Origin of the sequence: Paenibacillus sp. FSL P2-0089, from assembly GCF_038595095.1 — a bacterium.
Lineage (GTDB): Bacteria > Bacillota > Bacilli > Paenibacillales > Paenibacillaceae > Paenibacillus_AQ > Paenibacillus_AQ silagei.
Map to the genome: position 1 here is coordinate 2996996 of NZ_CP152006.1, position 57671 is coordinate 3054666.

Below are 57671 nucleotides of genomic sequence, written 5' to 3' on the forward strand. Positions count from 1 at the left end.
TGCTCTTTTTTGTAGCGTTGTACTCATTTGGGAAATGAATTTTAAGGCGGTTTTAAGCTTAAAGGCGTATACTACTCCTTTAATAGTTAGGAGTGAATGAACTTGTCTCGGATATTGCCATCGAAGCGTTTGTTGTATTTGTTGATCATTTTACTGGCTATAGGATTTGGGCTGAATTTGTTTTTGCAGGCTGCTTCTTTTCGGTTGGATGTGCTTCATGCGCTAAAGTGGGTTGGGGCTTATCCTTGGCTGTATTGTACCGGAAGTCTGTTTATATTCTTCATCCTGCTCTTAAGCTCAGTGATTGTACCGAATGCGTATGCGGGGCCGGCGGTGGTCTCGGCGCTGTTCGTGCTGCTGGGGATTGCAAGTGATCAGAAGCTGGCTACGAGAGGCGAACCGCTGTTTCCGTGGGATCTGATGCTGCTGAAGAATGCCGAAGGAATGAGCAAGATTACCAGCGGGATGATCTCTCCGTTTGCTATAGGGACCGCTGTTCTGCTGGTTGCCGGTCTGGTCCTTGTGATTATTAAGCTGCCGAAGAACCGGATCAGACTGTCCTTACGCGTGACGCTGGCGGGGATCTCTGTGGGGCTAAGCACATGGTTTCTTGTGCTGGTCACCGGTCAATCTCCTGTGGTTGCAGCAATGAGCTATCAGAACATCTTCTGGAATCAGAAGGTCAATTATACGCAGAACGGGTTCGTCTATGCGTTCGCCGGGAATCTGCGGCAGAGCCTGATGGACAAGCCGGAGGGCTACAGCCGCGAAGCGGTTGAAGCGGTAGCTGCCAAGTATTCGGCATTGCCGGAGGCGCCGGTACAGGCCGCGCCAGGGGAACAGCCGAACATTCTGTTTATGATGAATGAGGCGTTCTTCGATCCTACGCGCCTGCCCGGATATACGCTTAGCGAAGATCCGCTGAAGTTCATCCATGGGGTGGCGGGGCAGACGCCGTCCGGTTATTTGCTGTCCCCGGAATTCGGCGGCAATACGGCTAATGTGGAGTTCGAGGCCCTGACCGGGCTGTCGATGTATTTTCTGGGGGATGGAACGATTCCTTATCAGCAGCGCATCGTCAAAATGTCCTCCCTGCCGTCAATCGTCAGCATTCTGAAGGACAGAGGGTATGAGGCACTGGCGTTGCATCCGTTCGATGAGACCTTCTATAACCGGAACCGTGTCTATCCGGTGCTGGGGTTCGACCGCTTCACAAGTGAGAAGGATCTGCCGGACGCTGACCGCCTGACTCCAGAGGGGTATGTCTCGGATAAAGCAGCTGTACAGGAGGCGGTCCGGCAGCTTCAAGAGGCATCAGGCCCGGCATTCCTGCATCTGGTGACGATGCAGAATCATTTTCCATTCGTCAAAGGCGTGAACGGACCGAACACGATCACCGTCCAAGGCGGACTGCCGGAACAGAAGGATGAGCTGGAGACTTATGTGCAGGATACCAAGCTGACAGACGAGGCCATGGCTTATCTCCAGCAGGAGCTGCTGAAGATCAAGCGGCCCACTATCGCGGTGTTCTGGGGAGATCATCTGCCTGCGCTCAGCGCCGGGATCTATACCGCAGCAGGCTGGGATCAGGAGCCAAGGCTGAAGCATGAGACGAAGCTGTTGGTACTCGCTAACTTTGAGATCGGGAAGGAGCCGCTCGGGACGCTTAGCCCGGCCTTTCTCGGCCCTGCGGTCTTCCGGTTATCCGGGCAGACGCTGCCGGCCTTTTATAAGCTGCTGGAGCAGGTACGGGCTGAAATTCCGGGACTTAGCAAGAAGGTGCTAATCGGGCCGGGCGATACCGGAACTCTGAAGGAGCTGACCCCGGAGCAGCAGGCGCTGCTGGCTGACTACCGTCTAGTCGAATATGATCTACTCGAAGGGGAGAAATACGCGGAGTCTCTGATGTTCTGAGCACTCCGCCGTGGCTTAGCGCAGCCCCACATCATGGAAGCGGTTCTCGATCGGCTCACGGAGCAGTATGCGGATGGACTGGATCGCTGCGGTCTCTATACGCTGTGCTTCCCGGAGGAGTGGAAGCAGAGATTGGGCATCCAGCGAACATGGACCCTCTGGAGCTTGTACAGTCTGCTTGCATAGAGTGTGCGTTATTTGATTATAGACAGCAGCCAGAGCTGCATAATGCTCTGCAACGCCTTCAACTTCGGGCCAATATTGGCTGGCTTCTTTTGCGTAGGCTGCAGTGTCCTGCTTCAACCCTGCATAGAAGAGCAGCGTTTCATAAGCTCCGGCAGCATCGTAGGTCCCGTCCGCCAAGGTTTCTTGCATCGCATCATAGGCCTGCAAACCGCAAGCGTATTGCGATTCCGGCAGCATCAGATCATGAACCTCTGCCTTATACACCGCCTGGATGAAGGACTCTCTGAGCACCTGAACGATATCCTTGCGGATCTGGCCTTCATAGATTTGGCCATACCAATATGGCGATTCATTCCTTCCGAATTGCTCGTAAGGCAGCTCCAGTTCTGCGGCAGAAGCATTCTCTGTGTAATAGAAAAGCTGTCGTTCATCATCACAGCGGGTAATCACTATGAAACGGTCCTTCCAGCAGACCACACCGGTGCCTTGCTCAAGTGATCTGCGGATTTCTGAAATAGCCTGCTTCTGATAGAGAGGGAAGGTAGGGCTGAAGTTAAAGCCTGCACCCTGCATGGCGATAATACCAATCAGATCTGCTGCTACGCAATGTTCAGCCGCCCAGTTATATGCCGTAGCAGAATCCGGGTGAAGCTGCCTGTGTACCGACAGACGGAAACATAAGGCCGTCATTCCGGCCAGCATGGGCTTGGAGAGTGTGAACCAGCCTTTGGCCGACAGGACCTGGTGCATCGCATCTGCAAAAGAAGAAGCGGGCGGCACACGCGGCTGATCCGCAGCGGCTGAAGCGTGCTTATTATGATGTTCATTCATCGTGCGGTGTGCGCCCCCCATCTGGGCAGTGTGGACCGCTTCCGGTCCGGGTACTGCCCAGAAATTTTTGTAACCTGCTGCATCGCCCTTTCCTCCAGCTCCAAGGCCTTCTTCAAAGCAGAGCAGAGGGAGGGAAGCTGAACTTGCATTAGCAGCTTGCCGCTGTTCTTCTCAGAGATTGCAGCCGCGAGCGGTCCCCTCAGCCCCTCCACCAGCTCATCATACAAGCGGCTGACTTCCTTAAGACCCGGTAATACGGACTGAACCTCCCGCAGATAAGCGGAGATTTCGATCCGTGAAGTCATGTACGATTCAAGGATGTAAATAGCGCCGTAGCTGTCGAATCCGCCCTGCTGAAGCGCCCGGATCAGGAAGCTGTAGGCCAGGCGGCCTGAACCGAGGCTTGAGTCAGGGAGTGTTTTGTGAGGAGTCTCCCAATCCTCCAGCGCAAGCCGAAGTGATTCAAGTACAGTATCCTGCAATGGAATCATCACCCGCTCTCCGACATACATACAGTCCCAGAAGGGCGTGAAGTTAAGGCCGAAGTTATCATACAGCACATATTGTGTCTCACCGGACCAGCCATCCTGTACATAGAACACCCGGTCATCCTCATCATAACCATGAATCACTCCGAATTCCGGTATCCAGTAGAGGCAGGCCAGACCGCGGTCCAGACTCTGCTTGACACAGTCAATAGCGATCCGTTGATACGCCCCGAAGGAATCATGTCTGGTTCTCCCGCCGTCATCCACCAAGAAGATCCCGAGGTTGTCGACAGCCCGGCGATGCTCTGTGCCCCACTGTCCGTAAGCCGTAACAGACATGGGGAGGAGCTTCTCATGTACGGTGAATTTGAAGGCCATGCCGCTTAGCCCGGAGAGCAGAAATTTTGGACCCTCGAATAACCCGGCGGCAGTCAGTACGGCATAGAGCGCATCGGTAAAGGATTTCGATTCACGCTGCATCCGGACGTCAAGGATTACACCTGTTCGTTTGCTCACTGTTCATTCTCCTGTTCATCCAGGCGGCTCACTACTGTCTCACAGATGCTGCGGAGCTTCTCCTTCAGCCATTTGGGGGCCAGGAGGGCACTCCACTCCGAGTGGAGCAGATGTGCAATGAACGCGCTGGTATCATAAAAATCAACTTCATAGATATCCTTGTCAGCGGCGCGAAGCTGGTAACCTCCCCAAGACGGCTCCCGGGGTATTCCGGGTAACCGGATTCTTGCCGTGAAAGGCTTCAAGGGTCTGGCCTGCCCGGCTGGAGCTGCAGGACCGTTCTCCCCGGCTATAAAAACCTTGCTGGTCAGTGTTAGCTCACGGATGCCCGACAGGTTGTAATACTCACTCCGCCCGTCTCCTTCCACAGCGGCCACGAGATAATCATCTTCAATCCGCCGGCTTAGCTGTAGGGGACAGAGATACAGCTCCTGCGGGGGATCCTGCCCGTTCCGGTAGAGAACATGGACCACCCTGCGGGCCTGGATAGCCTGCTCTAGCATCTCCATGACCTGCAGTCGGTGGGGATTCACTTCAAATACAGGCAGCTTAATCTCCCTGTCCGCAAGCGGCTGCGCCGTGAACCGCTCCAGCAGACCGCCCACCTTGCGGATGGTCTGGGCGTTCTCATAATCATAGTGACTATACCGGTAAGCCAGATATTTCAGCACCCGCTGCTCCTCGTCCGTAATGTACAGATGTGGGAGCACGAAGCTGTTGTCCTCATAGATATATCCGCGCTGCTTCGCTACATAGCGGAGCGGGGCCCGCAGCGATTCCGCCAGGTATTCAATATCCCGCTGGGCCTGGCGCCTGGAAATCTCGAACTGCTCCGCCAGCTTGCTGCTGTTCGGATAAGTAAGCTGGCGGACCTGCTGGTCAAACCACTGAATCCGGTGAATATGGCTCATGCTGCTCCCGCTCCTTTCTGTCAGCCTCCAGTATAGCTGGAGATGGTGCTTTAGACCAGCGTGAGCGTTCCTCTCAAAGAAACAAGGATGCCCCGGCATCCATGCACGAAGCATGAAGCATGGAGCATCCTTGCGTCAATTTACTTGGTTGCTGCGTCCACTCTAACCTGCGTCGCTTTGTCGCAGCGCTTGCAGACCTTCAGGGCGCTGCCGTCGGATTTTATTTTGGTGTAGAGCAGCTTGATCCGGGTGGTCCCGCAGACCGGACAGGTGCCGCGTCCACGGGAAGGAAGGGTCCAGAGTACCCGTCCGCGTTTGGTTTTTGACATTCTTGTAATCCTCGTTTCATTGAATTGATGGTACCTGTCCAGTATAGAACAAGCGGTACGACATAAAATGTCGTAGCAGATAACGAGTTTTTAACATTGGCCCAGTAACATAATTGACGGAACGGCTGCCAAGCCAGTAGACTAGATTGGACATAGATGGAAGAACCTGGGGCCCTAGGGCCTTCAGCATTCATTGTTATGAAAGGGGTTACATATGTGAAAAAGCTTGGGCTTGTCTACGTGCTGCTAATCGGCATCTTCGTACTTTACGTGCTGAATTACAAGCAGCAGGGGAATGCGGCAGACCCGTGGGAGACTGCGGGACTGCGCGGCAATATTGAGGACAAATATGTGATGGTTACGTTCCAGATCGGCATAGATTACTGGAAAAGCGTGCTGAAGGGCTTCGAGGACGCCGCAGAGGAGCTAAATGTATCCGTCGAGTATCACGGCTCCACCCAGCATAATGCGAGTGAACAGATGACGGTGCTGGAGCAGACCATCGCCAAGAAGCCGGCGGGAATTGCCATCTCGGCCGTGAATTCCAAGCTGCTTACAGCGACGATTAACAAGGCTGTGGAGAGTGGTATTCCGGTGGTGCTGTTTGATTCGGGAGCGGAGGGCAGCAAGGCGTATTCCTTCCTGGGAACGGACAATTATAATGCCGGAACGAAGGCGGCGCATAAGATGGCCGAGCTGACCGGGGGCAAGGGCGAGGTAGCTATTATCACCACACCGGATCAGCATAATCACCAGGAGCGGACGGACGGCTTCACGGACACAATTCGCAGCAAATACCCGCAGATGAAGCTGGTGGCGGTTAAGGATGGGCGGGGAGATCAGGTGGCGTCCAGGGAGGCTGCCGAGCAGCTGCTGGTGCGATATCCGCAGCTGGCGGGAATTTTTGCCACGGAAAGTAATGGAGGCATCGGGGTCGCGGAAGCTGTGGATGCCACCCCTGGGAGCGGACCGGTCCCGCAGATTATCAGCTTCGATACGGATAAAGGCACACTCGATCTGGTGAAGGAAGGCAAGATTGCCGCAACCATGGCCCAGGGCACCTGGAATATGGGTTATTGGTCGCTGACCGAGCTGTTTCATCTGCACCGTGATCTGGAGGCTGATCCTGAGGCCTATGCCAATAACAAGCCCCTGCCTGTCCCCGATTCTGTAGATACCGGAATTGATGTGGTCACGCGGCAGAATGTGGACAATTATTATGCCAAATAGGCGGCAGAGGGGGAGCCTGGGATGCACAAGACCGGCGTGAGCATGGAGAAGCTGAAGCTGAATAATATGCCGATCCGCTATAAGCTGATTATTCACTTTTTGCTGATTAGCATTCTGCCTTCCATTGGACTGGGGCTGTTGATTGGCTGGACGGTGGACCGGATCGTGGAGGAGCAGAGTACCGAGAACACGATGCAGCTCATCCGCAAGGTAAATACCGCCATAGAGAGTGATGTGGAGAATCTGCAGAAAATTACGTACCTGATCTCGTTCGATCCGGGCGTCCAGAAGTTCCTGAAGGGGGCTTCACCGGCTCCGGCACAGCCGGACCCCGCAGCGGGCAATGGGGAATCGGCGGAGTACAATATCCGCAAATTTCTGCAGGGCTTCACCACACTCAGCTCCGAGATAGCAGGCATCATGCTGGTCAATCGTGAAGGCGATTTCATCAGCAACGAGATGTATACCCGTTCCGGTACCCGGCTGACGGAGGAGAGCTGGTACAAGCAGGCGGCAGAGAATAAGGGGATCTTCCTGATCGTCGGGCATCCGTATGGCCGTGCGGTCAGGTCCCATGTGGACTATAAGGAGAGCGAGGTGGTCTCTGCTGTACGGGCCATTGTGAATCCTGAGACGCAGGTGGTCCAGGGTGTGGTGCTGGTGGATCTGAAGCTGCGGGTGATCGCGGAGACGGCTAGAGATGTCACGCTTGGCAAAACCGGATATCTGACGGTGGTGGACAATCGCGGAGAGATGATTTACGCGCCGCAGCACCCTTTAATGCGTAACATCCCGGCAGGTCTGTTCACCGAGTCCTCGGGCATTACCTCGGAGACAGTAGACGGCCGCAAGCTTCAGCTGATCTACCGGACCTCGCCGTTTACCGGCTGGACCACGATGGGCGTGTTCCCGATGGATGAGTCGGCTTATGGAATCCGCGAGATTACGTTCAATGTTGTCACGTTTGTATTTGTGGTCTGTATGCTGGGCATGACCGCCTCATTCTATCTGGCCTATTCGATCTCCCGTCCTATCGGCCAGCTGGCCTCCTTCATGAGCAAGGCACAGTCCGGTGATCTGACGATCCGCTACTGGGGCAGCCGTTCCGATGAGATCGGGCTGCTCGGCCGCAGCTTCAATACGATGCTGGCCCAGATTAGCCGGCTGCTATCCCTGACCGAGCTTCAGGCGCGGCAAAAGCGTGAGGCGGAGCTGCGCAGTCTCCAGGCGCATATCAAGCCGCATTTTCTGTACAATACGCTGGATACGATTCACTGGATGGCCCGCAGCAAGGGAGCGAAGGATATCGCCGAGGTCGTCCAGTCCCTCTCCAGGCTGTTTCGGCTCGGCTTAAGCAAAGGGAGCGATATCATACCGCTCTCCGATGAGCTGGAGCATATCGTCAGCTATCTGAAAATTCAGCATGTCCGTTATAGCACCAAGCTGACCTATTCCATTGAAGTGGAGCCGCACTTACAGGAGCTGTATGTGCTTAAGCTGCTGCTGCAGCCGATGGTGGAGAACGCGATCTATCACGGCATCAAGGAACGACGCGGCCCCGGCCACCTCTCCATTGCAGTTGTAGAACGGGACAACGACCTGTATCTTACCGTACGCGATGATGGTGCAGGGATGTCTGCGGATAGGCTGAAGGAGCTCAGACAGCGGCTCGAAGCGGTTGGCGCAGAAGAACTGGAGCGTACGGAGACGGACATGGCTGTAACAGGCACCGCAGGAAGCGGCTACGGCATATTGAATGTGCAGGCGAGGATCAGGCTGACCTACGGAGTGCCGTACGGGATCCAGATTGAGAGCGGACCGGGGCAGGGAACTCTTGTAACCGTATGTCATCCGGTTGTTCGTGAGCATTACCCTGAGAAGGATTAGGACAGAGAGGATGATCCGCAGATGATGAACAAATGGAAAGTAATCATTGCCGATGATGAGCGCATTATCCGGGAGGGCATCCGGCAATGCGTGGACTGGGATAGCCTGGGCATGGAGGTGACGGCAGAGGCAGAAGACGGGGAAGAGGCGCTGGAGCTGGCCGTGGAGAATGCCATTCATATCGCCCTGGTGGATCTGAACATGCCGATAATGCATGGCATGGAGCTGATGAAGCGGCTGCGGGAGGCACTGCCCGGCTGCAAGATTATTGTGATCACCGGCCACGATGAATTCGCCTATGCCCAGGAGTCGATCCGGCTGCAGGTGAATGATTATATTCTCAAGCCTGCGGAGCCGAAGCAATTGATGCAGGTGCTGCGGGGCGTCCGCGATGAGCTGGAGTCCGAGCGGCAGCAGAGCCAGCATCTGGAGCAGGCTTCCCGGCAGCTGATGAAGAACTTCCCGCTGCTGCGCGAGCGCTTCTGCCAGGAATGGCTGGATGGTAATCTGAGCCAGGCGGAGATCCGGGAGCAGCTGCAATTCCTCAAGCTTCCGCCGCAGCGGCCGGAGCTGATCGGCATCATCCGCTGGCGGTGGGAGGGCCAGCATCCGGCGATGAAGGAGAAGGAGCGGCAGCTCTTCTTGTTCGCCATAGAGAATATCGCCGCCGAGCTGTTGGACCCTTATCCCAAGGTGATGTTCCGGGACGCCGCCGGATTGATCGTTATCCTGCTGTGGGATGCCGCCGGTGAGCGCATCCTGGCCGGAGTGGAGGCCGCAGTGCGCAGCCATCTCAAAATCGCTGTTGAAGTCGGCACGCGGCTGATCCAGGGAGAGATTACAGAGCTTGCTGCCGCTTACCGGAGCTGCCGGGTGGCGCTGGTCAAGGAGCAGCCGCTGTCCCCGCTCGTCCGCCGGGCGAAGCAGCATATCCAGGAGCATTACAGCGAATGCGAGCTTACCCTGGAGGCCACAGCAGGCCTGCTTCAAGCCTCCCCGGTCTATCTGAGCCGCCTGTTCAAGCAGGAGCTGGGCGAATCCTTCGGCACTTATCTGACCCAGACCCGTATCCGCCGGGCCGCCCAGCTTCTGCATTCAACCGACCTCAGTATTAACGAGGTGGCGGAGCAGTCGGGCTATGAGACCCAGCATTATTTCAGCACGGCCTTCAAGAAGCAGACCGGTGTGGCGCCGCTGCAGTTCCGTAAAGGGGTGCAGGCTGAGGTACGCAAGTAACTGAAGATACTGGATGAATAGTGGGGAATGCTTCAGTAGCCATCTATAGGCGAGAGGGCATTCCTTTTTGCATATAAAAAGTTATATTTTCACAAAAACAGTAGCCTCAGTGTAAATACGGCACCTGCCCCCGGTTGCTATACTCGATTTGTCACACGGGAACACCTGTGGAAGACATCAGAATAGTTCAGGGGGTAGTGCAGGAATGAAAAAATATTCAATGATCACGCTTCTGCTAACACTGGTACTCATCTTATCTGCATGCGGCAACAGTGGTAATTCATCCAGCAGCGCTGGCAGCTCTTCCGGCGGCGGGGATACATCGAAGGGCAAGGTGGGCATCGCGATGCCGACCAAATCTTCGGAGCGCTGGGTGAATGACGGCAACAACATGGTCAAGGAGTTCGAGAAGCTGGGCTACGGCACGGATCTGCAATATGCGGAGGATGTGGTGGAGAATCAGGTCTCGCAGATTGAGAACATGATCACCAAAGGTGTGAATGCAATTGTAATCGCTTCAATTGACGGTGAGGCGCTGACGGACGTGCTGCAGAAGGCGCATGATGCCAACGTTAAGGTGATCGCTTATGACCGTCTGATCAAAAAAAGTGAATTCGTAGACTATTATGCAACCTTCGATAATTTCAAGGTGGGTGTGCTGCAAGGCTCTTACATTGAAGAGAAGCTTGGCCTGAAGGACGGCAAAGGCCCGTTCAACATCGAGCTGTTCGGCGGATCGCCGGATGACAACAATGCCTACTTCTTCTTCGACGGCGCCATGTCGATTCTGAAGCCATATATCGATTCCGGTAAACTGGTGGTCCGCAGCAAGCAGCTTACGATGGATAAAGTAGCTACGTTGCGCTGGGACGGCGCTGCCGCCCAATCACGGATGGATAACCTGCTGAGTGCGAACTATGCGAGCGATAATCTGGACGCCGTCCTGTCTCCTTACGATGGCATCAGCATCGGTATTCTGTCTTCGCTTAAGGGTGTAGGCTACGGCTCCGGCGATAAGAAGCTTCCGGTAGTTACCGGACAGGACGCCGAGCTGGCTTCCGTGAAGTCCATTCTGGCCGGAGAGCAGACTCAGACAGTATTCAAGGATACCCGCGAGCTGGCCAAGAAGGCAGTGGAGATGACGGAGAGTGTGCTGAAGGGGACCGAAGCTGAAGTCAACGATACCACCACCTACGACAACGGGGTCAAAATCGTCCCGTCCTACCTGCTGGAGCCGGTCTCTGTGGATGCGGGCAATGTGGATAAAGTGCTGGTGGACGGCGGGTACTACACCAAAGAGCAGCTCGGACAATAATAATCAGCAGCAATTCTCGCGGTTTCCCGGCGGCATCTAACAACGATAATATCTGCCGGAGAACCGCTGCACAGTCACAAGGAAAGCTGGGTGAGAGGCACATGAGCGAAATTATTTTGGAGATGAAAGGCATTACCAAGACATTCCCCGGCGTCAAAGCGCTCTCGTCAGTCAATCTGCAGGTGAAGGCAGGCGAGATCCACGCTCTCTGCGGAGAGAACGGGGCAGGCAAGTCCACGCTGATGAAGGTGCTTAGCGGAGTGTATCCGCACGGGACGTATGAAGGGGATATCTATTACCAGGGGCAGGTATGCCAGTTCAAGGATATCAAGGACAGCGAGGGCCTGGGGATCGTCATTATCCATCAGGAGCTGGCGCTGATTCCGTATTTGTCGATTTCGGAGAACATCTTCCTCGGCAATGAACAGGCCAGACGCGGGGTGATCAACTGGAACGAAACGACGGTCAAGACCAAGGCGCTGCTAACCACCGTCGGCCTCAAGGAATCGCCGTTTACAGGAGTTTCTACGATAGGTGTCGGCAAGCAGCAGCTTGTAGAGATCGCGAAGGCGCTCTCCAAGGAAGTGAAGCTGCTCATTCTCGACGAACCGACAGCGGCGCTGAATGAGGATGATAGCGAGAACCTGCTGCTGCTCATTCTGGAGCTGAAGAAGCAGGGGATATCCTCGATTATCATTTCCCACAAATTGAACGAAATCGAGAAAATAGCGGATTCCGTCACGATTCTGCGGGATGGACAGACCATCAAGACCCTGGATATGAAGCAGGATGCCGTTACAGAGGATGTCATTATCAAAGGCATGGTCGGGCGCGATCTGACGAACCGTTACCCTGAGCGCACACCGGATCTGGGAGAGACGATCTTCGAGATCCGTGACTGGAATGTCTATCATGAGACACAGGCGGACCGCAAAATGCTGGATCAAATTAATCTCCACATCCGGCGGGGTGAGGTGGTTGGCATTGCCGGGCTGATGGGCGCAGGGCGCACGGAGCTGGCGATGAGTGTGTTCGGCAAGTCATATGGCAAGCGGATCAGCGGCCAGACTTTTATGCACGGCAAGGAAGTACACCTGAATAACATCAGCCAGGCGATAGAGCATGGGTTAGCCTACGTGACCGAGGACCGCAAGCATTACGGCCTGATCCTGATCGACGATATCAAGCGGAACATCTCGCTCAGCAGCCTGAAGAAGCTCTCCCGCCATGGCGTCATTAATGAGAACGAGGAAGTGCTGGTCGCAGAGGAATACCGCAAGAAGCTGAATATCAAGACCCCCAGCATCCTGCAAAAAACCGTGAATCTCAGCGGCGGCAACCAGCAGAAGGTGGTGCTCAGCAAATGGATCTACGCCCAGCCGGATGTTTTGATCCTCGATGAGCCTACGCGGGGCATCGATGTCGGGGCCAAATACGAAATCTATTCCATCATCAACAGCCTTGCCGCAGAGGGGAAGGGCGTGCTGGTCATCTCTTCCGAGCTGCCGGAAATCATCGGGATGTGCGACCGGATCTACACCATGTGTGAAGGGCGGATCAGCGGGGAAGTGGAGCGGAAGGATGCGTCGCAGGAGCTTTTGATGAAATTTATGACACGAAGCAGGGGGTAACACCGCATGGGAGCCATTAGTGAACTGTTCAAAAAAAATATCCGCCAATACGGCATGATCATTGCCTTGATTTTTATTTCGGTGTTCTTTCAAATTCTGACCGACGGCATTCTGCTGAAGCCGCTGAACGTGACCAATCTCATTCTGCAGAACAGCTACATACTGGTGCTGGCTATCGGGATGGTGCTGGTAATCATCACTGGGCATATCGACCTCTCGGTCGGCTCGGTAGCTGCCTTCATCGGCGCCCTGTCGGCCATTATGATGGTGGATATGGAGCTGAATCCGGTACTGGCCGTAGTCATCTCGCTGCTGATGGGCGCGCTGGTCGGGGCCTGGCAGGGCTTCTGGGTCGCTTATGTCAAAATCCCGGCGTTCATTGTTACCCTGGCGGGCATGCTGCTGTTCCGGGGTCTGACGATGATCGTGCTGAACGGGCAGTCGATTGCACCTTTCCCGAAGACTTTTCAGAAGATCAGCTCCGGGTTCATTCCCGATGTCGCAAGCGTGGGCTCGCTGAATGTGCTGACCCTGATCATCGGCGTTCTGCTGTCGCTGCTGGTGATCTATCAGGAAATCCGCAGCCGCAGGATCACGGTGAAGTACGGTTTTGAGCGGTCTGCGGTCTGGATGTCCGTTGCCAAGGCTGCTGCGCTGGTGATCGTCATCAACCTGTTCACCTATGTTCTGGCACAATATAACGGGATTCCTAATATCCTTGTGATTCTGATGGTGCTGATCGTATTGTACTCCTTCGTCATGAACCACATGACCATGGGGCGGCATATCTATGCCCTGGGCGGCAATGAGAAGGCGGCAAGCCTCTCCGGCGTCAAAACCAAACGGGTGACCTTCTGGGTATTCGTCAACATGGGTGTACTCGCTGCCCTTTCCGGTCTGGTCTTCGCGGCCCGCCTGAACTCGGCTACCCCTAAGGCCGGTACGAACTTCGAGCTGGATGCTATCGCTGCCTGCTTCATCGGCGGAGCCTCCGCGTCCGGGGGAATCGGAACCGTAGTCGGTGCTATTATCGGAGGTCTGGTCATGGGCGTCATGAACAACGGCATGTCGCTCGTCGGCCTCGGCGTAGACTGGCAGCAGGGGATCAAGGGACTGGTGCTGCTGCTTGCCGTAGGCTTTGATATCTATAACAAGTCGAAGACAGCCTGATAGTAAGATAGAACCCGGCCGGAACTGCTCCAGAGGGAGCGGCTCCGGCTTGCCTGTCGTACAAGTTCTCCCGCACAGCTTGCAGCATACGGCTCTGGCATGGATAATAGCACCTAAGGTGCTTTATATTTCATGATAGTAACAGGAGGCTACAGATGCAGATTATTGCCATGCTGACCATGCTGATTGACCATGTTGGGCTGATCTTTTTCCCGGGTGAGCTTGCCTGGAGATATGTGGGGAGAATTGCCTTCCCGATCTACTGCTACGCGCTGGCGCAAGGCTATATCCATACCTCCTCCAGACCCCGCTATCTGCGGCGGCTGCTTGTCATTGCGGTGCTGGCACAGATTCCGTACAATCTGGCGATTCATCCGGGAGGCTGGAATGTCGTCTTTACCCTGCTGATCTCAGCGCTGGTCCTTGCCCTGCTTGATAAGCTGCCGAATCTGTGGGCGGGTATTCCGGTAGTGGTTGTAGCTGTGCTGCTGATGGATGCTCTGCCGCTGGACTATAACGCTTACGGCCTGCTGCTGGTGCTGATCTTCCGGTATACCCGTTCTTATGTGCTGGTGCTGGCGCATTTGGCGCTGAATGTATTCTATCTGTTCTATTATAATTGGCTGGTGCAGATGGCCAGCATTATTCCGACCCTTCTGATTGCGCTGACCCCGGGTTTTTGGGTGCTGCTGGAGAAGAAGCGTCTGCCGCGCTGGGTCTGGTGGTGCTTTTATCCGGCCCATTTAGCAATACTTGCGTTGGTAAAGTTTCTCTTTTTCAAAGAATGGGTATTTATAGAATGGCGGAGTTTATTTAGCGTATGAGGGTTCATCATTTCCAGGTGCTGTATTTACAAATTGATGCTCCTCTGAGATGATGGGTACGTTGCCAAATTATGAGCTAGAGGAGACATGCTATGAAGAAAATGAAAGCAAGAACCAAATGGCTGGTGCCGATTCTCGCCCTGCTGCTGATTCTGTCAGGCTGCCAGGCGGTTGGCGGCTTCGATGTCAATAAGGCACTGCTGGGGGATCTGGATGTCAAATCCTCTGAATCAAGCACTACGATGACCCTGAGCGCTGTTCCTGCTGCAGGCATCACCGCAGAGGACCGCGAAGTTGTTGATCTTATTAATTCCTTATCGCTTACGCTCGGCCATGTGAAGGTTCAGGATAACGGCAATGTCTCGGCCACGGGAGTTGTGGGTTACAAGGAGTTCAAGATTCCTTTCTCCCTCTTCACCGACCAGAAGAACCTGGTCTTCACCGCAGAAGGCGCGAAGCAGCCGTTCTACATGCCGCTTCAGAGCAATGAAATGTTGCTCGGCCTGGAAGCAACCGATCCTGCCAAGACCTTGGAATTCACTAAGCTGGCCTCCCAGTTTGTGATCAAGAATCTTCCGAATCCGGGTGCGATCACAGTGACATCAGTAAATGAATCCGTATACGGCCAGCCAACCAGCTTGACGAAGCTACATACGGAAATTACAGGGGAAGAGCTTCCGGTATTGCTTAAGAGCTTCCTGAGATCTGTGTCTAAGGATACCGAAGGCTTCACTGCCCTGATCAGCGGTCTGTATGATTACATGTATCCGCTCATCAAAGACAGAGCTGAAGATCTGAACAGCATCGGTCTGGGCGATATTCCGCTGGAAGACAAAGAAGGGGTAGTCACCGTAGTGCATGATGCGGCCAAGCTGGCGGTGGATGCTCTCCTGCTCGTCTATGACAAGCAACTGGAGAACCTCTATGAATCGACCCCTGAACTCAAGACTGTTCTCGGCAAGGATACGAAGCTGACTGCGGATATCTTCGTAGATAACGGCTTCCATGTCCGCAAACAGAACATTGACTTCAGTGTTGCTCTTCCGGCCGATGAATATCTGCCGCTGCAGAGCATCAACATGAAGCTGGTGTCCGAGACCTGGAATGTAAATGGTCCGGTAACAGCTGATCCGATCAGCACGACAGGCGCAATTGATTACTCCAAGGGAGATCTTACTCCGGGTGAGACGCTGAGAAGCTTCGATCCAAATTCTTCAATCTATAAGCTGCTCAAAGAGGAAATGGCAATTACCTCCAAGAGCCTGATGATCGCACCGGACGACGATTACTATTATCCGGTCGTGAAGAATGGCACTACCTATGTACCGCTGCGTTATGTGGCAGAGGATCTGGACGCTAAGGTAGAGTGGGATGGGCCTAACAAGTCGATTAAGGTAACCGACGATGTATACGGCGATCAGCTCGTATTCAAAATCGGTTCCGCGCAGGCACAAATTGCCGGCAAGACCGTGAAGCTTCCGTTAGCCGTATTCGTAGATGAGTACGGAGATGCTAATGTGCCGCTGCGTGTATTGGCCGAAGGCCTGCACGCCACGGTTGAAGTGGATGATGACGGCTATATCTGGATTGAACGTCCGTAAGAAGTACCGTTATAGTCAAAAAACCGGGACCCCTGAGTAATCAGGCGGTTCCGGTTTTTTTTTGCGGGATTACCTGGCGCCTCCTTGACAATATAGGTTTATTGCAATAGACTTAACGTCATTAGGTCTACTGCAATAAACTTATAAGGAGTGAACAGGATGGAGCCCTATAAATTATATGATGCTGAATATAAATTCGCTTGCCTGATCTGGGAACATGAGCCGATTAATTCTACAGAGCTGGTGAAGCTGAGCCTCTCGGCGCTGGGCTGGAAGAAGTCTACGACCTATACCGTATTGAGAAAGCTATGTGAGCGGGGAATTCTCAGAAACGAGGGGGCCATGGTCACAGCTGTCATCCCGAAGTCGGAGGCGCAGCGGCATGAGAGCCAGACGGTAGTGGACAAAGCCTTTGGCGGGTCGTTGCCGCAGTTTTTGACTGCTTTTCTCGGGGATAAGAAATTGTCCGCGAAGGAAGCGGCAGAGCTGAAGAAGATTATCGAGGAGGCCTCCCAATGACGGACCTGTGGATCAGCATTCTGAACATGAGCATTACTGCCAGCTATGTAGCCGTCGCCGTAATACTGGCGAGAGTTCTGCTGCGGCGCGCCCCCAAGATCTTCTCCTATATGCTGTGGTCCGCAGTAATGATCAGGCTGATCCTGCCTGTCAGCTTCACTTCAAGCTTCAGTATCCTGAGGCTGGCAGGGCCTGCAGGCTCGTCCGGCACAGGGCAGCTGCAATTCGTTCCGAAAAATATAGGGAGGCAAGCGCAACCTGCATTGGACACTGGAACAGGTTCAGCAGGAAGCCTGTGGAACAGTCTGCTTCCGCCCGTAGCACCGTCAGCAAGCATGAATCCGGTGCAAGTCATCCTGTGGGCCGGCAGTATGATCTGGCTGACAGGTGTCATAGTACTGCTCCTGTACAGCGTGTTCTCTTATGTGAGAGTCATGCGCAGTGTCCGTACAGCAACAATTGTGAAGGGGCATGTCTTTGAGACGGACCAGATCATGACTCCGTTCGTATTCGGCTTCTTGAAGCCAAGGATCTACATCCCGGCCGGGATGAGTGAACAGGAGCTGTCCCATATCCTACTGCACGAGCAGACTCACATTAACCGGCGGGATTACCTGATCAAGCCGCTGATGTTCCTGCTGGTCATTCTCCATTGGTTCAATCCGCTGATGTGGCTGTCTTTTGTGCTCATGAGCAAGGATATGGAGATGTCCTGCGATGAGGCGGTAATCCGGAAGCTGGGTCCGCAGGTTAAAAGCAGCTACTCAGGCTCCCTGCTTGGATTTTCAACCCGCCGGAGCGGTCTTATGACTGGCAGTCCGCTGGCTTTTGGAGAGAGCAGTGTAAAGGCACGGATTAAGCATATTCTTGCTTACCGCCAGCCGACCTCGGGGAGTGTGGCCGCTTTTACCCTCGTCCTTGTGATCCTGCTGATTGGATGTACCGCTAATCCCAAGCCTGTGGAGCGTCCGTCTCAGCTGCTTTATTCCGGTTATACGGTGGATCAGCTGCTGGAGAATAAGACAAAGTATATTGGCGACGCCAGCAAGGTCACAGCGCTGCTTGGTGCAATGCCGCTGCCCCAGGGACTGGAGAGGGCAGGCATTGAGCTGACAACCGGCTCCCGCCCGTATGAGTTAACCATCAATTATACAGTGAACGATATTAAGGGAATGTGGAACGATGAGCTTCAGGCGTTAAGCCGGGAGCCTCTCCTGCATAATTCGATCCTGCTGTTCAGCCTGATTGATAACGCGGATATTATTAATTACTCACTTGCTGATGAAGGTATAACTTACAGCTTCACGTTCGCCAGAGAAGAGATGGATAAGCTGCTTGGAGAGGATGTCCGCCCTTATGGAGCGGATGAAGCTGGCCTTCGTAAGCTGATTGACCGGCTGGAGAGTGTCAAGCTGACTCCTTAAATGCCGATTTTCACTGCATATTTACGAAACACTGCTGCACCTTTTATCCAATGCTTGAACGCGGTTGATAATCTGGAATGAGGTATACATTCTGGAGGCAAGGGAGCAACAGGTATGCAAGCAGAGAAACAGACGGTATCGGGAGAATATCGGAAGGGGAAGGCTGGAGCTTTACTTGAGATCCTGTTTGTATCGGCCCAATTGGGTCTTACCTCCTTCGGCGGACCGGTCGCCCATCTGGGTTATTTCCACAATGAATATATCCGCCGCCGGAGATGGATGGATGAACGGAGCTATGCGGATCTGGTAGCGCTCTGCCAGTTCCTACCGGGTCCCGCGAGCAGTCAGGTGGGGATTGGCATTGGAATGGTGCGGGCAGGTTGGCTGGGTGGTATAGTGGCTTGGCTGGGCTTCACTTTGCCTTCCGTCCTTGCGCTGGTCGCGTTTGCCTTCCTGCTGCAGGGCTATGATATTGCCGATGCAGGCTGGATTCACGGTCTGAAGATCGTAGCTGTAGCAATTGTTGCCCAGGCCATCCTTGGCATGGGGCAGAAGCTAACCCCGGACCGGGAAAGAGTAGGCATCGCGGTTATAGCGGCAGGTGTTACATTATCATGGCAGACGGGCTACAGCCAGATTCTCACGATTGCTGTAGCGGGCATAGCCGGGGTATGGCTGTACCGCCACAGTTCTACGAAGAACGTGACAAATCTTCCGATCCCCATCCGCCGGTCGTCTGGCATCGTTTGTTTAGCATTGTTCGGCGTACTCCTGATAGTGCTCCCGCTCCTTAGAGGGACGGCTGAGGCGGGACCGTTAGCGATATTTGACAGCTTTTATCGTTCCGGTGCTTTGGTGTTCGGCGGTGGACATGTCGTGCTTCCGCTGCTGGAACAAGAAGTTGTTCCTGCCGGCTGGGTGAGCCAAGCCGATTTCCTGGCGGGATACGGGGCCACGCAGGCTGTACCGGGTCCGTTGTTCACTTTTGCCGCCTATCTTGGGGCAATGACCGCCGGTGTGCCCGGGGCAATCTTGGCCACGCTCGCGATTTTCCTGCCAGCCTTTCTGCTGGTTGCGGGGGCATTGCCTTTTTGGAACAGCTTAAGAAGGAGCCCCCGGATGCAAGGAGCCTTAACCGGAATCAATGCTGCTGTGGTCGGAATCCTGCTTGCCGCCTGGTACGACCCCCTGTGGACGACAGCCATCCTCGCGCCGCTGGACTTTGCCCTCGTTGTCATTCTGTTCGTAATGCTGGTCTTCTGGAAGCTGCCGCCTTGGATGGTTGTTGTAGCCGGTGCGGCGGGAGGAATGGTGATCGGAGGGTGACTTAACCGTATAACTCATGGAACGCTCCATGTTGAACTGGCCTTTGCTTAATTGCGAGGTCAGTTTTTTGGTATACAGCCAGGTTCATCATTCATTCGTAACATTGTAAGCCCATAAGTCATGTGGTAAAATAATAATAGAAATATTGAAATAGGTAACCTAAATCAAAAAAATGAGAGGACTAATTAAATTGACTCAAAATGATCTAAAAATAGGTCTTTCTAATAAAGAAGGTCAATTAGGGTTCATGTCTGCAAGAGGAGGTCCCCGGGAGGGAGCAGGCCGCAAGAACATAGGTGTAACGAAAAAAGTCTCGGTAACCTTAACTAGTGAGCTTTGGGAGAAGGTCGAACAACATTGCGCAGAGCATAAATTGTCCCGATCGGAGCTTATCCGATCTCTGATTGAGTCTACCGATTTGTAATGTAGCTTATGGAAGCGGGTGAAGCCAGTGCGGATCAACGTAAGCAAGGATATTCTTCTCAAAGCTCTTCAGCAAGTGCTTAAGGCTGTACCTGCAAACCAACAGATTCCCATACTGGCAGGGGTTCATATACAAGCTCTAACCAATGAACTAGTAGTTACGACAAGCAATAGCAGTATGACTATCCAGTATCGGATTCCCGGGGAAGATACCTCTTTGACGGTTCAGCGAATTGGAGAAGTGGTTGTACCGGCAAGGTATTTCTGCGAAATCATACGTAAGTCTGATGCTGGGATGATTACTTTGGAAGTCGACAGATCCTTACGGCTCACTATCTCCTCAGAACATACACAAATTCGGCTATGCGGAATGGATGCTGTAGATTATCCGGCGATACATCCTGCTGAGAATCATGCTGTACTTAAATTAGCAGTTAATAATCAACTATTGAAGGCTTCTATCCTACAAGTAGCAGGAGCGGCTTCTTCATCAGAACATAGGCCTGTGTTGACCGGGGTATCTTTTAAGTATAGAAATCATCGGTTACAGTTAACGGCTACTAACGGTATTCGTCTGGCTTCCCGGACTATAGATGTGGAACATGATGCTGAGATAGAGAGGCATATTATTGTACCTGGCAGAAATTTAGTTGAAGCGGTTAAAATCATGGACGGCGAGGACAGAACAACAGAAGTTGAAGTAACCAACCGTCATGTTAGATTCACTGCTAACCATATTATGGTTCAATCTGCTTTAATTGAGGGGGAGTACCCGTCCCTACACCATGTGATTCCGCACACTTTTATATCAGAGATTACAATTGGAACAGCACCTCTGTTAAAAGCCGTCGAACGGACGACGGTATTGGCGAGTGAAAGTATTATAAGGTTAGAGACCGCTGCCGACAGACTACGTTTGTTATCCCAAACCGCAGAAATCGGAGATATTGAGGACGAGGTATCTATACTCGAGAAGAACGGGGAGGATTTCACGATCTCGCTAAATGGAAAGTATGTGGCAGACATCCTACATGGTACGAGTAGTGAGTTCGTACGCTTGCGATTCACCGGCAAAATGAGCCCGATGGTCATACACCCGAAGAATGATCTTTCTTCAACTTTTTTTCTAATTACTCCAGTGCGAACCGCAAAGTAAGCGTAAGGCATAGCCCTGTTATCCGTAAATTAAAAGCAAAGAGAAGTGGAGGGGAAATTTGGAACTGTAGGAGCGATAGCGACCGCCTTTGTCACCGGATTTCTACCACGAAGAGTGGTTTAAATCAAGAAATCTGGGGGCGGGCAGCGGCCGTAAGTCCAAATGTTCACCGCAGCGCCGACCCTGCTTGGATTTCAAATCTTAACTATTTACCAATTCACACAAGGAATTGCCGAACGTAAGGGAGGCTTTGCTGTCTGCTATTGTGTAGTCAGAATCATCTCCAGCGAGGTATTGCTCACTTCTGCATGCTCCGCCATACTGCGGATATATCCGGACATGAAGCCGCCCTCCATACTCTCCCACAGCTTGAATCCCGGCATCGCCCGGATCTCCTCCAGCGAATCAGCAGCGTTCCCGGCAAAATACTTCACGTTCAGCTTCGACATCACCTCAGCCATCGACTGCTTCTGCGCCTCCGTGAAGCTGCTCTCCTTAAGCCGTTTCATCGCTTTGTCATATGAGTTCTCTGCGAAAATCTGCTCCGCATACGCTTTGAAGTTCAGCAGGTTCGGATCAGTCTTGTGGTTGGCTTTGGCCCAGCCGTCAACATCTACTTGAGCGGTGTGGTAGGTCACGGCCCGTGAAGCGGGATCGAAGGTCATTCTGCCGTACTGGTGCGGATTCACCGCCATGGCGCTTGTAGCAATATCATAGACAGGCAAGGCCGGATCTATCGAGGCTTCCGGAGGATCGCGGCGGATATCCTGCATATGAATATGCCCGGATAATACCAGGTTTAACCCATTCCTGCGAAAAGCCTTCATCGTCTCCTGGCTGTTGTTGAGCTTGAACCCGGAGACGGCCATGGAGGTATGGCTCAGCAGATTATGATGCATCACGGTAATCACAGACGCATGCTCCTGAGCGGCCCGCTTCACATTGTCGTCGATCCAGGCAAGGGTGGAGGGCAGCAGACGCCCGTCGGTCTGCGGAAAATTATATTCTTCGTTATGTGCATACTGGGCACTATCAAGCATCAGCAGCCACAGGCCGGGTGCTGCCTTCACCGCATAGCTTAAGCTGTCCGCATCCCGCGAGACCGCCTCGTTATATCCGAAATCATCATAGATGCGCAGGAAATCCTCTACATTAATATGCTTGGCAACGACCTGCTTGTCACCGTCGAACGATCTGGCCCAGGGGTTGTTGATATCATGGTTGCCCGGAGTCACGTAGACGCGGGTTCCGGCAGCCTCCATCCGGTGCAGCTTCGCGGCCAGCTCTTTATGACTGCCCGCTTCACCGTTATTCGTGAGGTCGCCGCTCAGAATGAGGAAGGCCGGCTTGTTCTGTTCCACATCCCGGACCAGAGCTTCGGTCAGCTCATCGCTGTAAGGAAGCATTTTGCCATCGCCGCCTGTGACATAGGTCTGGAAGGCCTGACCGCCGTCCTCCAGGGCTTTGTCCAGATAATGCGTATCGGTGGCGACCCAGAAGGATACAGGTTCTCCGGGTTCTGCAGCAGGGGTCACGGCCTCAGCAACTGCTGGAACAGCGTTCAAGGCAGAAGAAGCGGAGTCTTCACACCCGCTGAGGATGAGGATGGAGGAGAGGAGCATCATTAAGGTGAGCTTCACCGCATGGATTGTGCGGTTATGAAGCGAGACGCGCATAGCTTAACCTTCTTTCTGTATTTTAGCTGAATCATTGTAGCTTATTTATGACCGGGTTGTATATACGATATGTTAGCCGTTGTTTCTAAACCTCTATAATAGCTTATAGAAAATAGTGGAAGGTGCATAATTGAAGGCAATTCAGCGACACTAAGAGCGGATATACAAAATAAAGAGCTGGTACAGGAAAAACTTGTGAATGATGAGTTGTATTCAGGCCGGAAAAGTGTTATGATTAAAAAAAGTAAGTTACTTAATTAAATGGAGGTAGTTATTTTATGTCTAAGACTTTTTTTGAAGCGGTAAAAGGCAGACGTTCCATATACGCCATCAGTAAAGAATCCCCAATCTCTGATGAACAAATTCAGAAGATTGTAGAAGAGGCTGTTCTACATAGCCCAACTTCCTTCAACTCGCAAAGCTCCAGAGCTGTAGTATTGCTGGGCGAACAACATGATAAGCTGTGGGATATTACAGCAGAAACCCTGCGTAAGATCGTTCCTACTGAACAATTCGAAGGCACAGCTCAGAAGCTGTCCTCTTTCAAAGCCGGCTACGGCACTGTGCTCTTCTATGAAGATCAGGCAGTGGTTAAGCACCTGCAGGAGAACTTTGCACTGTATGCTGAGAACTTCCCGATCTGGTCCAACCAGTCCTCCGGGATTCTGCAATATGTAGTATGGACTGCCTTCGCCGAAGAAGGTCTGGGAGCCTCCCTTCAGCACTATAACCCGCTGATCGATGATGAAGTGAAGGAGACCTTTGGTATTGCTGCGGACTGGAAGCTGATTGCCCAGATGCCATTCGGTAACATCCTGACTCCTCCAGGCGAGAAGGAATTCCAGCCGATTGAAGAGCGCGTGAAGGTAATTAAATAAGCAAACCCTGCGGTAAGCAGTTTAGAACCTCCCTGATCCGGCTAAGTATGAGTATAGCCCGATCAAGGAGGTTTTTGTCATGCCATGGAACAAGGAGAACTACCCGGATTCACTGAAGAATTTCACGGCGCCTGTACGCAATAAAGCGGTAGAGATCGCCAATGCGCTGCTGGAGGACGGATATGAGGAGGGGCGGGCCATCGCCATTGCCACTGCACAAGCCAAGGAGTGGGGCGAGAATCACGATAAGCAGATCCGCAAAAAGGATCACTGACCGCTCTGCCTGGACTCCGTGGGTGAGGCGTCCATCTGGACATAAGCAAAGAGGACAAGCGGTTATCCGCCTGTCCTCTTTGTAAGTATAGCTTGTACACCAATGCGCTATTCGTTATTTCGTTGCAGGAGCTTCCGTAGCAGCAGCAGGTGCTTCACTGGCTGCCGGAGTAGCAGATGCATCCGGTTTATCGGTCAAAGTATTCGTGATTTTGGCATTCTTGTTCAGATCAGCGAGCCAGGTAGCGGACATCTCGGATACCTTTTGGGACATCAGCGTCTTTTTGATCTCGTCTTTCTTCTCGGCCAGTGTATATTCCTTGGCTTCCTTGCGGTCGGTAACCTTGATAATGTGGTAGCCGTAATCGGATTTCACTGCACCGCTGGTTTCGCCAACCTTCAGCTTGAAGGCAGCATCGGAGAACTCAGCAACCATGTCTCCGCGTTTGAAGAAGTCAAGATCGCCGCCTTTGTCCTTCGAGCCGGTGTCAGCGGATTTTTCCTTAGCCAGTGCAGCGAAGTCTCCGCCTTCTTTGAGCTGCTTAACGATGGCATCAGCTTCTTCCTTGGTCTTCACCAGGATGTGGGAAGCGCGAACTTCTTCCTCCTGATTGTATTTCGCTTTGTTTTCTTCGAAGTATTTGGAGATTTCATCATCGGTAACCGTTACCTTCGGTTCTACCAGCTTGCGGATTTCAACCTGGAGCGGCATTTGCTTCTTCAGGTCTTCAATGGTCATCGAGCTCTGCTGCAGAGCGTTATTCAGAGCTTCCTCGCCGCCGAACTGGGTTTTGAGGTTCTCGATCTCTTCATTGATGTCTGCATCGGTAACCTTAATGTTGGCTTTCTTGGCTTCCTGGCCCACCAGTGTAGTGGTGATCAGGTTTTGCAGGGTGGATTCCCCGCCGGCTTCAACCAATTTATCATACAGCTGCGCTTTGGTGATGTCTGTTCCATTCACAGAAGCAACAGCAATTTTGCTGTCATCTTTCTTGAAAGGTTGTACAATCAGCACTACGATTAGCGCTGCTGCCAATACGAGCGATGCAATCATCCAGCCTTTGCCGCCGCCGGATGGAGCAGGTGAGGAAGGAGGAGTACCGCCGCCGCCGACTTTGTTCATCACGGGAACGCTTTCTTCAACTCTTGGAGCTGTTCGTACAGGTTCCTGCGGTACAGGGGCTGTTCCGGCAGGTTCAATAACTTCTTCCGGAGTACTCACAGAAGCGTCGTTCTCTTCCGGCGTAATGCCGTTTTCTAGCTTGTCATTTTCATTGAAATCTTTTTTGTCCATTATAATTAATGACTCCCTTCAATATAGGTGGTGCCTGTCTTTCTACAACTTTACCAGAAAACAGAATTCCAAACCTTAAGAAAGTATAAAAAAGCATAATTACTTTTTAATATTCCATTAAGAAACAGGTAAAACACAGGAAAAACCGGAGCAGCACGGGTGTCCCCATATGCGCTCCGGCCTGATGAGAGAGACTGTAATGATTCGAATAGAATAGTACCAAGGTGCAAGAGGTGTGCGGATAACGCTCCGGCTTAAGAGCTCAGTCCCCTAAGCAGATGACGGATGTTCTCCTGCTTGCGTCTTGGAACCCGTACAGACTTGGCATAGAGGCCCATTTCACCGAAGTAGATGCAGTCGTCCTCGATGGAACTGATCTTGTTCAGATTCACGTAGCAGCCGCCGTACACATGATAATAGCTGTTGCTCGACAATAAGCGGTTCAGTTGCTCGGCAGTCATTCTCTTTTTAATATTGTAGTTTCTGCCGTGAAAAATGACCAGGTCATGGTCCCCGACCTTAAAGAACAGAATGTCTGTCTCCACCTCGAAGTCCTCATATACATTTCTGGCTTCCAGCAGGCTGCTCATTCGTGTTCCCCCTTTATCTTGATTAATAACATTAATGTTAGCGCTTTCATTATATCATACTCTGTTTGCTTTGAGAAGTCTTATTTTTGAAATGTTTTTTGTCATTTTTTCCGTTGCATTTGTCATCTCTCACGAAAAAATGTAAATTATATAGATGGCTATTTAACTTGGAGGAGGAATTTCATATGAAAGACAAGACGAAGCTGCTGTTATTTACCGGCTCATATGCCACGGCAGAAGAGAGCGGAATCCAGGTGTTTGCCTTTGACGGTGGAGCCGGGGGCACTCTGGAGCGGCTGGATACCGCAGAGGGCCTGACGAATCCTACGTTCGTAAGTGTGGACCCTTCCGGCCGGAAGCTGTATGCCATAGGGGAGAAGCCGAACGGTACGGGCGGCAAGGAAGGGGAGGTTATAACCTTCGCTATTGATCCTGAGACAGGCAAGCTGACTGAATTGCAGCGGATTCAGACTATGCCTTCGGAAGGCACAGGCCAGAGCACGACCTGTAACATTAACCGGGATGGGAGGAATGAACATCTGGTCGTATGCAGCTATCACGGGGGATCGGTCGGACTGCTGAAGCTGGATCAGGACGGACTGCCTGTAGCATTGACGGATATCGCTCAGCATACAGGACATGGGGCGACTCCGGGCCAGGACCGTCCGCATCCGCATTCGGCCATCTTCAGCCCTGATGGACGCTACCTGTTCGTCTCGGATCTGGGACTGGATCTGATCCGCAGCTACCGCATAGATACAGAAGCGGGAACCTTTGAAGCGATTGGAGATACCCCGCTGCATGCCGGGGCAGGCCCGCGGCATTTCGTGTTTCATCCAGACGGGAAGTCCGCGTATGTCATTAATGAGCTGGACAGCACGGTGACATCCTTCCTGTATGATGCTGCGGCAGGAACCCTTAAGACGGCTGCTACCGTATCCACACTGCCTGATGGATATGGGGCCGGCCAGAACAGCTGTGCAGAGATCACTTTCTCCAAGGATGGCAAATATCTGTACGGCTCCAACCGCGGACATGACAGCATCGTTCAGTACGCTGTGAATCCGCAGACGGCCGGGCTGACCCTGGTAGAGCATGTATCCACCAGAGGCGGACATCCCCGCCATTTCACGGTTACACCGGATGGTGCATATCTGATTGTTGCCAACCGGGACGGCAATAATCTGGTTGTCTTCTCCCTGGACGAAGGCAGCGGCCGCCTGAGCTTCACCGGCAATACAGCTGAGCTGTCGAAGCCGGTGTGCGTGATGCCGGCGGTCTTCCCTGCGTAGGACAGGCAGCCTGGCCCTAAGGAGACAAAGGCAAAAGGAACACCGGGATGCTGCTCCGGTGTTCCTTTTGAGTTCCTGAACGGTTCATTTGTAGTAGCTTAGGTTAGAATGTGCGCCGTGCAGACAGCTTATTTGAGTGAGACGGGCTTCAGCGGCACCACGGTAGAGACTGCCGATTTGAAGAGTACATTCTGTCTCCCGTCACCTTGACCCTGCAAGGTGATCGTATAAGCGTCATAAGAGGTTACCAGTCCCTGCATTTTGACTCCGTTAGTTGTAAAGATCGTCACAGGCATCTTTGTTGAGATGCACTGGTTCAACAAACGTTCCTGCAATTTTAGACTTTCCACTTGGCAGCACTCCATCTTTAATTAAAATAATTTCTCCAGGCCATTATAACACGGGACAGACCTTCCCAGGAAATGTGTTCATAAGGCCTCACAAATAGACAAGGGGGTAGTTATGCTATATTATCATTACTGGTCCCGCGGATTCCGGCGTTTTATATGGTTTTTGCTGGCTTTTATCCTGATCGCATTGCTGGTTAAGCTGGGTGGGGCCGAAGGCTTCGACCATGCGGTGATCCGGTTCGTGCAATCGATGGAATCTCCGCCGCTGACGGCGCTGGCCAAAGGCTTATCCCTGGTCGGCTCCTCGAAGCTGGCGGTCGGGATCTCTCTGCTGACTATGCTCATCTTGTTCTTCGCGCTGAAGCACCGCCTGGAGCTTGCCCTGTTCCTGTGGGTGGGCCTCGGCTCCCAGCTGCTGAACACGCTCTTGAAGCTGTGGTTCCACCGGGAGCGTCCCACCATTCACAGGCTGATTGAGCAGACAGGCTACAGCTTCCCCAGCGGACATTCAATGGCGGCCTTCTCGTTATACGGGGTCATTGCCTACCTGCTGTGGCGGCATATGCATAACCGGAGCGAGCGGTTACTGCTGATTCTGTTCACTGTGCTGATGACCGGGGGGATCGGCTGGAGCCGGATTTATCTGGGGGTGCATTATCCGAGTGATGTAATCGGCGGCTATGCCGCGAGCGGAGCCTGGCTGATGCTGTCGGCAGCCTGCTTCGAGGCTTACCGGAATTACAAGGCGAATCCGCGTAACACAAAGAATGCCCGGAAGTAGTTACTCCGGGCATTCGGTGCCTGTTCTGTTGCATACTGCTTCTATCATTAGGAGGACGGTCTGGCTTGTCTTCCTTGGTGACGATGCCTTATAGTTCAGGGGGCCTCCGTTGCAGCCGGCGGCGGTGACGGCTTGCCCTGGTGAAGCTGGGCTACGCGGCTGAGGCTGCGCTTAATCAGCGTTGGCAGGCCCGGCTTCAGCTTCGCCGCGTCTTCCTGCGTCAGCTTCCCATCCTTGACGAATCCATCCAGCTTCAGGCTGGCGGCATCGCTCAGCTTCTGGACATACTGGTCTTCGCTCCAGCCTTTCTTCTCCTGGGCCAGACCCGCCAGGGTCTTACCCGATTTCAGGCTGGCAATCAGCTCCTCACGGCCCATTCCGAGCAGCTCAGCCGTTTCGCTGATAATGAAATGGCCTCCGGCCCTGAGATTCCGGTCCCCGCTGCGGGGAGGGGTATGCTCTCTGCCGGTATGCGGTGAGGCCGGGGGAGGGGTGGCTCTGCCTTTAGGAAGCTGCTCGCCGAAGGCGGCGGCTGGAGACAGGGCAAGCATCATCGCTGCTGCCCATGCGGTTAGGGTTCGGGTCGTTTTTTTCATGGATACACCTCTTCTGTTGGTTGTAGTTACTACCCGGTATAACAGTATTCCCTGAAAGCTGAAAGAATCCTGAAGCCCGGCTTAAGACATACTAAAATTCGCCAGCGCAGTTCATGGGTAATAACAAGATATACATAAAGGATGAACATCCGCAGTAATTATGATAAGCTTCAAGCTCTTGGGAGGGATGGACTTGGCTTTCGGTGCCCGCATACTCAAAACAGGAATGGCCGTAACGCTTGCCCTTTATCTGTCCGTTCTATTCAACTTCGCCTCTCCTGTCGGTGCGGCTATTGCGGCGATCTTCGCTATGCAGCCCTCCATATACAGATCATGGCGGTATTTCCTCGATCAGATCCAGACCAGCACGATGGGGGCGGTGATCGCGCTGCTTGGCGGAATGCTGCTCTCCAATGAACCGATTGCGGTTGGACTGGTATGTATCCTGGTGATTATGATTAGCATGAAAATGAACCGCGCCGACACCATCGGCCTGACGCTGGTCACCGTCATCTCCGTCATGGAGGCTTCCGGCCAGTGGCAGTTCGCGTTAACCCGGTTCCTGCTGACCCTGACCGGGATTCTGTCGGCTTTTATTATCAATATTTCTGTATTTCCGCCCCAGCCTCGCAAGCAGTACATCCAACAGATCGAGAATGTGTTCACCAGCCTGTCGCTGCTGCTGCGGACGGCAGTGTCGCATGAGATGAAGGAAAGTGTATTCCGGGATGAGAAGAACGGCCTGGAGGGCGCGATTAAAGCGCTGGCTGACAAATACGCATTGTTCGAGGAGGAGCAGAAGCAGCTCCGCAGGGCTAAATACAGTCAGACGAGGCAGATGGTAGTCTACAAAAACCTGCTGAATTCCCTGCAAAAGGGCTATCAGGTGCTTGAGGCGATTGACCGGCATTATTTCCAGGCCGACCGGACGGAGCAAACGGATGAGCTGTTCGACCGCCATCTGGAGCAGCTGATTAAGTATCATGAGTACATTCTGCTGAAATTCGAGGATAAACTGAAGCCGGGAGCCAATGACTCCGAGCCGCTGGCGGAGGACAATGACCGCTTCCTGAAGTCCGCCATTAACGGGTATGATCCGCAGAAATCCGGGCAGCTTCGGCTGTCGGTGGTGGCTGCGGCCATCTATGACTACGGCTATCAGCTGGAGCGTCTGGATAAGGTGGCTGACCAGATCCACCGGATGAACGCAGACGACAAGGAAAGTGTAGTGCTGAGCGAGAAAATATAGAGCACAAGCTGAATATAGCAAAAACTTGTAAAACGACTACAGAGTTGGTAACATTGTTAGTCAACCTTCCGAAGGGGATGAAATGAATTGGATAAACATGATCACGAGTGGCAAAAGGAGCAGGAGCGGGTAAACGGCATTACCAAGCTGCTGTCTACCCATATCCGGCTGCTGTCAGAGGAGCTGGGACTCCACCGCACGGATGTCGTGGATATGCGTAAAGACTTTTGGGAAGAGGTCACAGTGAACTTCAGCAGCCCCGACGACCTGGGGGAGACTTCAACCAGTCTGCGGCAGCAGGCACAGATTCTGAACGAACGCGAACGCCATCATCTGCAATCCAGCAAGGCGCTCAAAAAATATAAAAAGCTTGTGGTATCGCCCTATTTTGGCCGGATTGATTTCTCGGAGGCGGGGGATGCTGCGGCTGACACCATCTATCTGGGCATCGGTTCGCTGATGGAGGATAACGGGACCTTCCTGATCTACGATTGGCGTGCGCCTATCTCCAGCCTGTATTATGACGGGGCGCCGGGACCTGCATCCTATGAGACGCCGGGCGGACAGATTACAGGCACCATGGAGCTTAAGCGGCAATTCGTGATTGATAACGGTGAGATTGAAGTCATGTTCGATACGGGCGTCACTATCGGCGATGAATTGCTTCAGCAGGTACTGAGCCACAGCGCCGATGACCGGATGAAATCGATCGTAGCCACCATCCAAAAGGAGCAGAATGCAGTCATCCGCAATGACCGGAGCCGGATGCTGGTTGTGCAGGGAGCCGCCGGGAGCGGCAAGACGTCAGCGGCGCTCCAGCGGGTAGCCTATCTGCTCTACAAGTACCGTGAGGTGCTTCAGGCGGATCAGATGCTGCTCTTCTCGCCGAATCCCTTGTTCAATAGCTATGTATCTACTGTGCTGCCTGAGCTGGGGGAAGAGAACATGCAGCAGACCACCTTCCAGATGTACCTGGAGCACCGGCTGGGCCAGGAATTTCAGCTGGAGGATGTGTTCAGCCAGACGGAGAGTCTGCTGAATGCCCCGGACGGGGAGGAAGCCTACATCCGCCGGGAAGGTATTGCATATAAATCGTCGGTAGCCTTCCTTAGCGCCATCCGGCAATACGTGAATCTACTGGAGCATGAAGGCATGCTGTTCAAACCATTGATGTTCCAGGGGAAGGCTGTTGCCTCTAAGGAAGAGATGGAGCGCCAATTCTACAGCTATGACCCGGGCATCAAGCTGGCGAACCGGATTGAGCTGATGACGGGCTGGCTGCTCAAAAAAATTGCGGCCTTCGGCGCAGAAGAGCGGAGTGCGGCATGGGTAGATGAGCAGATTGAGCTGATGGACAACAGCGATTATCAGCGGGCCTATAACCAGATGCGCCGTAAGGGCGGAGGGCATAACGACAGCTTCGATGATTATGATGCGGAGCGAATCCTGCTTGCCCGCTACGTAGTCAGCCAGCGGCTCAAACCGCTGCGCGGCTGGACCAAGCGCGGACGCTTCGTGGATGTGAAGGCGCTGTACAGCCGCTTATTCGAGGGTCGTGAGCTGATAGAGAGCCTGGATACCCTCCAGCCGCTGCCTGAAGCATGGGATGAGATCTGCGCGCAGACGCTGGCTGCGATTAGGGGCAACGAGCTGGCCTATGAAGATGCGACGCCGTTCCTGTATTTGAAGGAGCTTAGCCAGGGCTTCCGGACGAACACACTGATCCGTCATGTTATTGTGGATGAGGTGCAGGATTACTCGCCGTTCCAGCTCGAATTCATGCGCCGCCTGTTTCCCCGGGCCAAAATGACCGTGCTGGGCGACCTGAATCAGGCTATCTATGCCCAAGGCGAGGTGCTGGGAGATCTGGCCGGACTGGTGAGCATCTACGGCGAAGAGAACACCGAGGTGATCTCGTTGACCCGCAGCTACCGGTCTACGTATGAGATTGTTGAATTCACGCGGGCGATGATTCCCGGCGGCGAGAAGATCGTACCCTTTAACCGCCGGGGGGAGGAGCCGCTATTGACGCTGGTGGACAGTGAAGACGATCTGCTCTCCTCAGTGGAGCAGGATGTGCTTAAGCTTCATGCGGAGGGTTATCATTATGTGGCCGTAATCTGCAAGACCGCAGAAGAGAGCGCACAGGTATACCGTGAACTGGAGAAGCGGCTGCCGGTGCGGCTGGTCACGAAGGAAACGCCTAATTTTCAAAAAGGGACGCTGGTGCTTCCGGCCTACCTTGCCAAGGGCGTCGAGTTCGATGCCGTAATTATCTATGACGGTTCCGCTGAAAAATACGGGCGTGAACATGAACGTAAGCTGTTCTATACCGCCTGTACCCGGGCGATGCATCTGCTTCATATCTACAGTCTGGGACAGCCAAGCCCGTTCCTGCCTGCTGCTGTGCGTGAAACGGTTACGGCTGGTATGCAGGAGAAGTGAGTAACAGTTGTACAGACAAAATAAACCGCCTGCGCGTGTGACGCGAGGCGGTTTTGTCTATTCCACGAAAGTGTAGCTTCCAGCTATCCCTGTAGGGCAGCTTTGCGCTTACTGTTCTGCCGGGTCACGAGTACCAGAAGATAGACAGCGAGCAGCAGGAGAGGTGCCAATATCGAATACCGGTACATTACGGCGTAGCTGGTGAACATGGCGACAGCGCCAAGCAGCATGGAGCCGATGGCGACACCGAGATCCAGGGAGTTCAGGAACATTCCGTTGGCTAACCCGCGCTGGCGCGGCTCGACAGACTGGATCATCCAGGTCTGGAGCGCAGGCTGCATGGAGCCGAAGCCGAAGCCGTAGCATAGAGCGGCCGGGAACAAGCCCGCCGTTGTGGAGGCGAAGGAGAGCAGCAGCAGACCGGCGACAATGAACAGGCTTCCTGGGATGAGCAAGGCAGCCGCGCCATAGCGGTCGTAAATTCTGCCGGAGAGCGGCCGGATCACGACAATGGCTACGGCATTGAACAGGAAGAAGTAAGCGATATGCTGGAGGTGCTTCTCTTGCCCGTAGAGCGCCAGGAAGCCCAGCAGCCCGCCGTAAGAGATGGATAAGAGGAAGTTAAGCAGGCAGGGAAGCAGCAGCCTGCGATATGGATTGCTTCCCGCAGCTGCAGCCGGAACTGCGGCCGGCTCCAGATGTCCGGCAGGCAGTGATTTTGCCAGGCGGAAGCCCATCGGCAGGATCAGAGCAAGCGCGACAGCCGTCACCAGCAGCAGGGACCCGAAGCCTGGTCCTTGCAGGAGGCTGAGTCCGATTAACGGGCCAGCCGACATGGCGAGGCTGGTGGATAATCCGAAATAACCCATGCCCTCGCCCATCCGGCGGATGGGGATGACATCGGAGGCCATGGTCGGGAACGCCGTGCTGGCCATGCCGAAGCCTATGCCGAACAAGATGCGGAACAGCAGCAGGGTGAGGATGCTGCCTGCGAAATAATAGCCTGCCACCGCAGAGAGGGCAATGGCAAGGCCGAGGAAGATCAGCAGGTTGCGCCCGCCCTTCTCCATGGCCTTGGCCGAGAAGAGGCGGGAGGCAATGGCGCTGAAGGCGAACAGGCTGGTGACAAGGCTAACCTGCACGGGTGAAGCATGCAAGGCACTTTCCGCATAAGCAGGAAGGGTAGATAAGGTCATCTGCAGTCCTATGAACAGCAGAAGGTTGCAAAGGGTCAGTGTGATGAAGGATGTGGTCCATAGACGTTCAGAGGATTGATTCAAGTGGGTAGACTCCTATTCCTGATGTATATTTCCGGTGTTGTGATAGATTTGCTCCAGCATACTGCGGAGATCTTCAAGTTGCTGCGGCTGCAACCCGGCTACAGCCATATCTATAGTCTGCTGCTCCAGTGCTATAGTGTTCTCAATTAACGCCCGTCCCTCTCCGGTGGCAGAGAGCTGGAACGCCCTGCGGTCCTCGGGGTTGGCCGTTTTGGTAATGAAGCCTTTCTTGAGCAGGAGCTCCACGATCCGGGCGGTAGTCGGCTGGTCTTTGGCAGAGGCAACGGCAACCTCCTTCTGGTTGACTCCGCTGCGGTCACAGATCATCAGCAGGGTGGACCATTGCTCGGGTGTGATGTCATAGGGCTTCAGCGCCCGGGCGAAGCTCACTGAGATTCTCCGGTGGGTCGAGCCCAGCAGGAAGCCGAGGAATTGCTGTGGAGAGGAAAGAGTCATAAATGAACTGCTCCTTTGTATTTGCTTGTTACAACAATTATAAGTATAACAAGTAAATGAGTCAAGGATGAATGGGGTCCTTCCAATCTGACAACACCAAAAAAGCCCCGCTCCGCATGATGCGGAAGGGGGCTTGAATGATTTGCTTTGTTTTTAAACCTGTGGAACCTTCTCCCAGTCCTTCAGGAAGCGTTCGATACCATTGTCGGTCAGCGGGTGCTTCCAGAGTGATGGCAGGAGTGAGCCCGGGATGGTAGCGATGTGAGCGCCGGCAATGGCAGCTTGCTCCACATGGGCGATGTTGCGGATACTGGCGGCGATGATCTCGGATTTCAGGTCGTAGTTGGTCAGAATCGTCTTCAGATCCTTGATCAGCTTCATACCGTCTACACCGATATCATCCAGACGTCCGACGAACGGACTGATATAAGTAGCTCCTGCCTTGGCGGCCATGAGGCCTTGAGCAGCGGAGAATACGAGGGTTACGTTGGTTTTGATGCCTTTTTTGGTCAGTTCATAACAAGCTTCCAGACCATCTTCGGTCATAGGCAGCTTGATGACCACGTTTGGAGCCCATTCTGCGATCTCGTAAGCTTCCTTAAGCATCTCTTCAGCCGTAAGACCGATAACCTCAGCGCTTACAGGACCAGGAACAATTGCTACGATCTCCTTGATTACGTCCTTAAACAATCTGCCTTCCTTGGCGATCAGCGACGGGTTCGTCGTTACGCCATCCACTAATCCGAGGCGGGTAATACGTTTGATTTCCTCAATATTTCCGGTATCCAAGAAAAATTTCATTTCTAGGTATCCTCCCTTGATTTCGTATGGATTTGACAAAACAGCAGGCTCCACTTCATTATGAGACATGCCACGTGAAGTTTCAACTGTTAATTTGAATCTCTCAAAATAACTTTATGGAATCGGCGCAAAAAATGTTTTTTACACAGGCAAGGACCATTCACGGGTACTTCTGTCCATGATACTATAGAAGCGGTATTGTTCATTACAGGCGATGGGCTGGTGACAGGGATGTATACTTTAATTGCGGGAGTGGTGCTGTTTCTGCTGGTCACAGCCGGAATTATTGCATATCAGAACAGCAGAATTCTTGCGGAGCAAGAGACGGATGCTTCCAGAGCACATACCGGCAATCTGATGTATTCGGTATATAATCAGAGGTTCTCTGCGGGAGAGGAGCTGCCGGAGGCGGTGCCGTTGTTCCAATTCACGGTGGTTGAGCCCGGGGAAGAGGACCTGCCGGAGGCAGAGGCGGGGACAACCCGTGCCCTGTGCAGGGTTGCCGCTGGTACGGGTGAGCTGGTGTTATCTGATGCGCAGAATTATATGCTGGGCATTCTCCGTCAGGCCGCAGTGCAGGGGGGCCGGCTTACGTATGATTCTTTTTCGGGGAAGGCTGCCCGCAGGGGCGAGAAGGAACTGATTCAGGCGCTGGAGACTGCGGCGAAGGAGGAGACCAGCTATGCAGATCAACGTTAATGATGTAGTCCTGTCGGTGCATGAAGGCGACATTACCTCATGGCAGGGCGAGATGATCGTCAATGCCTCGAACTCCGGTCTGTATGGGGGCGGGGGAGTGGACGGGGCTATACACCGGGCCGGGGGCCCGGAAATTGCGGAGGAATGTGCGGTAATCCGCCAGAAGCAGGGAGGTATTCTTCCCGGCGAAGCAGCGCTCACCAGTGCGGGACGGCTTGCTTTTCGCGGGGTGATACATACGGTGGGGCCGATCTGGAAGGGTGGTACGGCTGGTGAAGCGGCTGTGTTGGCGAGATGCTATAAGAGCAGTCTTGATCTGGCTTGCGCCCATGGGGTGAAGAGCCTCGCTTTTCCGAATATCAGCACGGGCATTTACAACTTCCCGAAAGAGCTGGCCTGCAAGACGGCGCTGGAGGCCGTAGCTCTATATGTCCGCGCGAAGAACCCGGCAGAGCTCCCGCTGCGGCAGATCGATTTCGTCTGCTTTGAGCATGAGAATGCCGGGCTATATGGGGCCATGCTTGGGAATTATAGCTGAACAGGTGATCCGGATAGTATGTGTTACGGCAAAAGCCTGTCGGGGCAGAAGCCCGGAAGTCAGGCGTGATACTTGCCTACGGGTGCGTTCAATACCCATTCCAGCATTAGAATCAGATCTTCTAGCCTGGTCAGCTGGGCGTCTAGCGCGGCCCTCTGCGGGTCACCGGGGGACAGGGGAGCCAGCCGGGACTCCAGGGATCTGCGCTGGAGCGTCATTTCGTTGATTTTGGATTGGATTTGGTTCTCGGTTCTCATGCGGATGCCTCCTGATGGATTATTAGTGTCAGGCTAATTAGTAAGGCTAAGGATTCCTTGTGGACGGGCACAGCCCATTCCACTTCGTTCATTATAACGGATAACATGGAGGGAATAAAATGAGTATCAATGTGAAACAGCTGGCAGCGGAGAAGGCAGTCGAATATGTGAAGGACGGTATGAGGGTGGGCCTGGGAACAGGCTCCACTGCTTACTGGGCCATCCGCAAGCTGGGGGAACGGGTAAGCGAGGGCTTGCAGATTACAGCCGTTGCTACTTCACAGGCGTCTGAGGATCAGGCCCGTGAGCTGGGCATCCCGCTGGTAGCGTTCAGTGATGTGGACAGCCTCGACCTGACGATTGACGGGGCGGATGAGCTGGACGGGGCGCTGCAGCTGATTAAGGGCGGGGGCGGTGCGCTTTTGCGGGAAAAGATTGTCGCTATGGGCAGCGCCCGCATGATCGTTGTGGCCGATGAGAGCAAGGCGGTGACCACGCTCGGGAAGTTCCCGTTACCGGTGGAGATTGTGCCGTTCGCCTGGGAGTGGACGGTTGCCGCTCTCGCTAAGCTGGGCTGTAAGACGGAGCTGCGGCGCAGCGGAGAAGACCTGTACAAGACGGATAACGGCAATTATATTGCGGACTGCCGTTTTGAAGCGATTGAATCGGCGGCAGAGCTGGCGCTTGCCCTCCAGCGTATTCCGGGAGTTGTCGAGCACGGCCTCTTCATCGGAATTGCAGATCTGGCGATTATTGGAAATAAAGACGGAACGATTGAGATTATTGAAGGTGGCCAGGATCGCTAAGCCGCAGGCCAGCCGCCGGAAGGGGAAGGCCTCCACAGCCAAGCAGGCGCTGCCGCCCGGACGCCGGTTCCTGGCCTGGCTGCTGCTGATTGCCTATAGCGGAATGCTGCTGTACTGGATGTTCATCGGGTTCGGACGGACCGTTCAGCTGGACGGGCCGCTCCGTTACAATCTTGAACCGCTGCGTACGGTGCGTTTATACTTTGATATGACCAATGGATTATCGTATGCCAGCAGGCTGGTGAATCTTCTGGGGAATGTGGCGGTATTCGCGCCTTTTGGCATTCTGCTTCCGCTGGTGGTGACCGGTTACCGTTCTTTTATCCGCCTGACGCTTCTGTCTGCGCTTGGCATCATTATACTGGAGCTGCTGCAGATGCTGCTGCATGTCGGGAGCCTGGATATCGATGATCTGCTGCTTAACCTGGTGGGTGTGTGGACAGGATATGCGCTGCTGCGGCTGGTGCGGGGATAGCGGAGGCACCCGGGGCAGGTATAATTTCGGGTCAGGTATACTTTTAGGAGGATGAGACATATGTTGATTGATTTGAAGCCGCTTGTCGGCACACCGCAGGTGAATGAGCTGCTGGCTTATGCGGTTATAGATGACCCGGATGCGCTGATCCGCACTTCGGAGGAATACAGTAAGCTTGCGGCCATGCAGCTGTGCGGCTGGGAGGAGGACGGGCTGCTGGTCGGACTGACCGGCTACGAAGAGACCGAAGACGGCTCGCTCGACATCCGCCATATCGCGGTGCTCCCGGAGAACCGGGGCAAAGGATATGCGCGGGGCATGATTCTTGAGCTGGTCACCTCCCGTCAGCCGCGTTACCTGATAGCGGAGACCGAGGACGAGATTGCCGCTGACTTTTACCGCAGTCTGGGCTTCATGGTATACAGCCTGGGCGAGAACGCTGCCGGCATCGAAATGTTCCGCTGTGTCTATGAGGTGGAAGAGACGGAGGACGAGGAGTAAGCGGGCCGAGCGGTATCGGGAGAGGCAATAGGTGAAAATAACAATATTAGCCACTCTGCACTTTGCTTGCAGGGTGGTTTTTTGCGTCCATGAGGCTTATTTAATCCCCCTGATGAATATCAATGTAAAATTCATGAAACCAGTTGACTTTTAACGCACAGGACAATATAGTTTTACTATAAAACTATTCTACAGGTGAACTATTATCCGGAAAGGTGGAAGCAGCTTTGAAGAAAGATGCAGAGGAATGGATCAACCGCTACGTAGACGCCTATATGGTTGTCACCAGGCAGATCAACGCGAGGCTCCGGGAGATTTTTGGAGAAGGTCTGACGACGGATCAATTCCTTATTCTCAGGCTGATCAGCGGGCAGGAGAAGTGCACCTCGACTTATCTGTCTGAAGCTGTCGCCGTAGGCAAAAGCTCGATTACTGCCATTATCAACCGGCTGGATGAAGCGGGGATGATCCAGCGGACCCGGGACGAGAATGACCGCAGGCAGGTGTATCTGACCATGACGGAGCATGGGAAGAGCGTCTACCATACCTCTGATAAGCAAATGCAGGAGGTTATCTCCCCTTATTTGTTCCATTTCGAGGATAACAATATTGAGCAGTTTATTACGATGTTTGAGAAGCTGGCATTTCTGATGCAGGATGCAGGGGGGAGAAGCAATTGAGAACGATTTTGAAGGCAAGATGGGCCATTATCGCGGTATGGCTGGCTGTGGCAGTAGTGTTATTCTTGACAGCACCCGGGATGTCGGATCTGGTCCGGGAGAAGGGGCAAATCTCAGTACCGGCTGGCTACACTTCATCAAGGGCGGCCGAGATTATGAAGGAAGTGGCATCTGCCAAAGACGGGGAAACGGTGCATCAGGTTGCACTGGTGTTCCATAAGCCGGAGGGGCTTGAAGCCGCAGACACCGAGAGTATTAAGCAGGGTGTGGAGCGGCTGGCGGAGAATAAGGATTCCCTGAAGCTCAGCACGATCACAGATCCGTTCTCACAGCCTGAGCTTAAGGATACGCTGATTGCGGGGGACGGCAAGACGATTATGGTCGCTTTGTCGGTGCAAGGCGGAGAAGATGCGGTCAAGGAGCTCCCGGCAAAGTCTGCTGAGCTGCTGGGTAACGTCACTGCGGATCATTACATGACCAGTGAAGGACTGATTACAGAGGATACGATTGCCAGCTCGGAAGCCGGGCTGAAGAAGTCGGAATACATCACTGTCGTGTTTATTCTGCTGATCCTGTTCGTGGTGTTCCGCTCGGTCGTGGCGCCGTTTGTACCGCTGCTGACGGTGGGGCTGAGTTATATCGTGTCCCAGTCGATTGTGGCTTTTCTGGTGGACCGGTTTGATTTCCCGCTGTCGACCTTCACACAGATCTTCATGGTGGCCGTTATGTTCGGGATCGGGACCGATTACTGCATTCTGCTGATCAGCCGGTTCAAGGAGGAGCTTGTCCAGTCTGAGGATACTACCAGTGCCATTATCGCTACTTACCGGAAAGCCGGAGGAACAGTCTTTTATTCAGGACTGGCGGTCTTCGTCGGCTTCCTGGCCATCGGCCTGTCCCAGTTCATGCTCTACCGTTCGGCGGTGGCGGTGGCTGTCGGCATAGCTGTTATGCTGCTGGCTCTCGTGACTGTGGTTCCGTTCTTCATGGCGGTGCTGGGTCAAAAGCTGTTCTGGCCGTCACGCGGCAAGCTGGAACATAGTGAGAGCCGGATCTGGGGAGCGGCCGGTTCGTTCTCCCTGAAGAGACCCTGGGCTGCGCTGCTGATTGTAGCTGCCATTGTTGCGCCGTTCCTGCTTACCTACAGCGGGAAGCTGTCGTTCAACAACATGGATGAGATCGGGCCGAATTACGCTTCGGTCAAAGGCTTCAATATTATTTCCGAGAGCTTCGGTCCGGGCGAATCCATGCCTGGCAAGATAGTGATCAAGAACGATGACCGGATGGATACCGCTGAATATATGGGGCTTGCGGAGAAGATCAGCCGTGAGCTGGAAAAGGTAGAGGGTGTCAAAGCTGTACGCAGCATGTCACGGCCAACCGGGGAACAAATTAATGACTTCCTGATTCCTACTCAGGTGGCAACTCTGTCAGACGGTCTTGATCAAAGTAATGAAGGGTTAACCAAAATCCAGAGCGGGCTGAGCGAAGCGAGTAAGCAGCTGAAGGAGAATGAGCCTAAGCTAACAGAAGCGGCCTCTGGCAGCGCCAAGCTGACAGAGGGCACAGCCGAGCTTAAAAAAGGGATTGAGGCGCTGGGCGACGGCTTGTCGAGGATCGAGAGCGGCATCCGCAGCGGCTCGGCCGGAGCCGGCGAGATTAAAGCGGGCCTCACGCAGGCGGCGGCCAGCGCGAAGCAGCTGGCCGATGCAAACGCTGCGCTGCTCGAAGGCTATAAGAAGATTGGCGGCGGCCTGACCGCGCTGAACGGGGGCCTCGCCGGTCTGCAGACACAGCTTCAAGGCGTGGCGGATGCGCTTAACGGTCTGGGAGCTTCCTTCACTGGACTGGAAGCCGCCTACCCTGAGCTGCTCCAGGATGTGAATTACCAGACGATTAAAGGCACGGTAACGCAGAGCGGTACCGGAGCTGCGGGACTGGCTGGAGGACTGGGCGAGATTTCGGCCCAGCTAAGCGGTGCAGCAGCCGGATTGAACGAGGCCAATGCCGGTTACTCCAAAGCGGCAGCAGGCCAGGTGGCGCTGGCGAAAGGGCTGGATCAGCTGGTAGCTGGTATCGGCCAGCTGCAAACCGGCCTGAAGCAGGCGGCAGACGGCCAGGGTCAGATTGTCGGCAAGCTTCCGGCGATCACCACCGGGCTTACACAGCTGCAAGGCGGGCAGAAACAGCTTGCTGACGGGTTCGGTGAGCTTACGGGCCAGCTTGGCCAGCTGACGGACGGACTGACGCAAAGTGCGGATGGTCTGGGACAAATCACCAGCGGCCTAAGCTCTGCGCAGGATTACCTTAAGCAGATTCAGGACGCCAAGGATGATGAGCTGAGCGGGTTCCTGGTTCCGGCAGAGGCGCTTAAGGCTAAGGGCATGCAGCAGGTATTCGATAACTATCTGTCCGGGGACCGCAAGGTCATGACGATTGATGTTGTATTCGCGGGTAATCCATACAGCGCGGAGGCTATTGACAGCGTCGGACAGATTCAGGAAGCGTTGGACCGTGCCGTGGCCGGCACCAAGCTGGAGAATGCGGAGACAGCCATGAGTGGTGTGACCAGCACCTACAGCGATTTGCAGACAATCTCCAATGAGGATTACACACGTACGGTGATTCTGATGCTGGGCGGTATTTTCATCATCCTGGTGGTACTGTTCCGTTCGATTGTTATGCCAGTGTATTTGATTGTCTCGCTCCTGATCACTTACTTCACTGCACTTGGGGTAACGGAAGCAATCTTCGTTCATCTGTTGAACTATTCAGGGATCACCTGGACGACTCCGTTCTTCAGCTTCGTCATGCTGATTGCTCTCGGGGTGGACTACAGTATCTTCCTGATGGCACGCTTCAACGAGAATAAAACCTGGGATGTGCGTGAAGCCATTCTGCATGCTATGCGCAATATGGGAACTGTGATTCTCTCGGCCGTAGTGATTCTGGGCGGTACATTCGCCTCGATGTATCCTTCCGGGGTCCTGTCGATGATGCAGATTGCGACGGTTGTATTGTCCGGTCTGGCGCTGTATGCACTGGTATTCCTGCCGTTCTTCGTGCCGGTGATGGTGCGGATGTTCGGCCGGGCTAACTGGTGGCCATTCCGTCCGGCGGCGGGGGAGGATCACCCTAGAACGCTGGATGTGTAACGTTTTGCATTACAAGAGATGAAAATAAAGAGCAGGCTTCCCGGTTATATGGGGCCTGCTCTTTGGCTGTTTACGCAGAAAAAAATAAAAAATCACCGTGCCGATGTAACCTTATCAACTTGTACTTCATCTAAAGAGCATATGGAAATAAACACTGAATGGGGATGCGGCAGCTTCCCGGAAGAAGGGGGGCAATCATATTTGAATAACGGACAAGAGGAGCTGGTCAGGCGTGCCCAGGCGGGTGACAGCGAGGTCTTCATCCAACTGGTGAAGAGTCAGGAGCGGCGGATGTACAGTATGGCTAAGTCCATGGTCAGGAGTGACGAGGATTGTGCAGATGCGATGCAAGAGACGGTGCTGAAAGCTTTTAAAGCCATCTCAGGACTGAAAGAAGCGGCTTATTTCAACACATGGCTATTTCGTATTCTGATCAACGAATGCAACTTGATTCTGCGCAGACGGGAAAGGGTAGTCGTCATGCCCGATCCGCCGGAGAGCGTACAAGTCATATCTTCGTTCGTAGAAGAGATGGATCTGCGTCAGGCCATTGGCAGGCTCGAAGAGATATCAAGAACTATTGTTAAGCTGCATTATTATCAGGGGTTAACCGTGCAAGAGATTGCCGGGCTGCTTGAGCTGTCCGAGAGTGCCGTCAAGACCAGGCTGCACCGCGCCCGTAAGACGTTACAGCAAACCCTGGAGCAACCTGTAGAAAGGAAGGTGAACGGATGAGCCAGCAGCGGTTGGAGAGCAGGCTGGCAGACCTTCAGGAAGAGACTCTTCCTGAACTGCCGGAGCTTGTGCATCTGCGTATGGAGGAGACTTACCAGATCATCAGTGGGAAGGATGAGACTCGCTTGGAGGCGGCTTCAGAACATCAAGAGACCGTTAGACGTAAAAGAATGCCCCGATGGCTGTCCCGGGTGGTAATCAGTGCAGCATCTGTGGCTGGAGGGCTGGTGCTCCTGATTAGCCTGGGGTTCATCTCTCCGGCCATGGCGGAGACCTTGAAGCAGTTGCCCTTCATGTCAAGCGTATTCCAGCTTGCAGGAGATGCCGGGTTGCGAAAAGCAAATGAAGCAGGGTTAACCACAAATGTTGAGCAGACCGTCACTCTGGATGGAATGACTCTCAGGGTGTCTGAACAAATGTATGACGGAAGCCGTTTCTCGGTGGTGCTGACCCGTGTTCAGGCAAAGGAGGATCAAAAAAAGGAGGGCTGGTGGGATTTATTGACCCGCAGGGGGCAGCCAGCAGGCGGAATAAATAATATCGAGTTTTTGGTGAACGGGAAAATGGTAAATACCGGATTCGGGTTTGCCCAGGGAGGTGCCGGCGCACCTGACTCTATCATTGTTTCAGCACTGGATGGACCGAATCTACAAATCCCTGACCAGTTTAACCTCACTATGATAGTCCTTATTGATGGAATGGATGAGCCATTTCGCTTTGAGTTTCCCGTTAGCAAGAATACTCTGGGCGACCTTGTTCTTGGACCGGGGGAGATCAAGGTACATGATCATATCCATCTCCGTTACACACGGCTGGAACTGAGCCAGACATCGACCCGTCTGCTAGCCGAAATTAAAGGAGACCCAGGCGCGGATCTCAAGGCGATTGAGGAGGCCATTCCAGAAAAATATAAAAATGCGGGGATTTTAATGATCGGGTTCGAGCTGTGGGATGATCAAGGGCAACAGGCTGTTCCAGTTAGTATCAGCGGCAGCGGTGAAGGGGATACGTTCTCACATAGTATGGTCTTTGAACCTTTTGAGAATAGGCCGGAGCGTGTGATTATTAAGTCTTTCGTTACATTAAAGGACGGGGAGAATAAGTACATTCCCGAACTGGAGATGACCGTCCCTATACCATAAAATGAAACACCCTCCGGCCACTGCAACATGCAGCAGCCGGAGGGTGTTGCGGTTAATAACCTGGTTCCTTACGCCACTCCCTAGGCGTCATCCCCGTATGCTTACTGAAGATTTTGCTGAAGTACCGGCCGTCCTGGTAGCCGACCATCTCGGCGACGGAGGTTATTCTATGCTCCCCTCCGGCGAGCAGGAGCTTGGCATGACCGATCCGGACACGCTCCAGATATTCCGAAATATTCTCATGGAACACCTGCTTGAAGCGCCGGGACACATACTCGCGGCTAAGAAAAAACTCGCCGGCGATTTGCTGGAGCGTCAGATTATCCATGTAATGCTGGTCAATATAGCGCTTGATCTCATAAATCGCGTTGTTCTCCTGCAGCCGGGATTCCTTGAGGGTGTCAGCGACTTCTGTGAACGCCTCCGTCCACTCCCGCTGCCATTCTCCCAGGGACAGACGACCGTTCTCATCCAGCGGGAACAGCCCGGGGAAGGAAGAGGGGGCAGGCTCGCCGGCCATCGGTGTCTTGTCCTGAAGCAGCCGGTTTCTGAGCAGCCCGTATTCGTAACGCCAGTATTTCAGATCCTCCCATGTGACCGCCTGCCGTTTGCCTACCGCATCCATCCAGGCGGAGATTACTTGTCCAATCTGGGCAGTGTCCCCCCGGTGGACCGCTGTCGTGATCCGGCTGGCATAGTCAGCCAGCACAGTCCTTGCAGCGTGCGGCGTAGACGGGTTCCCGCCATAATGATAGATCAGCGGAGTATCGTCCAGGAAGGAGATTCCGCGCGCCGTTTGCAGCGTCTGCTGGAAGCCGGTGTGAACGCCGTGCGGGAAGGAGACAATGCCTCCGCAGGCAAAGCGGAAACGTGCCCCAAGCACCTTATAGAGCGCGTCATTCATCGCTTTCAGCTTCGCATCGGTCTGCCCCAGCTCCCCGGTCAGCAGGAGGACAAGCCCGTAATTCGGGTCTGTATGTTTAAAGGCATAACCGTTACGGACCGGGCCGATTACTTCGTTGCAGATATTGCCCATCAGAAAATGCAGCAGATCCGGATTGCGCCCGAATTTGCCCAGGACGGTGCGCGGAAGCGGATCGGTCAGCAGCAGGACAACCCGGCATTCCGCCCCCGCCGGCCATCCGAAGGCAGCACTTAGCTCGTCAGCGGCTCCCGCCTGGGAGCCAGGCTGGGAGACGAGGGCCGAGAGTGTTTTGTCCCAATACATAGGCAGCGTTTTGTTGATCTCTACCTCCCGCTGGATGTTGAGACTGCGCGCTTCCTCGTCCTTGCGCCATGCGTTTGCGGCACTGTTGACTGCCTCAAGCAGCTCGCTGCGGTTGATCGGCTTCAGGAGATAGTCCATTCCGCCATGCTTGATGGTGTTGCGGATGTAAGTATAATCGTCATAACCGCTGATCACGATCCGCTTGGAGAACGGGGACTTGTCCTCAATCCATTGCAGCAGCGCCATGCCGTCCATATTGGGCATTTTCATATCGGTAAAGATAATCTCCGGCCGCTCGCGCATAATCAGTGTCAGCGCCGTTTCCCCGTCGCAGGCCTCCAGAATGTCCGTAATGCCGTATTCCTCCCAGTCCACAAGCAGCCGGATAGAATCTCTTACGTCGGCTTCATCGTCCACGATCAGCACTTTCATGGTGTTACGCCCCTTCCGTCAGTGGGATTCTAATCTGAACGTTGAAACCGTGAGGCTCCGCATGCCCAAGTATTACATCTGCTTGATCGTTAAAGAACAAGCGCAGCCGGGAGACGACATTCATCAGCCCGATGCTGCCGCCTTCCATGCCGCCCGGCTGTTCACCGGCTATCTGCCGCTCTAGCTCCAGCAGGCGCTCCGGGGTGACGCCGGGACCGTTGTCGGAGACTGTAATACTTAGCGTGTCACCGCTGACTTCGACTACAATGCCAATCTCGGCCTGCTCCGCTCCTTCAAAGCCGTGCTTGAAGCAGTTCTCGACAAGCGGCTGCAGAATCATTTTGGGAACCGGTGTATTTAAGTCAGCCTCCCCTCTGATCTCAATGCGGTGGCGGAGCCTGTCCTTGAACCGCTGCTGCTGCAGCTCCAGGTAAGCCTGGGCATGGGCAATCTCCTTGGAGAGCGGCACGACCGGCTCCTCTGTGTTCATGTTGTAGCGCATCATGAGACCGAGGGAGGAGGTGAGCTCGTAAATCCTGGGCACCTTATGGTGCAGGGCCACAGAGCCGATAGACTGCAGCGTATTAAAAATAAAATGCGGATTAATCTGAGCCTGAAGCGCTTTTAACTGGTTATCCTTGTTGGCCAGCTCCAGCCTCAGCTCCCGCATAATCAGATTGTCGATCGTATCGACCATGTTCTTGATTGCGCTCCCGAGCACGCCAACCTCGTCGCTGCGGTCAGGATCGCCGTCGAACTGCAGCTTGCCGAGCTTGATCCTGCGGATCGATTCGGTCAGCCGCTTGATCGGAGCGGTGACCATGACCGAAACGAACAGCGCGGCGGCGATCGCAATGAACAGACAGGTCAGCAGCACAAGCATATTAATGCGCAGCACGCTGGCCGCGTTGCTGTACAGGTAGCTGTCCGGGATCTGCTTAGCGACGGTCCAGATACGCCCGATCAGCTCGAACTTCTCGAATACGACGATGCCATTGAAGTCCCCGTCCCTGTTCCAGTAGAAGTGGCCGGCCCCCGCGAAGCTGTACCGGGCATGCTGCAGCCAGGCATAATCAGGTTTGGTGCCGATTTCATCTTCCCTGGACGTATAGACGGCAGTTCCGGTGTCGTCCAGCAGATAGATATTCTCTTGTCCTTTATCATAGAGCATGTTCATAATGCTGCGGAATTCATCCAGCTTGAAGTCGATTGACAGCACCCCGATCCGCTCCTTGAGCGGCGCCCGGTACACCGGACGGTGAATCGTAAATACGGTGTTGGACGGGCTGTACGGGAATTCCTCCATGCCGTAATTATGTGAAGGATGGGGCGGCTCCAGATAAGGATCGTTTTTGTCAACCGGCTGCACGAAATGGCCGTCTAATCCGCCGCTGCCCGGCTCGCGCTTCAGGTAGCCGTCAATCAGCAGCCAGGACTGGTCGGCAAGATCCGAATACAAATAGACCTGTTGAATGTCCCTGCTGGATTGCTCGATGGCATGAAGACCGGAATATATATTATTCTCCACCATGAAGTCGCTCCGGCCCTGCACCAGAATGTTGTACAGGCTATTCGTCATCCTGAGGTTATTGTAGGCGTTCAGCGAGATATTGTTCATGGCGTTCAGCTGCCCCATCAGGCTGGTGGTCCCTTGGCGGACCGTATTTGAATTTTCGCGGATCGCGTCATTCTTCAAGGAGTGTTTGGTGTAGAAATAGGAGATTAGAATTGAGGCAGCGATCGGCACGAGAATGGCGGCCATCAGAAAGACACTCAGCTTGTAGCGTATACTGCCTCGGAAGCTACGGTACCGCAATGGCGTTCCTCCTTATTCCGCAGATTGGTCTACAGTCTAGCACCGCTTCCAAGGAAGGGTCAATAGGGTCACAATCTTACACATTTTTGGTCAACACCGGCTGTATTCCCGTTCCCGGTAAAGTTAGTATACTGATCGTGTAAAGCGCTTACAGGATAAACACAGGGAGGTTAAGGCATGAAAAAATGGTCTTCTCTACTGATGGCAGGCTCGCTGTCACTGGCAGTATTAACGGCCGGATGCTCGAACGGAGGCTCTAATGCAGGAAGCGGCGCGAACAGCGCGGATTCCGGTGCAGCAGGCGGCAAGGATGAAATTACGCTCTATACCATTCAATCCACCAACCCGAATTTTCAGGCCTGGCTGGAGGAAGCGCAGGAGAAAAGCGGGGTCAAAATCAACTGGGTCGCCGCGCCGACCGATTCGGATACCCGCCAGCAGAAGATTTCCACGATTCTTTCTTCCGGGGACAGTACGGTGGACATTCTGGAAGTCAATGATGAAATGGCTACGTCTTTCAAAAACGCCGGTTGGTTGGACCCGCTGCAGGATACGGTGCTGACAGAGGATATTATGAAGCAGCTTCCGCAGGGCTACATGAAGGATATGCTGACCTCCGCTAAAGGCGATGTGCTCGGCGTGCCAAGCTATACAGGGTATCTCGGACTGTGGATCGACCAGAAGAAGCTGGATGCGGCCGGGATGACCTCGATCGAAACCAAGGAGGATTTTGAAAAGTTCCTGAAGGCTTCGACCAAGGACGGGCAGTACGGGTACGGTGGCTCCTGGGAAAAGACTTACGTCTTCAACGAAATTGCCACCTTCGTCAATTTGTTCGGGGGCGACTACTACGATTGGACCAATGAGAACAGCCGGGAGGCGGTCAAGTTCATGTATGACATGGCCAACACGTGGAAGGTAACGCCGGTCGATCAGATCGCGGACAAATATGAGCAGATGAACCAGAAGTTTATCGACGGCAAATACGCCTCAGTGTTCATGTGGGGGACAGGTACGGATTATAAGCAGGCGAACCGGTATGGTCCCGACCAAATCCATATGGTCAATATGCCTAAGTTTGCGAAACGCAGCATTTTCACGGATTCCTGGAGCTATGTGCTGAATTCGGCTTCCAAAAACAAAGCGGCGGCGATCAAATTTCTGAAGTACGCAGCCAGCGAGGACGGCGAGTTGAACAGCTGGAAGAATTTTGACCGCTACCCGGCCAGAGCAGATGTTGCTGCAAACGAAGCCGTGACCGGCGATATTAAGGACATCTATACAGAAATTCAGTCCACCAATGAGGTTCACGGACGCCCTATGCTGCCGCAGACAATGGAGTTCATCGCCGAGATGGGCACGCTGTTCCAGAACTATATTCAGGATAAAATCACGCTGGACGAATTCTGCCAAAAAGCGCAGGATGCGGTTGAACGTTACCAGTAATGCCGCAGGAAAGGGGCGCTGTCCATGTATGCCAGCCGAAAATACTGGGTGATAGCGTGGATGCTAGTGCTCCCCGCGCTGATCATCCGGGTGTTCACCACGATCTATCCCATCATTGAAACGTTCCGCATCAGCCTGTATGATGTCAAGCTGCTGCGGGGGATTCACGAGTTCGTTGGCTTCGATAATTTTATTCAGTTGTTTCAGGATTCCAAGGTCATCACTTCTATTGAATTTACAGCTATATTCGTTGCAGGCTCCATGCTCGGCCACATCGTGCTCGGCATTGCGCTGGCGCTAATTCTCAACATGAAATTCGCCGGACAAAAGGTACTGCGGACAATTGTGCTGCTGCCCTGGGCCATGCCTATGGTGGTCATCGCTATGGCCTCGAAGTGGGCGTTCAATAACGAGTACGGGCTGATTAATGATTTTGTCCGCTGGTTTAACCCTGGCTTTACGCTGGACTGGCTGATCCATACGAATACGGCGCGTTTTGCGGTTATTGCCGTTGATCTGTGGAAGGATCTGCCCTTCTTCGCCATTCTGGTGTTGGCCGGACTGCAGTTTATATCTTCGGAAATGTATGAAGCGGCTAAAATCGACGGTGCAGGCCCGGTCCGTTCCTTCTTCAGCATCACCCTGCCGCTGCTGTCACGCAACATTCTGATGCTGAGCATTTTCTTTACCATGTGGCGGATTACGTCCTTTGATGTCGTGTATGCGATGACGAGCGGGGGACCCGGGGAGAGCACGGCACTGATCGCCTACCGGGTAACGACCGAGGCATTTACGAATCTCAACACGGGCTATGCTGCCGCCATTGCGGTCGTACTGTTTCTGGTCATGGCCTTGCTCAGCGGGCTCAGCATGTCGGCCGCCAAGCGCGTAGATTACTAAGGAGCGATGTATGATGACCACTCACAACCACAGACCGCTGCCGCTCACCCTGCTCATGTGGGGACTGGCGCTGATCGTTGCCTTTCTGATTCTTTTTCCGCTCTGGTGGATTTTTATTTCGTCTATTACCCCGGCGGGGGAGCTGTTCTCGAAACCCATTAAATACTGGCCGGACCATCCGACACTTGCCAGCTACCGCTACCTGATTGAGAACGTGGGACTGCTGCCGAAAATCTGGGATACTGCCATTATCGTCGGGCTGTCGATTCTGATCGGGATGATCGTGTCCGTGATGGCTGCCTTCAGCTTCGCCCGGTTCCGCACCAGGGGGCTTGCCATTGCCACCGGCTTCCTGCTGGCCTCCATGCTGATTCCCGACGTCGTCACCGCCCGGCCGCTGTACGATTTCCTGCGCAGCGTGCATCTGTACGATACGCATACCGGACTGATTATTTTGTATATCAGCGGCATTCTTCCGTTCACCATTCTGATTCTGCAAAACTATCTGAACGATATCCCGGTTTCGATCGAGGAGTCGGCGGCGATTGACGGGTGCGGATTTGTCCAGTCACTGATTTACGTTACCGTTCCGCTGCTCCGTCCGGCGCTGGCGACAGTGTGTATCGTCAACTTTATTACCTGCCTGAATAACTTCTTCACACCGCTGTTCTATTCTAACGGAATCTCGGTGCTGTCCACGGCCATTACACAGCTGCCGCTTAGAGACAATATGTATGCCGTGCCGTGGGATCTGGTCAGCGCGATGGGATGGATTATTATTTTGCCGATTATCTTCTTCGTAGCGATCTTCCAGAGACAGATTATGGAGGGAATTATGGCCGGCGGAGTTAAAGGCTGATTAGCTGATGATTAGAAAAAGAAAATGAGAGGAGTCTGTTACTATGGTTGAACATCCGTTTCTGGGAGGGCTGTCGGCGCTTCCCCTGCTTAAAGCCGGCCGCAGCCGGGCCGTTAACGCAGAGAATCCGAAAGGGGAGAAGGGCAAGGGAGGCATGGCGGCCAGCCATCTCGGCCCTTCCCGCAAAGGCTCGCCCTGCAGCCGGGACGTAGCGCCCGGCGCCACTGCCCTGCTCGCCGATATCGAAGGTCCCGGAATTATCGAGCATATCTGGATTACTGTCACCGACCGGACGGAAGCGGACACCTATGTCTTAAGGGATCTGGTGCTGCGTATGTATTGGGACGATGAGAAGGAGCCTTCTGTCGAAAGCCCCCTCGGCGATTTCTTCTGTAACGGCTTTGGAAGAGGTTGCAACGTCAATTCCCAGGCCATTGTCGTCAATCCGACACGGGGCTTCAACTGCTACTTCCCGATGCCGTTCCGGCGCAAAGCAAGAATTGAAATCGAGAACCAGCATGAAGCGCCTATTCCGGCCCTTTTTTACCAGATCGATTATTGCCTGCATGATGAGCTGCCTGAGCAGACTGCCTATTTCCACGCCCAGTGGAGACGGCAGCGGATCACGAGCAAAGCGGAGGATTACGTTATTCTTGATAACGTGAAGGGCCGCGGACAGTACGTGGGAACCTATATTGCGCTGACGACTCTGGAGCGGTATTGGTGGGGAGAAGGCGAATTGAAGATGTACATTGACGGAGACGACGAATATCCGACGATCTGCGGCACGGGGATGGAGGATTACTTCGGAGGCGCCTGGAGCTTTGCGACACAGCAGGACGGCAAGACCGTGGAGAACACATACTGTACGCCTTACATGGGATACCCGTATTATTCCGCTCACGATGAGGAGATTCATAATTTCTATCATAACGACGACGCGCCGCCGATGCGCGGGTTCTACCGTTGGCATATTCTGGACCCGATCCGGTTTCAGGAGGACCTTAAAGTGACGGTGCAGCAGATCGGAGTCTATAAAAAAGGCCTGTTCGAGCGTCAGGACGATGTGGCCTCGGTTGGCTACTGGTATCAGAGGGAGCCGCACCAGCCTTTCGGGCCGCTGGCGTCCAAGGAAGAGCGTTGGCCTAGATAAGGCGCAGGCCGAGATAAAGAGCAGGTAAATATTTCTTCGTATCTTCCCGCTGGGAATGGCGTTTATACTGGTTGTAAAGACAGCCAGCTTGCGTCGAAGGGGGAGATGATGCGATGAGATCCAGGCGGGCGATGATGAGATCCAGACGAGAGATAATGAGTTCCAGGCAGGTGATGCTAATCGCAGTCATGCTCCTGCTCACTGTTGCAGTGACGGCCTGCGGGGGAAGAAACGGCGTCGTCTATGAGTCAGATGCCGGGAGAACTCAGGTGGAAGATGCCGGGAACTCCGGGCGGCCGCTGAAAATCTTCAACTTCAAGGTGGAGATGGCGGAGCAATTGAATGCGCTGACGCAGCAGTATCAGGAAGAAACCGGCGTGCCCATTGAGCTGGATACCTGCGGCGGGGGCTGCGATTACAGCGCGGAGCTGAAGACGAGGTTTAACTCCGGCGACAAGCCCGATCTGTTCTTCGTGGCCGGGTATACGGATCTTGATCTCTGGGAGGAGTACCTGGAGGATCTGAGCAGTGAACCGTGGGCGGAGGAGATACAGGAGCTGGCCAGACCCGCCACAATGAAGGACGGGCGGATCTACGGGATGCCGCTTGCTATGGAAGGCTGGGGGTTTATTTACAACAAGACCCTGTTCCGCAAGGCGGGTATTGAAACCCCGCCGGTGACGCTCAGCGGGCTGAGAGCAGCGGCGGAGCAGCTTCAAGCGGCCGGCATCCGGCCGTTCGAGAACGGCTATGCGGAATGGTGGGTACTCGGCAATCACCTGCTGAATACCGCCTTTGCCCTGCAGCCTGATCCGGCGGAATTTATTGATGAGGTCAGCAGCGGCAGTGCCAAGCTGACCGGTAACAGCATATTTGACAGCTGGCTGGATCTGATTGACCTCACCCTGGAATATGGTCAGGCGGCGCCGCTACAGACGGATTACTATACCCAAGTGATGCATTTTGCCAAGGGTCAGGCAGCGATGATGCAGCAGGGGAGCTGGACACAGCTGCAGCTGGACAAGCTGGCCCCGGGTCTGGACATCGGCTTCCTGCCCATGCCGGTGAACGATGACAGCGCTAAGATGGATAAGCTTCAGATCGGGGTGGCGAATTACTGGGTCGTGCTTAAGAACTCGGTGATGAAGGAGGAGGCCAAGGCGTTCTTGCGCTGGCTGGCCAGCTCTGAAGCTGGCAAGAAGTTCGTCGTGGACGATGCTCGGCTGATTCCCGCTCTTAAGAGCATACCGGTCCCGGAAGGCCGATTAGGACCACTCGCTGACGACATTATGTCGTACATGAAGGCCGGCAAGACACTTCCCTGGCTATGGCAGCGCTACCCGGGATACGAGGCAACCACCTCGCAGATGAGTGTGCAGATGCAGGCTTACATCGGCGGCCAGATCGGCCGCGAGAAGCTGCTGGCTGAATTCCAGCGGATCTGGGATACGGCACGGGGGGGTTACAGCAAATAATATTTTTAGAGAAATCCTGCAAAATGTGCAACAATGCTCTCCATACAAGCGACTGGTGAGAGAGTATGAACTTCAGAGCGTATGTGAAAACCAAATACCTGGAAAATAGCATAATAGCCTCCAGTCTCCACAATTCAGTGGGACCGGAGGCTATTTGTGCTGGAAATATAGCGAAGATACCTAACGCAGCTTCGCAAAATAACTGCGCAGCGCCCAGCCGCGTTCCTGGCGTTTCTTGTATTTGGGCAAGGAACGGTAGACGGCAAGCGATTCCTCAAAAGCGCGCTTGGCATCGTCTGTCCGGCCCAGTGTCTTGTACATGGAGCCGGCCAGATAATAGGCTTCGCTGGAGGAGGTCTGGATCTCCTGGAATTGGCTCACATAATGGAGCGCCTTGTCCTGGTCGATATGCCGGAAGGTCTCGGCCAGACGGAGGTAAGGCTGTCCATATTGGGCTCTGCGGTTGATCTCAAGGCCTTGAAGCATCTGGGCTTCGCCTTCGGCAAGCTGGCCCAGCTTGAGGTTGGCGTATCCGAGCTCCACCCAGTATTCAGCCGAGGTCTCATAACGGTCGGCGATGGCCGTCAGCAGCTCCTTGGCCTCGCTGTAGCGCTTGCGCTCAATCAGCAGCCGGGCCAGATCGAATTTGGCGGTGACATCGTTCGGGTTCTGGGCAATGGCCGTCCGCAGCCTGGACATCTGGCGGCTGCGGCGGAAAGGCTTGGAGAAGCTGGGTAGAATGCCGACATAACGGCGGTCTACGAAATATAGAACGACGAGCAGAATGATTAGGGCCAGAAAGGGATTGCCGAGCAGACGGTACAGCAGCAGGAAACCTAGAATTTTAATCATGAATATGAATTCCCTCCATTACTTTTGTGGTTCATTTGTGCTTCCTGCAAATTGGATACGAATAGGCAGGGTAATTATACCATATCAACCTTTTTAGAGGCCACGATAAAAGAGACTGGGGGTCGGTTATCCAGTTCCAGGTGATCCATAAGCCCCCAGCTCCTGCCTGCACTGCTGTCATTGACAGGCTGCTGCCGAAGTCATAAGCTTTGTGTACAGTCAGATTGTCTCATCGCTAGATTAGCTCTTATATAACAGTGTATTCAACTAACACTTGGAAAGAAGGATGAACCGTGGAGACATTGGCAAGCAAGGTACAGCTGCGACCTCTGGGACGCTCTGAGCTATCGGTATCTCCGCTTGGCCTGGGCTGCTGGCAGTTCAGCCGGGGAAGCGGAATCGTAGGCCGCTACTGGAGCAATATCACAGACGCGGATATTCTGGATATCGTACGGGTCAGCCTGGAAGGCGGCATGAACTGGGTGGATACCGCAGAAATCTATGGTGGAGGCAAATCGGAGGAAGCATTGGCTCATGTGCTGGATCAGCTTCAGCAGGAAGGCAACCCGCATGCGGCTCCGCTGATTGCCACTAAATGGTGGCCGATGCTGCGGACAGCAGGCTCGATTACCTCCACAATTGATCAGCGGATTGCTTGCCTGGGCGGCAGAGGCATTGATCTGTACCAGATCCACCAGCCGTTCTCCTTATCCTCGATTGCCAGTGAGATGAAAGCAATGGCGGGACTGGTACAGGCCGGCAAAATCAGGTATGTCGGGGTAAGCAATTACTCAGCTAAGCAGATGGTGGAAGCGCACCGTATCTTGCAGACCTACGGACTTACCCTGGTCTCCAATCAGGTCAAATACAATCTGCTGCACCGCAGCATCGATCAGAACGGCATCATGGCTGCGGCCAAGGAGCTGGGTATCTCGATCATCGCCTATTCCCCGCTCCAGCAGGGTATCCTGACGGGACGGTTCCACGCAGATCCGTCGCAGATTAAGGCAGTCTCGCGGTCCCGGCGGATGATGTCCGGCCTGGACGACAAGAGCCTGGCCCGCAGCAAGCCGTTGATCACCTCCCTGACCGCACTGGCTGACAAATATGGGTGTACACCGGGACAGATTGCGCTTAATTGGCTGATTCATTATCATGGCGACACCGTAGTTGCGATTCCCGGCGCTTCCAAGGTCCGTCATGCCCGGGAGAATGTCGGCACCATGACCTTCCGGCTGGAGCCGGAGGAGCTGGAGCTGCTGAATGAGGCCTCCTGGGCTGCCTTGAAGAAGTGACCCGGCATTCGGGCAGCTCTTCATTAACTCAAACGGGGAGTGAACTGGAATGAATGAGAAATGCTGGCTGGTTGTCCAATATCCCTTGAAGAGTCTGCAAGGGAGCCAGCGCGATCAATGGTTAAGGGATAAAGTCACGGAATACCTGAATCTCTTTTTAGCGGATGCGGAGCTTGGCTATGTAGACGGGTCTGAGATGGGCAAAACGGTATCAGACCCGCAGCAATTTGTACTTAATATCTTTTGTGTCATTACGGATGAACAACGGGGTATAGCTCTGATCAAAAAAGTATTAAGAGAGCATAGGCTTGATTATACCCGGATCAAACTGGCCACGATGCCCTTTGAGGGCGGAGGAACCTATACGCTGAAATATGCCGCTAAGAAAGGCGTGACTGATTTTTCGTTATAGCCATTATTTAGTCGGGTTGATGAATGAATAGGATGATACTCAGCAGCGGACCCGGACTTTGGTTTTCAAGTCCGGGTCCGCTATTTCCATTTTTCTGAGATAAAACTGTTTAGGACTGGAAAGAGCGGTTTATATAAGGGATAAGATGCTTCGCACTCACGCAAATAAGGTGAAGATTATGGAAGGAGGTTGAACTTCAATGAGTATGAGCGTACATAACCTTATGGCTTTTAATCATCAGTTTTTTAGACCTCAGCCCGTTGTCCATCCCAAAGCGCAGAGACAGGAAGACAAAGTCCAGAGCTTTCAGGAGGTCCTTAACGAGAAGCTGAGCAGCTATGGCGACATGAAGAAATAAGCAAGCAATAGAGCCGCAGAACTATTTTATGCAGAAGACATCGCAGCAAATCATAGAACCTTCAGCAAAAAGGTGCCTCCCGCAACTCGGAAGGCACCTTTTTGCTGCTTAAGAATTATTATCAGGAGTATATCAGATTTCACCGGTTAAGGCAGAATGTATGCTAAAAACAAAATACAATCGGCTGGTATAAGGCATATGGTCAGAATGTATGTGAAAAACAGCATACATTGTGCTCGCACGCAGACGCATGATCCGAATGTATGCGAAAAACAGTATACATTGTGTTCTCAAGCAGGCATATGGTCAAAATGTATGTGAAAAACAGTATACATTGTGCTCGCACGCAGGTCATCCTAAGCCTCTGCTAGGATGTCTTGTTAAGAACAGAATGTCTATGTTTCACGCTGTACATTATCCTTGTGTTTCTCGCGAAAACGATACCGCCCTTAGAAGGGCGGCAAAGCATTTTCCAGTTGCTGCGCTTTGCACCTCAGAGCACCAGCATCATCCTGCCATCCGGCAGATTAACGTTTGCTTCGAACGCGCTTTGATTTACGCAGCTTGGGTTCGGAGCCCGGCGCCTGCCGCATGATCCATTTCAGATAAGCGGCAATCTGCGGGTCGCTGCGCAGTCTCTCCAGTGTCGTAAGGCCAAGAACAACGAGATCGCTGTTGGTATACAAGGCATGAATCTGCCGGTGGCAAGCCTTGCACAGAAGGGCAGTCGGGAGCAGGCTGCCGCCTTTCTCGCGGGGGATCAAATGATGAACGGTAGTTGCAAGAGGAGAACGGCCGCACAGCTCACACGTGTCCAAGGCCCGGGCAGTCATATCTTAAGGCCGGACTTCGAAGAATTCACAACGGCTGCGCGAATAATAGGTTAGATCACTGACCCGCGACTGGATCACAACATCCGAATCCGTGAACCGCACTATAGTAGCGCCGGAATTCACCAGATGGTCATCCTGGAAGACGCGGACGGGCAGCTTGCGGTCAATCGCTTCCTGCAGATCCTGGTCAGTGAGTAGTGGTCGGTTGATGGGCATGGAATAAATCTCCTTTAGATAGGGATAACTGCTGCTTCAGCAATTATATCATTTGATAGATTTTAGTTCGACCTATGAAGGAACTGAATGCTAATAATATTGCGATTGTAGATTGGATTAAAATTGATGATGTGATACGAGAAGTACATAACAAAACCCCGGATAGTTATTCCGGGGTTAAATCTATTCACACGCTACTCCGTCACCATCTTTATCAAGCTTTCTAGAGTATCCAGGCTCTCCGGCATAGATCGGCGCAGCACCGGCTGCTCTCACGGCAGAACAGTTCTTGTAGTAAACATCTTGAACTGGTTGCGGGGTTGCTTTTGGTTTCGGTTTTTTAGTAGTTGCAGGTTTTTGAGTTTTAGCTGGAACAGGTTTTTTAGTAGCGGTAGGCTTCGGTGTGGCTGTGGGCTTAGGTGACGGTTTAACTGTGGCAGTTGGCTGGATAGTAGCTTTAGCCACAACGGTATCATCATATCCTTTATCAGTTGCGTAATCTTTTAAGCTCCATATCCCTAATTTTGCTG

The 57671-nt window shown here is 53.6% G+C and carries 56 protein-coding genes (1 of these 56 cut by a window edge); 37 read left to right on the forward strand and 19 right to left on the reverse strand.

What is annotated here, in order from left to right; translation table 11 throughout:
- Positions 1-102 precede the first annotated feature (102 nt).
- Positions 103-1914, forward strand: coding sequence for an LTA synthase family protein (locus NST69_RS12230; protein WP_342549428.1), 1812 nt, complete (start codon positions 103-105; stop codon positions 1912-1914).
- 15 nt (positions 1915-1929) lie between these two features.
- Here the strand turns inward: NST69_RS12230 and NST69_RS12235 are convergent, their stop codons facing one another.
- From NST69_RS12235 to NST69_RS12250, 4 genes are all read right to left on the reverse strand, one after another.
- A complete protein-coding gene (locus NST69_RS12235) occupies positions 1930-2931 on the reverse strand; it encodes a hypothetical protein (protein WP_342549429.1) in 1002 nt (333 codons plus the stop codon).
- On the reverse strand, positions 2928-3935 hold the full coding sequence (locus NST69_RS12240) for a hypothetical protein (RefSeq protein WP_342549430.1): 1008 nt from the start codon (positions 3933-3935) through the stop codon (positions 2928-2930). The genes NST69_RS12235 and NST69_RS12240 overlap by 4 nt, the downstream gene beginning before the upstream one ends.
- The gene (locus tag NST69_RS12245; protein WP_342549431.1) at positions 3932-4846 is read right to left on the reverse strand and encodes a WYL domain-containing protein; all 915 of its coding nucleotides are present in this window, start codon (positions 4844-4846) and stop codon (positions 3932-3934) included. The genes NST69_RS12240 and NST69_RS12245 overlap by 4 nt, the downstream gene beginning before the upstream one ends.
- Positions 4847-4986: 140 nt before the next feature.
- The gene (locus NST69_RS12250) at positions 4987-5175 is read right to left on the reverse strand and encodes a hypothetical protein (RefSeq protein ID WP_036729349.1); all 189 of its coding nucleotides are present in this window, start codon (positions 5173-5175) and stop codon (positions 4987-4989) included.
- Positions 5176-5391: 216 nt separating this feature from the next.
- On the opposite strand from NST69_RS12250, the gene NST69_RS12255 reads away from it, so the two are divergent.
- The 13 genes from NST69_RS12255 (at position 5392) to dnaN (ending at position 20917) form a co-directional block, all read left to right on the forward strand.
- Positions 5392-6405, forward strand: a complete 1014-nt coding sequence (locus NST69_RS12255; RefSeq protein WP_209873140.1) for a substrate-binding domain-containing protein — start codon at positions 5392-5394, stop codon at positions 6403-6405.
- A 21-nt stretch (positions 6406-6426) separates the two neighbouring features.
- Positions 6427-8292 carry a sensor histidine kinase gene (locus NST69_RS12260; protein WP_342549432.1) on the forward strand — a complete coding sequence of 622 codons (1866 nt, stop codon included), beginning with the start codon at positions 6427-6429 and terminating at the stop codon, positions 8290-8292.
- Between the two features lie 21 nt (positions 8293-8313).
- Positions 8314-9528: a response regulator gene (locus tag NST69_RS12265; RefSeq protein WP_342549433.1), complete on the forward strand. Its 1215-nt coding sequence runs from the start codon at positions 8314-8316 to the stop codon at positions 9526-9528.
- A gap of 205 nt (positions 9529-9733) precedes the next feature.
- Entirely contained in the window at positions 9734-10843 is a 1110-nt protein-coding gene (gene chvE / locus NST69_RS12270; protein WP_036729338.1) for a multiple monosaccharide ABC transporter substrate-binding protein, read from the forward strand.
- 101 nt (positions 10844-10944) lie between these two features.
- The gene (gene mmsA / locus NST69_RS12275; RefSeq protein WP_036729336.1) at positions 10945-12474 is read left to right on the forward strand and encodes a multiple monosaccharide ABC transporter ATP-binding protein; all 1530 of its coding nucleotides are present in this window, start codon (positions 10945-10947) and stop codon (positions 12472-12474) included.
- A 6-nt stretch (positions 12475-12480) separates the two neighbouring features.
- On the forward strand, positions 12481-13644 hold the full coding sequence (gene mmsB / locus NST69_RS12280) for a multiple monosaccharide ABC transporter permease (protein WP_036729333.1): 1164 nt from the start codon (positions 12481-12483) through the stop codon (positions 13642-13644).
- Between the two features lie 155 nt (positions 13645-13799).
- Positions 13800-14468, forward strand: coding sequence for a TraX family protein (locus NST69_RS12285; protein ID WP_342549434.1), 669 nt, complete (start codon positions 13800-13802; stop codon positions 14466-14468).
- Positions 14469-14560: 92 nt separating this feature from the next.
- Positions 14561-16069: a copper amine oxidase N-terminal domain-containing protein gene (locus tag NST69_RS12290; protein ID WP_342549435.1), complete on the forward strand. Its 1509-nt coding sequence runs from the start codon at positions 14561-14563 to the stop codon at positions 16067-16069.
- 159 nt (positions 16070-16228) lie between these two features.
- Entirely contained in the window at positions 16229-16588 is a 360-nt protein-coding gene (locus tag NST69_RS12295; RefSeq protein WP_342549436.1) for a BlaI/MecI/CopY family transcriptional regulator, read from the forward strand.
- Positions 16585-18012, forward strand: a complete 1428-nt coding sequence (locus NST69_RS12300; RefSeq protein ID WP_342549437.1) for a M56 family metallopeptidase — start codon at positions 16585-16587, stop codon at positions 18010-18012. Before NST69_RS12295 ends, NST69_RS12300 begins: the two co-directional genes overlap by 4 nt.
- 114 nt (positions 18013-18126) lie before the next feature.
- Positions 18127-19338: a chromate transporter gene (locus NST69_RS12305; RefSeq protein WP_342549438.1), complete on the forward strand. Its 1212-nt coding sequence runs from the start codon at positions 18127-18129 to the stop codon at positions 19336-19338.
- A 247-nt stretch (positions 19339-19585) separates the two neighbouring features.
- On the forward strand, positions 19586-19762 hold the full coding sequence (locus tag NST69_RS12310) for a ribbon-helix-helix protein, CopG family (protein WP_200869585.1): 177 nt from the start codon (positions 19586-19588) through the stop codon (positions 19760-19762).
- 27 nt (positions 19763-19789) lie between these two features.
- Positions 19790-20917 carry a DNA polymerase III subunit beta gene (gene dnaN / locus NST69_RS12315; RefSeq protein WP_342549439.1) on the forward strand — a complete coding sequence of 376 codons (1128 nt, stop codon included), beginning with the start codon at positions 19790-19792 and terminating at the stop codon, positions 20915-20917.
- Between the two features lie 260 nt (positions 20918-21177).
- Here the strand turns inward: dnaN and NST69_RS12320 are convergent, their stop codons facing one another.
- Positions 21178-22593 (reverse strand): metallophosphoesterase, encoded by a 1416-nt coding sequence (locus NST69_RS12320; RefSeq protein WP_342549440.1) that lies wholly within the window; start codon positions 22591-22593, stop codon positions 21178-21180.
- A gap of 278 nt (positions 22594-22871) precedes the next feature.
- Between NST69_RS12320 and NST69_RS12325 the strand changes: the two genes are divergently transcribed.
- Positions 22872-23471 (forward strand): nitroreductase family protein, encoded by a 600-nt coding sequence (locus tag NST69_RS12325; RefSeq protein ID WP_036729316.1) that lies wholly within the window; start codon positions 22872-22874, stop codon positions 23469-23471.
- A gap of 79 nt (positions 23472-23550) precedes the next feature.
- Positions 23551-23745 carry a hypothetical protein gene (locus NST69_RS12330; RefSeq protein WP_036729313.1) on the forward strand — a complete coding sequence of 65 codons (195 nt, stop codon included), beginning with the start codon at positions 23551-23553 and terminating at the stop codon, positions 23743-23745.
- Positions 23746-23859: 114 nt separating this feature from the next.
- Here the strand turns inward: NST69_RS12330 and NST69_RS12335 are convergent, their stop codons facing one another.
- Positions 23860-25038 carry a peptidylprolyl isomerase gene (locus tag NST69_RS12335; protein WP_342549441.1) on the reverse strand — a complete coding sequence of 393 codons (1179 nt, stop codon included), beginning with the start codon at positions 25036-25038 and terminating at the stop codon, positions 23860-23862.
- 254 nt (positions 25039-25292) lie between these two features.
- Positions 25293-25628 (reverse strand): LytTR family transcriptional regulator DNA-binding domain-containing protein, encoded by a 336-nt coding sequence (locus NST69_RS12340; RefSeq protein WP_036729308.1) that lies wholly within the window; start codon positions 25626-25628, stop codon positions 25293-25295.
- 185 nt (positions 25629-25813) lie between these two features.
- Between NST69_RS12340 and NST69_RS12345 the strand changes: the two genes are divergently transcribed.
- Positions 25814-26920 carry a lactonase family protein gene (locus NST69_RS12345; RefSeq protein ID WP_342549442.1) on the forward strand — a complete coding sequence of 369 codons (1107 nt, stop codon included), beginning with the start codon at positions 25814-25816 and terminating at the stop codon, positions 26918-26920.
- 128 nt (positions 26921-27048) lie between these two features.
- Here the strand turns inward: NST69_RS12345 and hfq are convergent, their stop codons facing one another.
- Complete coding sequence (gene hfq, locus NST69_RS12350) at positions 27049-27270, reverse strand: RNA chaperone Hfq (protein WP_051478328.1); 222 nt, start codon at positions 27268-27270, stop codon at positions 27049-27051.
- 112 nt (positions 27271-27382) lie between these two features.
- Between hfq and NST69_RS12355 the strand changes: the two genes are divergently transcribed.
- Entirely contained in the window at positions 27383-28051 is a 669-nt protein-coding gene (locus tag NST69_RS12355; protein WP_051478326.1) for a phosphatase PAP2 family protein, read from the forward strand.
- A gap of 95 nt (positions 28052-28146) precedes the next feature.
- Here the strand turns inward: NST69_RS12355 and NST69_RS12360 are convergent, their stop codons facing one another.
- Positions 28147-28647: a hypothetical protein gene (locus tag NST69_RS12360; RefSeq protein WP_342549443.1), complete on the reverse strand. Its 501-nt coding sequence runs from the start codon at positions 28645-28647 to the stop codon at positions 28147-28149.
- A 193-nt stretch (positions 28648-28840) separates the two neighbouring features.
- On the opposite strand from NST69_RS12360, the gene NST69_RS12365 reads away from it, so the two are divergent.
- Positions 28841-29896: an aromatic acid exporter family protein gene (locus NST69_RS12365; protein ID WP_339256116.1), complete on the forward strand. Its 1056-nt coding sequence runs from the start codon at positions 28841-28843 to the stop codon at positions 29894-29896.
- Between the two features lie 87 nt (positions 29897-29983).
- On the forward strand, positions 29984-32341 hold the full coding sequence (gene helD, locus NST69_RS12370) for an RNA polymerase recycling motor HelD (RefSeq protein WP_342549444.1): 2358 nt from the start codon (positions 29984-29986) through the stop codon (positions 32339-32341).
- Between the two features lie 83 nt (positions 32342-32424).
- On the opposite strand, the gene NST69_RS12375 is transcribed toward helD, so the two are convergent.
- From NST69_RS12375 to fsa, 3 genes are all read right to left on the reverse strand, one after another.
- Positions 32425-33621: an MFS transporter gene (locus NST69_RS12375; protein WP_342549445.1), complete on the reverse strand. Its 1197-nt coding sequence runs from the start codon at positions 33619-33621 to the stop codon at positions 32425-32427.
- Between the two features lie 12 nt (positions 33622-33633).
- Entirely contained in the window at positions 33634-34077 is a 444-nt protein-coding gene (locus NST69_RS12380) for a MarR family transcriptional regulator (RefSeq protein ID WP_036729282.1), read from the reverse strand.
- Positions 34078-34230: 153 nt separating this feature from the next.
- Positions 34231-34878 carry a fructose-6-phosphate aldolase gene (fsa, locus tag NST69_RS12385; RefSeq protein ID WP_036694437.1) on the reverse strand — a complete coding sequence of 216 codons (648 nt, stop codon included), beginning with the start codon at positions 34876-34878 and terminating at the stop codon, positions 34231-34233.
- Positions 34879-35109: 231 nt separating this feature from the next.
- Here fsa and NST69_RS12390 point away from each other — a divergent pair, with 231 nt between their 5' ends.
- Together NST69_RS12390 and NST69_RS12395 are read left to right on the forward strand one after the other, a co-directional pair.
- Positions 35110-35577 carry a hypothetical protein gene (locus tag NST69_RS12390; RefSeq protein WP_342549446.1) on the forward strand — a complete coding sequence of 156 codons (468 nt, stop codon included), beginning with the start codon at positions 35110-35112 and terminating at the stop codon, positions 35575-35577.
- Entirely contained in the window at positions 35561-36115 is a 555-nt protein-coding gene (locus NST69_RS12395) for a macro domain-containing protein (RefSeq protein WP_342549447.1), read from the forward strand. The genes NST69_RS12390 and NST69_RS12395 overlap by 17 nt, the downstream gene beginning before the upstream one ends.
- 59 nt (positions 36116-36174) lie before the next feature.
- Here NST69_RS12395 and NST69_RS12400 read toward each other — a convergent pair whose 3' ends face one another.
- Positions 36175-36372, reverse strand: a complete 198-nt coding sequence (locus tag NST69_RS12400) for a hypothetical protein (protein WP_342549448.1) — start codon at positions 36370-36372, stop codon at positions 36175-36177.
- A 125-nt stretch (positions 36373-36497) separates the two neighbouring features.
- Here NST69_RS12400 and rpiA point away from each other — a divergent pair, with 125 nt between their 5' ends.
- The 7 genes from rpiA to NST69_RS12435 all read left to right on the forward strand — a co-directional run bounded on the left by rpiA (position 36498) and on the right by NST69_RS12435 (position 43866).
- The gene (gene rpiA / locus NST69_RS12405) at positions 36498-37178 is read left to right on the forward strand and encodes a ribose-5-phosphate isomerase RpiA (RefSeq protein WP_342550167.1); all 681 of its coding nucleotides are present in this window, start codon (positions 36498-36500) and stop codon (positions 37176-37178) included.
- Complete coding sequence (locus NST69_RS12410) at positions 37147-37653, forward strand: VanZ family protein (RefSeq protein WP_342549449.1); 507 nt, start codon at positions 37147-37149, stop codon at positions 37651-37653. The genes rpiA and NST69_RS12410 overlap by 32 nt, the downstream gene beginning before the upstream one ends.
- A 60-nt stretch (positions 37654-37713) precedes the next feature.
- The gene (locus NST69_RS12415) at positions 37714-38154 is read left to right on the forward strand and encodes a GNAT family N-acetyltransferase (protein WP_339256127.1); all 441 of its coding nucleotides are present in this window, start codon (positions 37714-37716) and stop codon (positions 38152-38154) included.
- Between the two features lie 227 nt (positions 38155-38381).
- Positions 38382-38834, forward strand: coding sequence for a MarR family transcriptional regulator (locus tag NST69_RS12420; protein WP_036729268.1), 453 nt, complete (start codon positions 38382-38384; stop codon positions 38832-38834).
- Complete coding sequence (locus tag NST69_RS12425; RefSeq protein WP_342549450.1) at positions 38831-41989, forward strand: MMPL family transporter; 3159 nt, start codon at positions 38831-38833, stop codon at positions 41987-41989. The genes NST69_RS12420 and NST69_RS12425 overlap by 4 nt, the downstream gene beginning before the upstream one ends.
- Positions 41990-42190: 201 nt before the next feature.
- Positions 42191-42724, forward strand: a complete 534-nt coding sequence (locus tag NST69_RS12430; RefSeq protein ID WP_340953414.1) for a sigma-70 family RNA polymerase sigma factor — start codon at positions 42191-42193, stop codon at positions 42722-42724.
- Entirely contained in the window at positions 42721-43866 is a 1146-nt protein-coding gene (locus NST69_RS12435; RefSeq protein ID WP_340953413.1) for a DUF4179 domain-containing protein, read from the forward strand. The genes NST69_RS12430 and NST69_RS12435 overlap by 4 nt, the downstream gene beginning before the upstream one ends.
- A gap of 52 nt (positions 43867-43918) precedes the next feature.
- On the opposite strand, the gene NST69_RS12440 is transcribed toward NST69_RS12435, so the two are convergent.
- Positions 43919-45526 (reverse strand): response regulator, encoded by a 1608-nt coding sequence (locus NST69_RS12440; RefSeq protein WP_342549451.1) that lies wholly within the window; start codon positions 45524-45526, stop codon positions 43919-43921.
- 4 nt (positions 45527-45530) lie between these two features.
- Positions 45531-47342, reverse strand: coding sequence for a histidine kinase (locus tag NST69_RS12445; RefSeq protein WP_340953409.1), 1812 nt, complete (start codon positions 47340-47342; stop codon positions 45531-45533).
- 177 nt (positions 47343-47519) lie between these two features.
- Here NST69_RS12445 and NST69_RS12450 point away from each other — a divergent pair, with 177 nt between their 5' ends.
- The 5 genes from NST69_RS12450 (at position 47520) to NST69_RS12470 (ending at position 53175) form a co-directional block, all read left to right on the forward strand.
- Positions 47520-48788 (forward strand): extracellular solute-binding protein, encoded by a 1269-nt coding sequence (locus NST69_RS12450; RefSeq protein WP_339256141.1) that lies wholly within the window; start codon positions 47520-47522, stop codon positions 48786-48788.
- 24 nt (positions 48789-48812) lie between these two features.
- Positions 48813-49688: a sugar ABC transporter permease gene (locus NST69_RS12455; RefSeq protein WP_036729248.1), complete on the forward strand. Its 876-nt coding sequence runs from the start codon at positions 48813-48815 to the stop codon at positions 49686-49688.
- Positions 49689-49698: 10 nt separating this feature from the next.
- Complete coding sequence (locus tag NST69_RS12460; protein ID WP_342549452.1) at positions 49699-50547, forward strand: carbohydrate ABC transporter permease; 849 nt, start codon at positions 49699-49701, stop codon at positions 50545-50547.
- Positions 50548-50590: 43 nt separating this feature from the next.
- Positions 50591-51700 (forward strand): glycoside hydrolase family 172 protein, encoded by a 1110-nt coding sequence (locus tag NST69_RS12465; RefSeq protein ID WP_342549453.1) that lies wholly within the window; start codon positions 50591-50593, stop codon positions 51698-51700.
- Positions 51701-51813: 113 nt separating this feature from the next.
- Positions 51814-53175 (forward strand): ABC transporter substrate-binding protein, encoded by a 1362-nt coding sequence (locus NST69_RS12470; protein ID WP_342549454.1) that lies wholly within the window; start codon positions 51814-51816, stop codon positions 53173-53175.
- Positions 53176-53355: 180 nt separating this feature from the next.
- Here the strand turns inward: NST69_RS12470 and NST69_RS12475 are convergent, their stop codons facing one another.
- Complete coding sequence (locus NST69_RS12475) at positions 53356-54027, reverse strand: tetratricopeptide repeat protein (RefSeq protein ID WP_339256151.1); 672 nt, start codon at positions 54025-54027, stop codon at positions 53356-53358.
- Positions 54028-54320: 293 nt separating this feature from the next.
- Between NST69_RS12475 and NST69_RS12480 the strand changes: the two genes are divergently transcribed.
- From NST69_RS12480 to NST69_RS12490, 3 genes are all read left to right on the forward strand, one after another.
- The gene (locus NST69_RS12480; protein ID WP_036729236.1) at positions 54321-55322 is read left to right on the forward strand and encodes an aldo/keto reductase; all 1002 of its coding nucleotides are present in this window, start codon (positions 54321-54323) and stop codon (positions 55320-55322) included.
- A gap of 49 nt (positions 55323-55371) precedes the next feature.
- Positions 55372-55734, forward strand: coding sequence for a hypothetical protein (locus NST69_RS12485; RefSeq protein ID WP_342549455.1), 363 nt, complete (start codon positions 55372-55374; stop codon positions 55732-55734).
- A 199-nt stretch (positions 55735-55933) separates the two neighbouring features.
- Entirely contained in the window at positions 55934-56092 is a 159-nt protein-coding gene (locus NST69_RS12490) for a hypothetical protein (protein ID WP_209873214.1), read from the forward strand.
- A 527-nt stretch (positions 56093-56619) separates the two neighbouring features.
- Here NST69_RS12490 and NST69_RS12495 read toward each other — a convergent pair.
- From NST69_RS12495 to NST69_RS12505, 3 genes are all read right to left on the reverse strand, one after another.
- Positions 56620-56925 (reverse strand): HNH endonuclease signature motif containing protein, encoded by a 306-nt coding sequence (locus NST69_RS12495; RefSeq protein ID WP_209873217.1) that lies wholly within the window; start codon positions 56923-56925, stop codon positions 56620-56622.
- A gap of 3 nt (positions 56926-56928) precedes the next feature.
- Complete coding sequence (locus tag NST69_RS12500) at positions 56929-57141, reverse strand: hypothetical protein (RefSeq protein ID WP_209873220.1); 213 nt, start codon at positions 57139-57141, stop codon at positions 56929-56931.
- A 183-nt stretch (positions 57142-57324) separates the two neighbouring features.
- Positions 57325-57671, reverse strand: partial view of a thermonuclease family protein gene (locus tag NST69_RS12505; protein WP_342549456.1) — the end only. Its footprint extends 736 nt past the window's final position; the window shows 347 of its 1083 coding nt (coding positions 737-1083); the start codon falls outside the window, past its right edge; it ends in the stop codon at positions 57325-57327.

What these genes read in the sequence shown, in the direction of transcription:
- NST69_RS12235 (WP_342549429.1), bottom strand. Translation starts at nt 2,931, where the DNA reads ATGAATGAACATCATAATAAGCACGCTTCAGCCGCTGCGGATCAGCCG.
- NST69_RS12245 (WP_342549431.1), bottom strand. Translation starts at nt 4,846, where the DNA reads ATGAGCCATATTCACCGGATTCAGTGGTTTGACCAGCAGGTCCGCCAG.
- NST69_RS12250 (WP_036729349.1), bottom strand. Translation starts at nt 5,175, where the DNA reads ATGTCAAAAACCAAACGCGGACGGGTACTCTGGACCCTTCCTTCCCGT.
- NST69_RS12260 (WP_342549432.1), top strand. Translation starts at nt 6,427, where the DNA reads ATGCACAAGACCGGCGTGAGCATGGAGAAGCTGAAGCTGAATAATATG.
- NST69_RS12265 (WP_342549433.1), top strand. Translation starts at nt 8,314, where the DNA reads ATGATGAACAAATGGAAAGTAATCATTGCCGATGATGAGCGCATTATC.
- chvE (WP_036729338.1), top strand. Translation starts at nt 9,734, where the DNA reads ATGAAAAAATATTCAATGATCACGCTTCTGCTAACACTGGTACTCATC.
- mmsA (WP_036729336.1), top strand. Translation starts at nt 10,945, where the DNA reads ATGAGCGAAATTATTTTGGAGATGAAAGGCATTACCAAGACATTCCCC.
- mmsB (WP_036729333.1), top strand. Translation starts at nt 12,481, where the DNA reads ATGGGAGCCATTAGTGAACTGTTCAAAAAAAATATCCGCCAATACGGC.
- NST69_RS12285 (WP_342549434.1), top strand. Translation starts at nt 13,800, where the DNA reads ATGCAGATTATTGCCATGCTGACCATGCTGATTGACCATGTTGGGCTG.
- NST69_RS12290 (WP_342549435.1), top strand. Translation starts at nt 14,561, where the DNA reads ATGAAGAAAATGAAAGCAAGAACCAAATGGCTGGTGCCGATTCTCGCC.
- NST69_RS12295 (WP_342549436.1), top strand. Translation starts at nt 16,229, where the DNA reads ATGGAGCCCTATAAATTATATGATGCTGAATATAAATTCGCTTGCCTG.
- NST69_RS12300 (WP_342549437.1), top strand. Translation starts at nt 16,585, where the DNA reads ATGACGGACCTGTGGATCAGCATTCTGAACATGAGCATTACTGCCAGC.
- NST69_RS12305 (WP_342549438.1), top strand. Translation starts at nt 18,127, where the DNA reads ATGCAAGCAGAGAAACAGACGGTATCGGGAGAATATCGGAAGGGGAAG.
- NST69_RS12310 (WP_200869585.1), top strand. Translation starts at nt 19,586, where the DNA reads ATGTCTGCAAGAGGAGGTCCCCGGGAGGGAGCAGGCCGCAAGAACATA.
- NST69_RS12320 (WP_342549440.1), bottom strand. Translation starts at nt 22,593, where the DNA reads ATGCGCGTCTCGCTTCATAACCGCACAATCCATGCGGTGAAGCTCACC.
- NST69_RS12325 (WP_036729316.1), top strand. Translation starts at nt 22,872, where the DNA reads ATGTCTAAGACTTTTTTTGAAGCGGTAAAAGGCAGACGTTCCATATAC.
- NST69_RS12330 (WP_036729313.1), top strand. Translation starts at nt 23,551, where the DNA reads ATGCCATGGAACAAGGAGAACTACCCGGATTCACTGAAGAATTTCACG.
- NST69_RS12335 (WP_342549441.1), bottom strand. Translation starts at nt 25,038, where the DNA reads ATGGACAAAAAAGATTTCAATGAAAATGACAAGCTAGAAAACGGCATT.
- NST69_RS12340 (WP_036729308.1), bottom strand. Translation starts at nt 25,628, where the DNA reads ATGAGCAGCCTGCTGGAAGCCAGAAATGTATATGAGGACTTCGAGGTG.
- NST69_RS12345 (WP_342549442.1), top strand. Translation starts at nt 25,814, where the DNA reads ATGAAAGACAAGACGAAGCTGCTGTTATTTACCGGCTCATATGCCACG.
- NST69_RS12355 (WP_051478326.1), top strand. Translation starts at nt 27,383, where the DNA reads ATGCTATATTATCATTACTGGTCCCGCGGATTCCGGCGTTTTATATGG.
- NST69_RS12360 (WP_342549443.1), bottom strand. Translation starts at nt 28,647, where the DNA reads ATGAAAAAAACGACCCGAACCCTAACCGCATGGGCAGCAGCGATGATG.
- NST69_RS12380 (WP_036729282.1), bottom strand. Translation starts at nt 34,077, where the DNA reads ATGACTCTTTCCTCTCCACAGCAATTCCTCGGCTTCCTGCTGGGCTCG.
- fsa (WP_036694437.1), bottom strand. Translation starts at nt 34,878, where the DNA reads ATGAAATTTTTCTTGGATACCGGAAATATTGAGGAAATCAAACGTATT.
- NST69_RS12390 (WP_342549446.1), top strand. Translation starts at nt 35,110, where the DNA reads ATGTATACTTTAATTGCGGGAGTGGTGCTGTTTCTGCTGGTCACAGCC.
- NST69_RS12395 (WP_342549447.1), top strand. Translation starts at nt 35,561, where the DNA reads ATGCAGATCAACGTTAATGATGTAGTCCTGTCGGTGCATGAAGGCGAC.
- NST69_RS12400 (WP_342549448.1), bottom strand. Translation starts at nt 36,372, where the DNA reads ATGAGAACCGAGAACCAAATCCAATCCAAAATCAACGAAATGACGCTC.
- NST69_RS12415 (WP_339256127.1), top strand. Translation starts at nt 37,714, where the DNA reads ATGTTGATTGATTTGAAGCCGCTTGTCGGCACACCGCAGGTGAATGAG.
- NST69_RS12435 (WP_340953413.1), top strand. Translation starts at nt 42,721, where the DNA reads ATGAGCCAGCAGCGGTTGGAGAGCAGGCTGGCAGACCTTCAGGAAGAG.
- NST69_RS12440 (WP_342549451.1), bottom strand. Translation starts at nt 45,526, where the DNA reads ATGAAAGTGCTGATCGTGGACGATGAAGCCGACGTAAGAGATTCTATC.
- NST69_RS12450 (WP_339256141.1), top strand. Translation starts at nt 47,520, where the DNA reads ATGAAAAAATGGTCTTCTCTACTGATGGCAGGCTCGCTGTCACTGGCA.
- NST69_RS12455 (WP_036729248.1), top strand. Translation starts at nt 48,813, where the DNA reads ATGTATGCCAGCCGAAAATACTGGGTGATAGCGTGGATGCTAGTGCTC.
- NST69_RS12460 (WP_342549452.1), top strand. Translation starts at nt 49,699, where the DNA reads ATGATGACCACTCACAACCACAGACCGCTGCCGCTCACCCTGCTCATG.
- NST69_RS12465 (WP_342549453.1), top strand. Translation starts at nt 50,591, where the DNA reads ATGGTTGAACATCCGTTTCTGGGAGGGCTGTCGGCGCTTCCCCTGCTT.
- NST69_RS12470 (WP_342549454.1), top strand. Translation starts at nt 51,814, where the DNA reads ATGAGATCCAGGCGGGCGATGATGAGATCCAGACGAGAGATAATGAGT.
- NST69_RS12475 (WP_339256151.1), bottom strand. Translation starts at nt 54,027, where the DNA reads ATGATTAAAATTCTAGGTTTCCTGCTGCTGTACCGTCTGCTCGGCAAT.
- NST69_RS12485 (WP_342549455.1), top strand. Translation starts at nt 55,372, where the DNA reads ATGAATGAGAAATGCTGGCTGGTTGTCCAATATCCCTTGAAGAGTCTG.
- NST69_RS12490 (WP_209873214.1), top strand. Translation starts at nt 55,934, where the DNA reads ATGAGTATGAGCGTACATAACCTTATGGCTTTTAATCATCAGTTTTTT.
- NST69_RS12495 (WP_209873217.1), bottom strand. Translation starts at nt 56,925, where the DNA reads ATGACTGCCCGGGCCTTGGACACGTGTGAGCTGTGCGGCCGTTCTCCT.
- NST69_RS12500 (WP_209873220.1), bottom strand. Translation starts at nt 57,141, where the DNA reads ATGCCCATCAACCGACCACTACTCACTGACCAGGATCTGCAGGAAGCG.